This window comes from Haladaptatus ordinarius (genome assembly GCF_054177595.1).
Map to the genome: position 1 here is coordinate 53,307 of NZ_JBPEHH010000001.1, position 52,403 is coordinate 105,709.

Consider the following 52,403-nt stretch of genomic DNA (forward strand, 5'->3'; position numbering starts at 1 on the left):
GCCACGCCCCAGTGGGTCGTCCACCACGATGAACGGTTCTTCGACGACCCGTGGGAGTTCCGTCCGGAGCGCTGGACGGACGAGTTTAGCCGCGACCTTCCCGATTTCGCCTACTTCCCGTTCGGCGGCGGCCCGCGAAAGTGCATCGGCGATGGGTTCGCCATGCGCGAGGCGAAACTGGTGTTGGCAACGCTCGGGCGACGGTTCGAGTTCGACCTCGTCTCCGACGCACCGCTCGACCTCGTTCCGCTGGTCACCGTCCATCCCGAGAATCCCGTCGAGATGACGGTACGGACGCGCTAATCGATTTTCCGCACGACGTAGGAGATGCCGATACCGGTCGCAAGGAGGACGATGAGATTGAACGCCGCGTTGAACAGCGGTCGGTACTGGTCGGCGACGAACGTTCGAATCACGGCGAGCGCGCTCGTGTAGAACTGAAAGAGCGCCACGATGGCGAGCAACACGAGGAGGACGAGCGCACTCCGATGTGACCTCCTCCTCGCCGTAAACGGTGAGGCTTCCCACGGCACCGCACCGCTGGTTTGGGATATTTGCTGGTTGACGACCTGTGGGTATGATAGGCCGATGGCGGGGCCACACCGCCGTTACTCCTATCCCGGCATGGGACTCGGAGTTATCTTGCTGACCGAGACACCACAGCGGTTCGAGAGGGTGTCTCGAACGTTCTGGGCCTCGGAGTCCCGATATTGTGCAATTGAGTGGGCGGTGTGACCGCCTCGGTGTCCGTCATATTATGAACCGATACTACTTAAATATCCGTAGTAGTGTCGATGCGTGGTTTGTGAAGGAGTTGCCGGATTCACTCCCGCCGTAAACGGCGGGATTCTCTCCTCGCAGAAAGATAGGTAGCCTCGGACGTCGCGTCCGTCTCGCTCGCCGTGGTCGCCAGGCCCGTCGTGGTCGGTGGTGGCGGCACGCTCGTCGGCCTGTGCGTTCCGTTCGTCGGGTGCGATGGATGTGGATTCGGTGTCAGTCATCGTTTTCTCGGTGCGAGCGCCCCTGCGACGAGCAGTGCAGCGATTCCCGGGAGTGCGGTGAAACCGGGTTGGCCGGCGTCGTTGGCGGTGACCGTCCCGCCGTCTTTCGACCGCTGTGAACTGCCCTCGAAATCGGAGACGGACAGTTCGACGCTGCGGTGCGTCTCGTTGACCGAGAGGGTCTCGGAGGGGTCGAGATTGGCGGCGCTTCTTGTAGCGCCGACAACTACGCCGTCCTTCCAGAGCACGGCGTCTAAGTAGTAGTTGTAGCCGTCCGGTACCGTCAGATTCGCCGACGGACTCGCGGTTCGTCCCGCGGCGATTTCGCCGACGGAAACGGTGGCACGGTCGGTGACGATGTTCGATTCGGCCTGCCGCGCCCTGAACACGACGCGGACGTTCTCCGAAGGGTCGTCGCCCCGGTTCGTCAGGTACGTCGAGACGTCGAGCGTCGTCCGGTTGTTCGGCACGTCGGCGATGGCGTACTCGATGGACGGAAAGTCGCTCGTCTCGTCCTGCCAGTGGAAGGCGACGTCGGTCCTCGCGTAGGCCGGTTGGAGGGTGCCGACGCCACGAACTTCCTTCCCGCCCTCCGCGACTCGTTCGCCGTCGCGGAAGACGACGGTCTCGATTCGGTAGCCACCTCGGCGTTCGACCGAGACGTTCTGCGTGACGCTCGTCTCGCGGTCGCCGTCGATGGTCGGCACGCGCGTTTTGGTCGTCGTCTCGACCAGTCCGGAGTCGAGGTGGGTCGCTCGGACGAGCACCGTAACGTTCTTCGCTGGCCCACCCCGGTGGGCGAGTCGGGTTTCCACCGTCAACGTCGCGGTGCTGCCGGACACCTCACCCGACGAGATAGTCATCTCTTCGAGTCGGAAGTGACTCGTCCGCAGGTCGCCGGAGGGTGTGTCGGCAATCGCGCCGAGAACCACGGCGGCGGCGATCAGGGCCGCCGCCGCGACGACGACGATTCCGCCCGCTAACGTTCGCTCACGATTCATATCTGACTCTCGTAATGAATCGCGCAAATACTTTGTGATGTGATAGTTCTGCGGAGCGAACCGAGCGATTCACCCCTCTGGAGTGTGTAGCCGAGGGTATGAGCACGCAGAACGCCGCCGGGAAGATTCGTTTCGGGGTGGCGATGGCGCTGGGAATCATCGTCCCCGGGATGGCGAAGTACGCGTTGACCCAGATGGGATTCGACCTCGTCGGGTCCGCCGTCTTCTACTCGGGGTATTTCACCGCCGCCGTTCTCATCTGGTACATCTGGATCAGACCGCTGGAGTTGACGGGGCCGGGCGGAGCATAGCGGAAGTTTAAAGGAGAACTCACCCCGAATTCGGGATAGGAATGTTCGAGTTCGTCCCACTCCCACTCATCGACGACATCCTCATCAAATACAACGTGGGACAGGCGGTCTTCCTCCTGTTCGCACTCTCACTGCTGGGTGCGATTCCGCTGAAGTCCCGAAAGGTACTGTCGTTGAACGCCATCATGTTCGGCATCCTGTTCATGCTCGTCGTGTCGATGGGTGCGCCACCCCACTTCGCGTATCTCGGCGTCGCGCTGCTGGTCATCGCACCGCTGCTGTACACCACCGCGAGCAAGTGAGATAGAACGTCTTTTTTCCCTGGAGCGAGAGTTTTCGGCTATGGCAGACGACCTGACAGCCACGCTTCACACGAATCACGGCGACATCGAGGTTCGACTGTTCGACGAGCGCGCACCGCGCACCGTCCAGAACTTCGTCGGACTGGCGACGGGCGAACGCGAGTGGACCGACCCGCAGTCCGGCGAGAAGAAATCCGGCGAACCGCTCTACGACGACGTGCTCTTTCACCGCGTCATCGAGGGCTTCATGATTCAGGGCGGCGACCCGACCGGCACCGGCCGCGGCGGCCCCGGCTACCAGTTCGACGACGAGTTCCACCCCGAACTCACCCACGACAGCGAGGGCATCCTCTCGATGGCGAACTCCGGCCCGAACACCAACGGTTCGCAGTTTTTCATCACGCTCGACGCCACGCCGCACCTCGACAACAAACACGCCGTCTTCGGCGAAGTCATCGACGGGATGGACGTCGTGCGCGAAATCGGCTCCGTGGACACGAATCCGCAGGACAAACCCCTCGACGACGTCGTTCTCGAGTCGGTTGACGTTCACCAGTAAGCGACGAAAAGAGGAGTTGTGAGGATTTTCGTTTTTTGTGGCGACTGTCGAAATTCAAAGACAGAAGCAATGACGACCGACAACGCTTACCACTGTTTCGACTGCTGCGTGACCAGGCTCAAGCAGTTGTGATCACTATCTCGTCACCAGCAATCGTATCGATTCTACCTCATCAGACACCTCTTTCAAATGCTCGTTTTCGAATCCACGATTCCGAAACCACTTGCCCGTCCACCGCAAACGCCAGCACATGGACGAGTCTGCGGAACGGACGAAGATCGAGTGGCGAGAGTGGGGTGAGGAGGCCTTCGAGGAAGCCCAGGACGCCGACAAGCCCATCCTCCTCTCGCTCTCGGCGCGGTGGTGTTCGTGGTGTCACGAGATGGACGAGACGACCTACTCGGTGCCGACGCTGGCGGCGAACGTCAACGACTCGTTCGTCCCGGTTCGAGTCGACATCGACCGCCAGCCCCGCGTTCGGGAGCGATACAACGTGGGCGGGTTCCCGTCGACCGTCTTTCTCACCCCCGAGGGCGAACACCTGACCGGGGCGACCTTCCTCGACTCGGACACCATGCGGCAGGTCATCGGACAGGTGCGCGACCTCTGGAAACACCAAGGCCAGGACGCAGCACAGGTGCCGCGAAACGTCCGCGACCAGAATCCGCCCGCCGGGGAGGTGACCGAGGAGATAGAGCGCCTGCTGGTCGGGCAGATAGAAGACCGGTTCGACGCGACCCACGGCGGGTGGGGCGACGACGCGAAGTTCCCGCTTCCCCGGACCGTTGAGTTCGCGCTGAAGCGCGACCGAGAGCGAGCACTGGCTACCCTCTCGCCCATCACGGCGAACCTCTTCGACGACTACGAAGGGGGGTTCTTCCGCTACGCCGGCATCCGCGACTGGCGCGACGTCCACCACGAGAAGATGCTCGACTCGAACGCCGCGCTCGTGCGCGCCTACGCGAACGCCTACCTGTATACGGGCGAGGAACGCTACCGCGACCCCGCCGAGAAGACCATCGAGTACCTGACGACGACGCTCTGGCAGGGCGAGGCGTTCGGCGGAAGCCAGCAACCGGGCGAGGACTACTACGACGGTGACGCGAGCGACCGCGAGAGTGCGGACGCTCCCGCTGTCGATTCGACGGCGTTCGCGGACTGGAACGCGCTCGCCGCGGACGCGCTGCTCACGTACGCCGCCTACACCGACGACGAACGCGCTCGCCGATACGCGGAGCGAACGCTCGACTATCTCGAAACGCTGGTCGAAGACGGCGTAGTCGTCCACTACCGAGCGAACGACGGGAGAGAGAAAGGAGAACGCGGCTTGCTCGCCGACCACGCGCACGTCACACGGGCGTTCGCCACCGCCGCACAGGTGCTCGGCGGCGAGTACGTGGATACCGCTCGAACCGTCGCCGACTACGCCATCGAGACGCTCCAGCAGGACGACGGCGCGTTCGTCGATGGACCGAAAGCGGGTGCGGGACTGCTTGACCGGCCGCTGCGCCCCATCGACGGGAACGCCGCGCTCGCCGACGTGCTGGTCGACCTGTCCATCCTCACCGACGATTCGGTCTACGAGGAGCGGGCACGCGAGGCGGTCGGTGCCTTCGCAGGGGCGGCAGACAGAATCGGCGTCCAGGTCGCCGGGTACGCCACCGCCGCGTCACGTCTCACGAGGCCGCCACTGCGAATCGTCGTCGCCACGCCGTCGGGGTCCGACCTCCACCGGGCCGCACTCCGCGTCGCAGACCACGAGAAGGTCGTCATTCCGAATGCGGACGACTTCGAACCGGACACCGCCCGTCTCGTCACCGACGAGGTGGTGTCCGACCCTGCAAGCACACCCCAGGAGTTGAGTGAACTGGCGAGCAGTTTGTTCTGATATTTATTTTACTAAAAGAATTGCCGGGCTGTTCGAAACCACCTGCAACGCGCGTAGCGTTTTTATACAGTCGGTGTAATGTCAACAGACATGGCAAGTCTCCGCGACCTCGGTCTTTCCGAATACGAGGCACGGGCGTATCGGGCGCTGCTGAACACCGGGCCAACTACGGCGAAAGACCTCTCTCGTGCGAGCGACGTTCCGATGGGACGGATTTACGACGTGCTCAACAGTTTAGAGACACACAGCCTCGTCCGAAGTCAGAGTGCGAGTCGGCCGAAAAAGTACATCGCCGTCGAACCGGGAACCGCACTCGACCGACTGCTGGACGACAAACTCGACGAGTTGAGCGCGAAAGCAGAGCAGTACGAAGACATCGTGGACGAACTGAGTACCGAACTCGACACCGCGGAACCGCCAATCGAGGAGGGGTTCTGGACGGCGGCCGTCGGCCCGGACGAGTCACTCGAACTGCTGGTCGAACGGTTGAACGCCGCGGAAGAGCGAATCGTCATGGTCGCCGGACGGGTGTCACCGACCTTCGATATCGGCAACGTGGGTGAGACGGTGACCGAACACATCGAGCGTGCACTCTCCCGAGAAGTCGAGGTGTCGGTGCTCATGTCGCCCGAACTCGTCCGCACGCTCCCGCCGAGCGTCGGCGACCGTTACGCCACGACGCTCGCCGACCATCCCCAGTTCTCGGTGCGGACGACACCGGATCTGAAGGGAACCTTCAATCTCATCGACGAGATGGAAGTGTGTATCGAGGTTGCGAATCCACTCACGCCCGGCGAGGCGTTCGCACTCATCGACCTCAAAGACCCGGAGTTCGCCGCGAACGTCAACAGTCAGTTCTCCTCGCGGTGGGAGTCGGCCGAACCGCTCCGTCTCTAATGCCACAATCCCTCGTCCTTAATCGCGTCCGGAGAGACCGACGAGGTGGCCGACTTCCGGCAGGAGGACGTCGTCAGTTCCAAGACGAACCGCGTTTTCGCTTCCGGGGAGACAGCAGACGACGACGCCATCGACGACCCCCGCCGTCGCGCGCGTCCCGACCACCCTCGTGCCGATTTCGTCGTACGAGAGGCTGCGGAACAGTTCGCCGAAGCCCGGCAACTCCTTTTCCAACAGCGGTCGCACGGCCTCGATAGTGACGTCGTCGGGCGTGACCCCCGTGCCACCCGTCGTCACGACGACGTCCACGTCCTTGCGACCGACGAGGTTGTCCACCGTCTTCTGGACGGAGTCGTAGTCGTCCCCCACGAGTTCTCGCGTCACCAGGTCGTGTCCGTCGTCTTCGATCAGTTCGGCGATGGCGTCGCCCGCCGAGTCGTCGTCGAGCGAGCGCGAAGAGGAGACGGTGACGACGCCGAATCCGAGTTCGTCGACGTCGTGAGCGTGGTGGTCGGGGTGGTCGTGTTCGTCGGGGCGGTCGTGGTGGTGTTCGTCGTCTGCGTGCCGGTCCTCGTCCGTTTCGTCGTCTGCGTGGTCGGCCATGAATCGACGTTCGACTCGCCGCCCCAAAAGTCCACGCGAAGCCGACGTGAACACAGTTTTACTCCCTCCCCCCAACACTCCGTGTATGCAAGCAGTTCAGTTCGACACCCACGGTGGAACGGAGGTCATCGACTACGGCGATTTCCCCGACCCGGAACCCGGTCGTGACGAGGTTCTCGTCGACGTGAAGGCGGGGGCGCTGAACCACCTCGACGTGTGGACGCGAAAGGGACTCCCCGGCATCACCCTCGATATGCCACACATCCCGGGCAGTGACGGGGCAGGCGAGGTCCTCGAAGTGGGCGAGGGAGTGACGCGCTTCGAACCCGGCGACCGGGTCGCCCTCTCGGCGGGCGTCAGTTGCGGGAAATGCGAGTTCTGCCGCCACGGCGAGCACTCGATGTGCGTGAACTACCACATCATCGGCGAACACGTCCGCGGCGTCCACAGCGAACTCGCCGCGATTCCCGAGGACAACCTCCTCCCGGTTCCCGACGGCGTCTCGTGGGAGACCGCGGCGGCGGCCCCCCTCGTCTTCCAGACCGCGTGGCGGATGCTCATCTCGCGGGGCGACATGACCCCCGGCGAGCACGTCCTCGTGCTGGGTGCGTCCGGGGGCGTCGGCCACGCCGCCGTCCAGGTCGCGGACTACGCGGGGGCGACGGTGTACGCGACGGGCAGTAACGAAGAGAAACTGGACCACGCCCGCGAACTCGGTGCCGACCACGTCATCGACTACGAGGCGGAGGACTTCGACCAGCAAATCCGCGAGTTGACCGACAGGCGTGGCGTCGACGTCGTCGTCGACCACGTCGGCGCGGCGACGTGGCAAGACTCCCTGAAGAGTCTCGCCAAGGGTGGCCGAGTGCTCACCTGCGGGGCGACGACGGGCGGCAACCCCGAAACCGACATCAACCGCATCTTCTGGAACCAGTTGTCCGTCATCGGTTCCACGATGGCCTCCCACGGCGAGGCCGACGACGCGATGGAACTGGTCTGGGACGGCACCTTCGAACCGGCCATCCGCGAGGTACTGCCGATGAGCGAGACGGCGCGCGCTCACGAGATGCTGGAGAACCGCGAGGGCTTCGGGAAGGTGGTCGTGAAACCCGACAGTGAGTTGTGATGACCGGCGACAGAGAGTTCGGCAAGAGCGGGTGGATTCTGGTCGGAGTGATGGTGCTCGCGTTCGTCATCGCACCGCTGCTCATCTACTTCCGACCGCCTGCGCTCCCGTTCAAGGTCTCCTACCTCGTGCTTCCGCTCGTGCCGGCGCTCTTGCTCGGCGCGACGGCGGTGTGGTCGGCACAGAAGTGACGACTGTAGCAAAAGCGAAAGCGACGTAGTATGCAACGCGCCGACTCGCTCGCACCGCTTTCCGCCGCGACGCTCTGGGGCGGGATGTACGTCGTGAGCAAGTGGGGGTTCGCTTCGATTCCACCCGTGACGCTGGCCTTTCTGCGGGTCGTCCTCGGCGGGACTACGCTCTTTCTCGTCGTTCGACTGACGCGCCCGGTGCGCTCGTTCTCCCGTGCCGAGTGGCGACGGTTCGGCGTCCTCGGCGGGTGGGTCGCGCTCACGCTCGTCACGCAGTTCGTCGGTACCGACCTGACGAACGCCAGTCAGGCGTCGCTGTTGACGGTGCTCACGCCCGTCTTCACGTTCCTGTTGGGTATCGGCGTCCTCGGTGAATCGCTCTCGGGGCGAAACGTCGGCGGGATGGCGCTGGCCGTCGCCGGGACGCTGGTCGTCCTCGCCGGACAGTACGACCTCGGCGCAATCGGTCGCGGGAATCTGGTCGGCGTTCTCGCGCTGTTCGCCGCGAGTTTCGGCTGGGCGGGCTATACGGTCTGGGGCAAGCCCCTCGTCCGAACGTACTCGGCGCTCGAAACCGCGACCTACTCAACGCTCGCGTCGATTCCACTCGTCGGCGTTCTCGTCCCGTTCGAACTCGCCGCTACGTCCCCGGTCGCCGACGCGTCGGTCACTCCCGCAGTCGTCGGTGCAGTCTTGTACCTCGGCGTCCTCAGCACCGCAGCGGCGTGGTTCCTCTGGTATCGCGGGTTGGAGACGTTGGACGCTGGCGTCGTCGCCGTCTTCTTTTTCGCCCAACCGGTCGTCGGCGTCGTGCTCGGCGCGCTCTTCCTCTCCGAGTCGCTCGGCCCGACGTTCCTCGTGGGCGGGGTCGTGATGGGTGTCGGCGTCTGGCTCGTCAGTACGGCGGATAACTGAACGAGGTTCCTCGAGAGGCCGATTTCGGCGTGGCTCGGGGTCAGTCGGACAGCGGGGCTTCGTCTCCCCGGACGCTGTCTACGAGAACGTCGCCGTCCGGGCGTTTTGCGATCCAGAACAGTTTGTAGGCGTCCGTCTCGCGCACGAACTCGATGTCTGGCGCGTCGTTCAACGAGTAGCGTCGGAGCGTCCACTGGAACACCGATTCCCGCGCTTTCTTCCGCGACTGTTCGTTCGACAACTCCACCGGGAGCACCAGCACGTCCTCGGTGGCCCGCGTCTCGACGTCGGGGAACGTGTCCGCCCGAACCGCGAGACGGCGAGAGCGGTCGACGCTCGCGACGAACCGGTCGGTGCGGTCGCTGAGAAACGGGCGAGACATCGTCACCGCGACCTCGTACACACGGTAGGGGTACGCAACCGCACCGACCCGCCCCGTTCCGCTCTCCGCGCGCGAAATCGCGGGCGAGATGACCGCCAGTTCCGCGCGTTCGCGTCTCTCACCGACGAGTTTACTCGTCATTCCAGTAGCCGGATTCCTCGACGTGAGCGCGGATGTTGTCGGCCTCGGTCACGGCTTTGGGAGACACGTCCTCTCCGCCGTCGGTCACGTAACTCGGCGTTCCACTTCCGGGTTCGCTGGTCACCGCCGACAGCGGCTTGTCGAACACGTCGAAGTGTTCGTCCACGCCCGACGGAGGACGGGTCACGAGCGAGACGGAGACGAGCGTGACCACCGACAGGACGAACGCCGGGAACAGCCCGTAAACGCCGACGAGGTTGTAGAAGAACGGGGACGTCTGCTCGGACGGCATCATCCCCAGCGTGTCGAGGATGGTGCCGAGTTGCGTCCAGACGACCATCGTCGTCGCGCCGACGATCATGCTGGCGACGGAACCTTTCGCCGTCACCCGTTTCCACCACAGTGCTGCGATGAGCGTCGGCCCGATAGCCGCCCCCAGACCGCCCCACGCGTAATCGAGGACGAGCGTGTAGATGGGCGTCCCTTTCGCACCGTAGGCAAAGAGGATGCTCGCACCGCCGAGGACGAGGGTGACGACCCGCGAGTAGAGGACGAGTTGTGATTCCGTCGCCTGCTTGTTGAAAAAGCCGTGGTACACGTCCTCTACCACCGCGCTCGTGGCGACAAGCAGTTGCGAGTCGGCACTCGACATCATCGCCGCCAGCGCCGCCGCGAGGACGACGCCGGCGATGGGGCCGGGCAGGAGGCTGAGCGTCAGTCGCGGCATGGCGTTGTCCGCCTGTGCGAGCTCTCCCTGCCCGAAGGCGAGGATGGCGTACAGCCCGACGAGCGCCGCGCCGACGTACGCGACGAACATGAACAGTTGTGCGACCATCGCGGCGAGGCGAACGTTCTTCACCCGGTCGATGCCCATGAACCGCACCATGATATGTGGGTTGCCGGGGACGCCGAGTCCGATGGCGGCGTAGCTGATGATGCCGAAGACCGCCGCCCACCCGGTCGCACCGGCGGTGATGCTGGTCAGCGACCCGCCGCCAACGTTCGCCAGGTCGTTGAACGGCAACCCGTAGTTCGTGAACGCGATGATGGGGAGGACGATGAACGCGGCGAGGATGATGGCTCCCTGGAAGTAATCGGACCACGCGACGGCGAAGTAGCCGCCGAGGAGCGTGTAACCGACGACGATGACGCCGCCGACGACGATGCCGACGATGGGTTCGACGCCCGTGAGCACCTGCAAGAGCGTCCCGGCGGCGACTATCTGTGCGCCGACGTAGCCGCCCTCGAACAGCATCAACACGACGGCGGAGGTGCCTTTGACCATCCCCGTATCGTCCTGAAGTCGGGTCTCGAAGAACGTCGGCAAGGTCACCGATTTCACGATTTCGGTGTACTTCCGCAGGCGCTTTGCCAGTCCCGCCCACGCGATCAGGTCCGCGGGAATCATCCCGAGCCCGTTCAAGAAGGCCATGATTCCCGTCCCGTAGGCGTTCGCCGGTACGCCGAGGGTGAGCCACCCGCTCATCTCGGACGCTCGTTCCGAGAACCCGGTGACGACCGGGCCGACCTGCCGCCCGCCGATGACGTAGTCGCCCACCGAGTCCATCAATCTCGAGGCCCAGAGCCCGATACCGATGAGGACGACGAGGTACGCACCGAACGTGACCAACACCCAGATGCCCGCCTCGCCCGCGATCCCCTCAGGCATAGCTGTCCTCCTCGTACTCGTCGCGGAGACGCTTCTCGCGCCGTCCTTCGAGGACGTAGTACGCTATCAACATCACGAAGAACACGACGTAAGGGACGACCAGTCCGGCCCAGTCGAGTGTGCTCATGCCAGGCATACGAGTTAGAGAATAGCAAACAGAAATAAACGTTGCGGGAATTTACAACATTTCGACACATGTTCGTAGAGAAGCGAGCCCCGACGCGAAAGTGACGCCCCTCTTCGGTCCTCCGCGGAGCCAAATCGCCACCGTCCCACGGCGAGCATCGTTCGTTCGACAGTGTTAGCGGGCCATCCGTTGCGATGGGCGTCGTCGACACACCCCGTGTTCGAAGTGGCTCCGAAATCCTATCGCCGTTCGAGTGGCGGTTCCGCCGACCGTTCGAGCCGGACGATTTCGGGTTCGAACGTCTCACCCGTGAAGCGCCACGACCCCACGAAGGGGTACGAACCGTTCAGGGAAACGATGACGTAGGAGTAGCCGTCCCACGTCGCGTCGGCCACGTCGGTTTCGCTCGGCGTGTCCGGCCCGGACGGATGTGAGTGGTAGAATCCGACGACGTCCCGTCCGCTCGCTTCGATTTCCTCCATGAGCGCGAGTTGCTCTTCGGGGTCGAGTTCGTAGGTCGTCTCCGGGGATTCCGCGACGTTCTCCGTGCGATAGACGTCGTCGACCCGACCGGTGACGCGTGGGGAGTCGGTGCCGTCGTCTCGGCTTCCGGCGAGGATACCACAGACCTCGGCGGGACGACCTCGACGCGCGTGGCTGACGAGCGTGTCGTACACCTCACGAGAGAGGACGAGCATGGCAGTGGATTTATCGCGGGACGGTATAAGCGAGGAGGCCAATCGAAACCCACTTGCGGGGGAAGCGGCAATCGACTGACGCGCGAGGGTTGCCAAGCCAGGCCAACGGCGGCGGGCTTAAGACCCGCTCGTGTAGACGTCCATGGGTTCGAATCCCATCCCTCGCATGCGCCGACGAACGCTCCGCTGAGTTTGTTCGTGTATCCAACGATCGTCTCATTCTTACGAGGCCGTACCTTTAATCAGGAGTTAGGAATTAGATAACGTAATGGACGTAAACTCTCACATTCGATATCAAAATCAATTTTTCGTCTGTGATTCATCGTTCCAACCGTCGCCTCCCGCGGAATTTTTACGTGTCGAATTCACGCCGGACCTCGATATCCACTACTCCGACTCTCTCCCGTTTCAGCGGGCTTCAGACGACGAAAACGAGCTCGCACTCGTCGGTGACGCGGTGGTTCCGAACGGACCGCCGCTTCAAAACTGGTTAGAAGCCACCGTTTCGGAGCCGCTGGAAGGCGTTCTCCGCGAGGCGCAGGCGCTCACCGGACGCTACGCGCTCGTCTACTCGAACGACGATTCGGCGACCGTCGTTCCGGACCCGCTCACTCACAAATCACTGTACTATCATACGGAGCACGAACTGGTCACCTCCTCGCTCAAACTGTTGTTCGATTCCGTCGACATCGAGCAGACCGAAAATCCACGCGTCGTCGAGTTCATGAACACGGGGCGGTTCGAGAACAACGAGAGCGCCTTCATCGGCGATAAGACCCTCTATCAGAACCTAAAGTGCGTTCTTCCAAACCACGTTCTGGACGTCGACGAGATGCGCACCACGCGGAGGCCGCTCTTCCCCCCGGACGTCCAGCGACCTCCAGCGCAGTACATCACAGACCGTATCTCGGCCGTGATGGAATCGTTCAACGAGAGATACAATCTCTTCACACCGATTACCGCGGGACGGGATTCCCGCACCATACTGGCGTGTTCGAAAGACATCGTCGACGACGTCACGTGGTACACGTTCTCTAACTGGTCTGTGGGCGAGCATCCGGACGTGAGAATCCCGAAACAGATAGCGGAAGAGAGCACTGTCTAGATAAGAAAACCCAGCGACAGCGGTACGATTGACGAGGTTTTACGCACTGTTCGAAAGCGACTGATTCTTGAGAGTGAGAGTGGCTGCACCGTGAGAAGACGGAATTCAATTACTTTACCGGAAATCTAGTCATAATGAGACGAAGTGATTCGTTAGCCACTCATGGTAGAGACGTTGAAACGCCACTATACACCAGAACCGCTTAACTAGACAGTGCCCGGAAGAGCAGGGTTTCAACTACTCGATACATCATCTGCGTTCCCTGGACGACGACTTTCGAGCGGCACTCAACGAAGACCTCTGTTGGCTGCGGGAGTTGCCGAAGACGAAACAGGTGCAGTTCTTTTACGAAAATTGCGACGTGAACGAAGACCTCTTCGTGACCGGGAACGAGCCCGTCTACAAGTCACACTTTCAGAGTCCAGATGCGGGTGAGAGCGTGCTACAACACGCGTGTGACGTGCTCCAGTATCCCGACGACGACTTCGTCGAAAGCGAAATCGAAGCGTGGTTGCCCGGTGCGACCGAGTACGACATCCCGCTCATGGATCTTCTATACTGGGAGCAACGAATCGGTCGGTGGGGTTCGGTGACGCTTCGAGAGAAGGATTTCGCCATCCGCAGTATCTCCCCGTTCTCGAATTACGACCTGTTACTGACGGGATTGGGCGTCGACGAGCGTCGACGCTCCGCTCCAGAGTACGACCTCATAAAGAAGACCATCGAAGCGAAATGGCCTGCACTCCTGAAATACGATATCAACCCGAGCGCGAACCCGCTCAAAGCCAAGGTCGCGAGCGCCGCGCCGGGACCAATCGAACAGCTGCTCAAATCTATTCACTCGAAAGTGAACTGAGTCGAATAGCACCCCGTTCGCCTGCGCGTTCGTCTCTCGGTGTGGCGAGACGGACCGCTGACGACGGTCGTCGACGAGTTCGCCGCCCGACGGAACGAACGACGACGTACTGAAACTTCGAACCGAACATATCTAAATAGTTTCGCCGTTTCCTGATTCGTCTCCGAATCTTCCAGTTCCATGTCAGACAAATGACGATAGGGTTTTTGAACGTCGATTGCAGAGAGCTAGGAAGTATATGAACGAGGACGGTCCCCCTGACGAGCACGACGTTCATCGCGTGCAACACGACCTATCGAGCGCACAGTCGCTCAGCACGACGGTAACGGTCGCCGTCGCGGACGTGGCAGGGGTCGAACCGGCAGATATTCCCGAACAACTGTACGACGTCGTCGACCCGGAGGCGCTCGACAAACTGTTCAAGCCTCGTGACGACGGCAAACCCCGTCGGGGAGGACGCCTGTCTTTTTCGCTGTACGGCCACCACGTCACGGTTCGTGGCGACGGGACGATTACGATACAACCCGGCCTCGCACGCATCAAGCGACTCGGCGGAAATCTCCTCGTCGTCGGGTCGGTCCCTGATTCGGTAGTGGACGCCGCGAGCACGTTACTCCTCGGTGAGACGACCTGCGGTCGGACTCGTGTGTTCGCACTCCACGACCGGAGCGTTTCGACGGCCCGGAGCCGCCTGTCGATGGTGGGGTCGGTCGGCGAGGACGCACACATCATCGATTATCACACGGACGCTCGCTCGGTGAGCGCTGACGAGATGGTGCAGGTCGGTCCGACCGTAGAGCGCGTCGAAGGGGACTTAGACGACTTTCAGGCTGAAATCGTCAGCACCATCCAGCGACTCGACGCCGAACGGGGCGGGTTCGACCCGGCTGAACTTCGCTTCTGTTTCGATACCCTCCGGCCACTGGTCGAGACGCACGACGACGCGCGGACCGATGCGTTCCTCGGGCCGATTTGCGAGGCGGTCAAAGACGTCTCGGGAATGGCTCACTACATCCTCCCCATCGAACGAGACTCGCCCCACGTGCGTGCCATCGCCACGAAGTTCGACGCTGTCGTCGAACTCAAGGCGGGGGACGCAGGACCGGAACAACGCTGGCACCTTCGGGACACCGACCACACGACCAGGTGGTTCGACCTCTGATTTCACGATGAACCCGCAACCGGAGGTGAGGAACGTGAATCCGCAGTTTCGACCGGAGGACGACCTCCCCGGCCTCACGGTCGTCGACCCACTCGAACGGAGTCGGTTCACGGTCGAAACCTCCCAGTCGGTCGAACTACGCAGCTCCCCCGTCGAGGAGTTCTCCGCATCGGTCGGGGTCGTGACCAGCCTGACGACCGCCCGATTTCGCTTTCCGTTCATCTCGGGCGGGTACGTTCGAAACGCCACGGGCACGCTCGTGCTCGCAATCGACCACGAGACGTCGACGACGCTCCCGGCGTCCGAGTACTACATCGAACTGACGACGCCCGTGAAGACGTATCTCCACCTCGACTCCGCCGTCGGAATCGACACGTCGGACGATCGACTCACCCTCTCGTTCGACGGCGCGGTGCGGGTGGAAGTCGGGGCGCGTTCCCATCACACCCGTCCGGCGGGAACGGTGACGACGACGGAGGATCCGGTGGACGTGATGGCGGCCGTCTCGGCGTTCGGGTCGGCGCTGAAGACGACGAGTCCCGAACGCTCGTTCCCGACGCTCCGCGGCCATCCCCCCACCATCGAGTTCGGCGACGAGCTTCAGGTCCCCGACGAACTACGACCCCCCGAGACCGGCGTCAGAATCGAACTTCCGCCCGACTTCGAACACATCTTCCCCGCCACCCCACTCGCGTACTACCTCGGCGCGACGCTTGTGCCCGGAAATACGCCGCGTATCGTCACGAGCGGGACGACTCGTTCGCTGGATGGCCCGCGCGGTTTCGAGGGCGAAGTCGAGCGCGTGCTGAAACAGACGTTCCTCTTCGACTGCGTGACCCGAACCGAGGGGCTGTACCGAGTGGACTTACACGAGCGAACGCAACTCGAATCGAAGGTCGACCTGGATTTCCCGACGCTCTACGACGCCCCGCTCGCCGAGCGATTGCGAGCGTATCTCTCCGTTCCGTTTTCCACGGTGGCCGACGTGCTTCCGACGTGGCGACTCGCAGTTCACGTCACGAACGAACCGTCGAACGTGACACAACTGCCCTACGTGCTCCGGAACCTCCCGCTCGTTCGGACGGCGAGTAGCATCCGAGAGACCGACGAGACGGTGGCGACTGCGACCGAGATTCGGGAATTTGCGCGGGCGGTGGGGTCGGACGCGAACTCCCAGGAAGAACGCACGCTGAACGAGAACTTCGTCTCGCTGCCAGCGGTCGAGACGCTCGAACACGCTTGGCTCGGGACGGGCACACCGGTCGGCGGAAACAAACTGCTCCGGTCGGGGTTCGAAAACCGATTGGCTCGCGAACGATCGACTGCCGACATCGAAGTCACCTTCGTGTGCAACGACGAGAAGATGCAAGCGGAGTGGGATGACACGCTGTACGGCAATCGCGACGACCTCTCGTTCGACGTGACGACTCGGCAGCGCTGTACGACGGCGGAACTCCGGACGCTGTTGAGCGAGCGAACCGACTTCTTTCACTACATCGGGCACGTCGAGGACGGCGCGTTCGTCTGCCCCAATGGATTGCTCGACCCGAACGACCTCGCCAGCGTGGGCGCGAACACATTCCTTCTCAACGCGTGTCGGTCGTACACGCCTGGAAAACTGCTCGTCGACGGAGGCAGTATCGGGGGCATCGTCACGTACAGTGACGTCGGCAACGCCAGTGCCACGACGATAGGCCAGACCATCGCACGACTCCTCAGCGGCGGATTTCCGCTCCGTGCTGCGCTCTCGGTCGCTCGCAGTCACCGACTCGTCGGCAACCAGTACGTCGTCGTCGGCGACGGTAGCGTCGGAATCGCTCAGGCAGGCGGAGGAGTGTCGAAGATGTCGTTCGTCGAACCGCTCGACGACGGGGAGTATTCACTCCGGATACGGTCGTACCCGACGAACGACTACTCGGTCGGCTCGAACATCATGCCCTTCGTCGATGGGTTACAGATGTACTACCTCGCGGGCGGTGACGTGCCGTCGCTCACGGTTTCGGAGACCCAACTCCGACGCTTCTTCGAACTGGAGAATATGCCAGTCGTCTACGACGGTGACCTGTGCTGGTCCTCCGAGATAACCCTTCCCCGAGACCTCTCGTAACGCCCTTCCGTGGCGGCGACCTATCGCCGCCAATGACGCGAACCTCGCAGGTCGAACGGTCGTTCGACTCGCACGCCGGATTCGAACGAGACGGTCCCGACACCTTCGTCGCGACGACGACGCCGTTCGAAGGGACTGCCCGACTGAACGACGATACCGTCTCCGTGACGGTTCGGACGCCGATGCTGTCGGCCGTCGTGGAGGGTGAGACGGTCGCCGACGTCGTCGAAACGGGGTGGTTCGAGACGCTCGAACTGCGACTGGAAGATACACACACCGTCCTCTCGACGGACGACGCGACTCCGCCGGACATCGAGCGAGACGGTGACGAGGTGGTGCTCTCGCTGACGTTTTCTGGCTATCCGGAGAAAGCGGCCGACGACGCGATGGCTGTCGTCGATTTCGTCGAAGGAACGTGGGTACAGGGCGTCATTCCGGGATACGAGTACGGAGGGCCAGCGACAGGATTGCTGTCGTCGGCGCGTCAGCAGTACGATTAGTCGGTCTGCGATGCCCACCTCGCCGCGACTGACGGCGCGTCTCGAAGAGCGGTCGTCAGTCCATCGCGATGTACGTCTGCGTATCCTCGACGCCCTGAATGCCCTGGATGCCGTCGGCGGCGATGGTCTTCACTTCGGCGGGGTTCTCGACCTGCACCTTGACGATGAGGTCGACGTCTCCCGCGACGATGTGCGCGTCCTGCACGCGGTCGATGTCGAGGATCGTACCTTTCAATCGGTCTGCCTCCCCCGTGTTCGCCTTGACCATGATGTACGCGGCGACCATCTCAGGCACCTCCTGTCTGTGCTTTCGCTCGACTTCCGTCCCCGACGAGGATTCTCCGCACGTCCTCTAACACGTCGAAGTCGGCGAGCACGGCGACTCTGTCCCCGACTTCGAGGGAATCGTCCGGAAGCGGGATTCCCATCGGTTCGTCGTGCTTGCCGAACGCGAGGATGCGCGTGTTCGCTGGCAGTTCGAGTTCGCTGATAGAGTAGCCGTCCATGGGTGATTCCTCGGTAATCGTGAGTTCCACTACTTGTAAGTTCTGGGCGATGTCGGCGATAGCGCGGATGTTCCCTCCGAGCAGGGCGTTTTTCGCACCGATCGCACCGAGTCGCTCCGGGTAGACCACCTCGTCGACGTCGCTGGCGAACTTCCGGTAGATGTCCTCGCGGTAGTCCTCGTCGATGCGGAGGACGGTTCGACAGCCGTTGTGTTTGCCGACCATACAGGCCGCGAAGTTGACGTTCAGGTCACCGGTCAATCCGCCGACCGCGTCTGCCGTCTCGAGGCCCGCTTGCTCCAGGACCTTCTCTTTCGACCCGTCCCCTTCGACCACCTCGAAGTCGTCGTTTCGTGCGCGCTTCGCTTTCTGCACGTCGCGTTCCACGAGCACCACCTCGTGGCCTTCCTCCCGGAGGACGCGGGCGGTTCGCAAGCCGACACGCCCTGCACCAATGATAACGAATCGCATGTCACACCGTACGATTGAGGGGTTGAATAACCTTTCTCCGGGGGAAGGTTTTTCTAGCATGATAGAGTATCACACACCACTATGGTGCACGCGTTTATCATGGTGAACACTGCCGCAGGGAAATCTCAGAACCTCCTCGAATCGGTGCGTGACCTGGGGAGCGTGCAGGAAGCACACATCGTCGCGGGGGATTACGACATCGTCGTCGAAGTGGACGCTGGCGAGGTGTACGACGTCCTCCAGACGGCCTCGGGGGACGTACAGGGGTTAGAGGGCGTCGTGGACACCAAGACGTACATCGCCATCGACTAGCCGGGTCGTCTCTCGACCACCGCGGAATGTCGTTCTCCGTCCGAACGTCGTCCGCTGTTCGAGCGCGCCGACGTTCAGTGTTCCAGTTCGTACACGTCGTTGGTCTCGAGGAACGAATCCAGCCACGCCTGCTGGTCTCGCAGTCGCGGCGGGACGTCGGCGTACACCCGGTCGAACACGTCGTGGGGGTCGGGGTCTTCGACCGCTTCGGCTTCTTCGACTGCCGCTTCTAACAGCTCGTTGGCGTCGTCGTGCACCTGTGCGACGAACTCGTCGTCCACGAGTCCCTGCTCGCGGAGCCACGATTCGTAGCGGTCGAGCGGGTCGGCTTTCCGCCAGTCCGGCAGGTCGCGTTCCTGGTCTTCGTACTGGCTCGGGTCGTCGCTGGTGGTGTGGGCACCCTGCCGGTAGGTCAGGCTCTCGACGAGCACCGGTTCGCCTCGCCGGGCGGCGTCGAGCGCTTCGCCGACGGTTTCGCGCACCGCGAGGGGGTCGTTGCCGTCCACCTGCACGCCGTTGAACCCGTAGGCGTCGGCTTTGACGGCCATGGACTCGCTCGCGGTCTGTTTGTGCCGGGGGAGGCTAATCGCCCAGTTGTTGTTCTCGCAGAAGAAGACGACGGGCGCGTCGAAGACTCCCGCGAAGTTCAACCCTTCGTGGAAGTCGCCCTCGCTGGTCGCCCCGTCACCGAAGTAACAGAGTGCGGCGTCGTCGTCGCCGCGATAGTTCATCGCCATGCCCGCGCCCGCCGCGTGTGGAATCTGGGTGGCGATGGGCACCGCCTGCGGGAAGTTCGGTACGTCGTGGTCGGAGTGGAACTCGGGACGGCCGCGACGGAAGAGGAGCACGTCGCTGATGGGAACGCCGCGAGCGACCTGCATCGCGTTCGAGCGATAGGTCGGAAAGAGCCAGTCGTCTTCGGCCAGCGCTAGCGCCGCACCGACCTGCGAGGCTTCCTGTCCACGATACGGCGGCCAACTGCTCATCCATCCTCTGCGCTGGAGGGCAATCGCGCGCTCGTCGAATCGCCGGGCGAGAACCATCTGCTCGAACGTCTCGCGGGCGTCCTCGGCGGAGAACGGTGTCTCGGCCAGTTCGCGCTCTCCGATGATGCGGTTCATGCCTCCGGGCAGGGAGTCCGGTTTCAAAGTCGTTCCGAAACCGGCGGCGCGGACGAGCGGTGGAGAGCGCGACGAAGCGACCGCTGTCGCAGTGGCGCGCGTCGATACGAAACGGGAAAACGAGGACGGCCTACGGAAGCGGACAGAGACTGGCCGTCAGAACGACGGTCTCGTCCGTGTCGTTTCGCGCGCCGTGAACCACGCCACGTTCGTGGAGGACGACGCCGGGGGCCGAGACGACTTCCTCGGAATCGTCCTGAATCACAGTCACGTCGCCGTCGAGGACGTGGAAGACGTTGGTGCTCTCACCGTGTTCGTGCGGGGAGAGTTCCGCGCCCGGCCCGAGAGCGAACGCCTTCACGAGCACGTCGTCGGTCACGACCAGTTCGTCGGTCTGCACTTCGTCGTCGTCCGGGTCGAGGTCGGGATAGCGATCGAGCATACCGGAACCACGGTACGTCGGGACTTAATCGGACTGGTCACGTGCGCCGGTCGTTCTTTCCGTCCCGACACACTCGAACCGACCTCACTCCGGTTGGTCTCGGTAGTCGGAGTGGTCGGTGATGAACCCGGATTTGAAGCCGATCCACGCCAGCACGCTGATGAAGAGGATGGGCGGGAGGATGGCGAATCCCCAGAGCGGGTCCATCCCCCATCCGAGAATGAGCAAGAGGTCGAACAGTCCGAGCGCGAGGAACGGGATGACCGCCAGGGCGGCGCGCTTTCTGTCCACCTCGGACGACTCGGTCGGCAGTGAACTCCCCATGGACACCCCTCGGCGTTCCACGACCAAAAACTGCCCGTTCACGCTCAAGTTCGTGGCGCTCGTAGGGTCGATATGGCGACCGAACTCGCGGACGGCCTCTGGTGGCTCAACCTCGGGAGCGTGAACTGCTATCTCGCGGACGACGGCGGCGACCTGACGCTCGTGGACGCCGGAACGCCCTTCCACCGCGGCGACATCGCACACGGCGTAAAGGACGCGGGGTACAGCGTCGACGACGTCGACCGCGTGCTCGTCACCCACTACGACTTCGACCACGTGGGCGCACTCCCCCGGCTTCCACTCGACGCACCCGTCTTCGTCGGCGAGGCGGATGCACCGCTCCTCACGGGCGAGAGAGCCCCGGGGTGGGGAAACCACAAGGGCGCACTCCAGCGCGTCACGCGACCGTTTCTCTCTCGTCCCGACGGTCCGGTCCGCTCCATCCACGATGCCGACGAAATCGGGAGTTTCACGGCCTACGCCACGCCGGGCCACTCACCCGGCCACGTCGTCTACGTCAGCGAAGCCCTGGACGTCGCCTTCCTCGGCGACCTTGTCCACGAGAACCGCGGGAAACTGGAAGCCTCGCGGTGGATCGTGAGCTACGACACCGACACTGTACGCGATAGCATCGTCACGCTCGCAGAACAGACGCCCGAGTTCGCAGTCGCGGCGATGGGTCACGGCGTCCCCTTCGTCCGCGACGGGAGCGACCGGCTGCGAGAACTCGCGGCGACGCTGTGAGCGACGCGGCGGAACACGAACTCCGGAATCCGTCGAACCCCCCGGCAGGAACTCCGTGGTCGCTGGCGACAGGGCGGTCCGTGCCGTTCTCGAACGCTTCTGAATACGCACGGATGTTTCTCGTTCGCTCCCAGGGAGGTCACTCGCTTTCCTACCGTTCCCGCCGACACCTCAATTCATAAACCCCCGTCGCCCATTGCACGAGACATGGGAACCCACGTACTCATCGTCGGCGCGTACGGAAGCGCAGGTGTCGCCGTCGCGAACCGTCTCGCGGACGAGGACGTCCGGTTGACGCTGGTCGACGACGGGGACCCCGGCGGCGGGCTGTGCATCCTCCGTGGATGTATGCCCTCCAAGGAAGTGCTGTCGGCGGCGGCCCACCGGTTTCAGGCTCGCCACGACTCCCGCCTCTCGAAGCCACCGACGGTAGACGTGGAGTCGGTCGTCGCCCGGAAGGACGAACACGTCCTCGGGTTCGCAGAACACCGCCGGGCCGCCGTCCACGACCTCGCGGAGCGGGAGAACGTCGAGTTCTACCACGACACCGCTCGGTTCGTGGACGGACACACGGTCGCCGTCGGCGACCGGGAAATCGAGGCGGATTACGTCGTCGTCGCCACGGGGTCGGTCGTGAACGTTCCCGGTCTCCCCGGAATCGGACAGGTCGACTACATGACCAGCGCGGACGTGCTCGACGCGACCGAATTTCCCGACTCGGGCGTGGTGATGGGATTCGGCTACACCGGCATCGAACTCGTCCCCTACCTCAGCGAGGCGGCGGGGATGGACATCACCGTCGTCGAACACGACGAGCGCCCGCTGGACGAGGCCGACGAACCGTTCGGTGACGAACTGCTCGACGTCTATCGCGAGGAGTTCGGCGTCGAAATCCTCACCGAAACCTTCGAGAAGCGCGTCGAAGCCACCGAGGAGGGCGTCCGCCTCCACGTCGAGCAGAACGGCGAAGCGCGGGCTATCGACGCCGACCAGCTCTTTTTGTTCACGGGACGACGACCGAATCTCGAACGACTCGGACTGGAGAACACGTCGCTCGAACCGGGGCCGGGGTGGGTCGAAGACACCATGCAGGCCCGCGACGACCCCCGGACCTTCGTCGTCGGCGACGTGAACGGGAAAGAACCCATCCTCCACGTCGCCAAAGAGCAGGGCTTTGCGGCCGCCGACAACATCCTCGCTCACGCACGCGGGGACGACCTCGAACCCTACGAGAACGTCCACCATCACGTCATCTTCTCCGGCGCGGGCGTCTACCCGTTCGCCAGAGTCGGTCTCTCCGAACGTATGGCGAACGCAGAGCGTAGAAACTACGTCGCTGTGACGCGTCACGCCAGCGACGACGGCGTGTTCAAGACGAAACACGTCCCCGAAGGGCTCGCGAAACTGGTGGTCGATGCGGACGACGGGACGGTACTCGGTTACCAGGGGCTACACTATCACGCCGACGTGATGGCCAAGACCATGCAGGTCGTCGTCGAACGGGAGATGGACGTTCGCGACGTGCCAGACCGGGCGTACCACCCGACGACACCCGAGATTTTAGATGGCTTGTTCCGGGACGCGAGCGTGGAAGTCGAGAACGAGTGACGCGGTCGGACGCGTTTCGTCACCCCGAGTCATCGATACCGGTAGCCATCGAACCGGAACTCGGATAGCGATTCTCACCTGCCCTGGGACATCGAAATCACGGACAACAGGCGTTCGACTCTCCTGTCCGGACGATATCGGACAGATTCCGACTCTCGGTCGAAATCGAGAAGCCCGGCATCGGCCAATCGCGGGAGGTGGTCGTGGTACAGGAGGACGGAAGTCGTCCGTCGCGAGGTCTCCCTTTCGGCGGTCAGGGTGTTGGATAGCTCGTCGATAGAAGTACGACTCCCTTCGCTTTCGGACAACGACAGGAGTATCCGACGCCGAACCCGATCGCTCAGCAGCTGGAAAAGTACGTCGAACGGAATGTCGTCCTCCGGCGCTGCCTGTGATGTTTCTACCAATTCGTCTCTTCGGTGTCGTCTGTATGAATCGGACATCGGTCGCTGGCAGAACGTGGAGGTGACAGTGCCATAACTCATTTTGATGACACAGAGATATCAACTGTGAAAGAATCAACTTCGTTTATATTCTCGCACAACGGTTCCGACTCTCACGTCGAAAACGAATTACTCTTCGGCTCTCAGGAACCGCTGTAACGGCTGAAAGTACTGGTTGCGAATCAGGATTTCGTCTCGGTGTTCCAATCCCATCTCCGGAAGCGCAGTCGCGATTCGGGTCAGGTCGTCGTTGGACGCTCCGACGGCTTCTATCCGAACGTTGTCTTCTCCGGCCATGAGTTCGCGCACGTTCACGATACCGGGAATTTCGAGCACTCGTCGGGCAATCTCATTTCGTTCTGCGACCGGTGCGGTACACACCATCACCACGTTCAATGGAAATCCTGCCCGTTCGTAATCCACCGTCGCTAGATAACCCGTGATGATGCCGTCAGATTCGAGCTGGTCGATTCGGTTGCTTACGGTGCTGGCCGAGACGTCGAACCGATTTGCGATTTCGGTCGTCGTCGTAGCGCGAGCATCGTTCTGGAGTGCGTACAGGATTCCCTTGTCGATGTCGTCCAGGACGTAGGATGCCATACGATACCAATGGTGGGAGTCGTCAAGACATTTTCTTCCGTTCGGAATTCGTGGTGTCACCCGGCATATTCGCGGGCGTAGCACGCCCTCCCGTCAAAATCTATCCGACGACCGGTCGTCATCGACGGTGTAGCTTTCGATTCTCGACCGGATACATCTACTGGACAAGAGTGCAGATAAGGCTAAAAGCCGGGGGGACATAGGAGGAAATATGAAGGCTAAGCGGGAGTATCGACGCCGCGCGGACATCGAAGTCCGGGTGCTCGACGCCCTCGTCGACCGGAGTGAGGAAGGGATGACGGTGTTCGAACTCCGGTCGCACGTAGCAGCCGACATCGACGACCTGGAGGACGCACTGGGGAACCTCAAGGAAGACGACCTCATCAACGCGGAGACCGAGAACGGACGAACCCGAATCAAGCCCGACGAGCGCGTCATGCCCGACCCCGACGAACACGGCGAAGAACCAACCATCGTGGACCGAATCATCGACCGACTCCCCCTGTAGACATCCGACGTTTTTACCCGCCCGCCCCATCGAATACGTGTATGAATCCGCTCGAAGCGATACACGCCGACCACGGCGCGACATTTTGTTCGGTCGGAAACCGCCGGGTTCCGCGCGATTACGGAAAGCCCGAGCGCACGCATCACGCGGTCAGAAACGGCGTCGGTCTCATCGAGATGCCCTACGGTGTCGTCGTCGTCTCCGGGGACGACCGACTCGAGTTCGTGGACAACGTCGTCTCCAACGCGATTCCGACCGAGGATGGAGACGGAACCTACGCCCTCCTTCTCGACCCGCAAGGCCGCATCGAACTGGATATGTACGTCTACTGTACGGACGATAGCCTCCTGCTCTTTACCCCTCCTGGAGAGGCGACCCCACTCGCCGAAGAGTGGCGCGAGAAAGTGTTCATCCAGGACGTAGAGATTACGATGGCGACCGACCAGTTCGCCGTCTTCGGCGTCCACGGCCCCCGCGCTACCGAGAAGGTCGCCAGCGTGTTGAACGGTGCGAGCACGCCAGACGAACACCTCTCGTTCGCTCGCGGGAAGATGTCCGACGTGGGCGTGACCGTGGTCCGAACCGACGCACCGACGGGTGAGGAAGGGTACGAAGTCGTCTGCACTACCGGCGAGATAGAAGACGAGATGGGCCGCACGCGCTCGGCCGTGGAACTCGTCTTCGACACCCTGCTCACTCGCGGGATGAACGCCGTCCCCTTCGGGAGACGGACGTGGGAGTCGCTGACCCTGGAGGCCGGAACGCCGCTGTTCGAGTTCGAACTCGACGGCGAGATTCCGAACGTCCTCGGACTGCGGAACGCCCTCGACTTCGAGAAAGGTTGTTACGTCGGGCAGGAAGTCGTCTCACGCATCGAGAATCGCGGTCAGCCGAGTCGCAGACTCGCGGGACTCCTGCCCGAAGCCGTCCCGGAGCGGGGAGCCGCCGTCTTCGACGGCGACGAGGTAGTCGGTGAAATCACTCGCGCGCTCGAGAGTCCGTCCCGAGAGGAGCCGGTCGCCATGGCACTCGTGGACTACGACGTGTCGCCGGGGACGGAACTGACGGTTCGAGTCGACGGCGAGGACGTTCCGGCGGCGTCGGTCGCGCTCCCGTTCGTGGAGGGAAGCGACTCCTCAGAACGCCTGCCCCAGTACGATTGAATCGAGCGCGAGAGGGGAGAACGGTCCGTTTTTTCTAATCGGTGGTCGAGTTCCGTCGCCTCGAGAGCCATCACCTATCATCCCCGGAACAAAACAATTTTTAACTACCCTGTGATACCACTAGGTGGTATGAACGAATTCGAAGGATTCACCGACGTCAGCGAAGCGGAAGTCACCCGAGCCATCGGAAGCGCGTGGAGCGAAGAGTTCGACGAGTTTTCGGAGAGCGAAGTCATCGTCGTCGGCGGCGGCCCGTCCGGGTTGATGGCCGCCAAGGAACTCGCGGAACGCGGGGTTCAGACGATGGTCGTGGAGAAGAACAACTACCTCGGCGGGGGGTTCTGGCTCGGCGGATTCCTGATGAACAAGGTCACGGTTCGTGACCCGGCCCAGTCCGTCCTCGACGAACTCGGCGTTCCCTACGCCGAGTCCGACGAGGCGGAAGGGCTGTACGTCGCGAACGGCCCGCACGCCTGCTCCGCCCTCATCAAATCGTCCTGTGCCGCGGGCGCGAAAATGCAGAACATGACCGAGTTCACCGACGTGGTCGTCCGCGAGGGTCACAGCGTCGGCGGTGTCGTCATGAACTGGACGCCCGTCCACGCCCTGCCGCGTGAACTCACCTGCGTCGACCCCATCGCGGTCGAGTCCGATCTCGTCATCGACGCGACGGGCCACGACGCCGTCGTCGTCTCGAAACTCCAGGAACGTGGCGTCCTCGACGCACCGGGACTCAGCCACGCGAAAGAACACAACACGGGCATGGACAAGACCGCGGACGACCAGTACGGCGCACCCGGCCACGACTCGCCCGGCCACGATTCGATGTGGGTCGCAAAGAGCGAGGACGAGGTCGTCGAACACGCCGGGAAGGTCCACGACGGACTCGTCGCTACCGGTCTCGCCACCGCGACGACCTACGGGCTGACCCGGATGGGGCCGACCTTCGGCGCGATGCTCCTCTCGGGCAAGCGTGCCGCACAGGTCGCACTCGACGAGTTAGGCGTGGGAGGAACCGTCGAGATGGCGGGACGTCCGTCGCCCGCGGACGACTGACGGCGGTTTCGGACTCGGTTTTCGAGCGTTCGAAGCCAGTTCGACTCCCTACGACACTCGCCCGCTGGCGATTCGAACGATACCCATCACGTGTTCGCTGTCCCGAACCTCGGTCGCACGCTCTCCGAGTGCGCGCCGTGCTTCCGCAATTCGCTCGTCGAGCACGCTCCACGGCGGCCGTTCGAAGTCCAGTCCCCCGCCGGGCGTGGAGGCCACGACCAGCCCACGGAAGGCCTGGTTCAGGGGCCACGAGTAGGGATGGGTGCTCTGGCCTGCATCGAGGAGAGCGAGGTGACCGCCGGGGCGAATCCAATCGGTCCAGTGGCCGACGACCGTATAGGGGTCGTCCAGCATCCCCACGACGAAAGTGGCGAGGACGGCGTCGACCTCCTCGCACGGTTCGAACGTGGTCGCGTCCGCCTGCACGAGATGGACGTTCTCCCACCCCTCGCGTTCCACGCGAGCACAGGCCTGTTCTATCATCCCGCGCGTGAAGTCCACGCCGATTACACGCCCCTCCGGGCCGACGCGCTCTCGGAGGTGCGGGACGTTCGCCCCCGTCCCACAGCCCATCTCGACGACGGTGTCGCCGGACGAAAGCGCGAGTTGCGCCACTGCCCGCTCGCGCAGTTGTGAGAGTCCGGGCGTCGCCGACGCGAGGACGTCGTACAGTCGCGCCCACCGGCCGTAGAACTGCTGGGCGGCGGTGGTTCCGCTCCGTGACATGCTCGCTCGTTGGGGACGGGCCGACAAAAGAAACCGGGTCGGCGCGGCGGGTGTTCGAACCGCGCGACGCCCGACTCGGGGAGCGTTCGGGAAACCTTTCGGCGACAGGTATTTGTCACGAGAGGGTATTCTAAGAATTATGACACGACAGGAGCTGCTGTCGCTCGACGGAACTGGATTTGAGGGACGAGAAGACGAGTTCTACTCGCTCTGGATACTGGCGACGGCCGTGTACGGGGTCGGTGACGTCGTGACGACGATAGCGCTGCTCGATTTCAGTCCGACCGTAGACGAGGCCAACGTGCTCCTCAGGGCGGCGGTCGAAACGTTCGGTCACGCGGGGCTCGTCGGCCTCAAATTAGCGGTGTTCTTCGCGTGTCTCGGCATTCACGTGTACGGGATACGGGATTCGGAAGACTGGGTCGTGCTGTACGCTCCACCCGTCGTCCTCGCAATCATGGGTGCGTTTTTCACGTCCTACAACATGCGGCTTCTGCTCGGGTAGGCGGGCGAACCGACGCGATGGTCGCGTTCGATTCCGCCTGAACGTCGACCGACGCACCGTCGTTTCGGGGTGGGCTCCCGGTCCGCTGATTCCGTTCGTCCGGAGGAGACCGGGCGTCCTCGCTGGTGGTCGGGGTAGCTTCGGTGGTCGTCTCCGAAGTCGACGTGTCGGTGCTGGTCGTCGAACCGTCCGGCCGTGACACCGTGGTCGTGTCGGCCGTCGTGGCTGGTGTGTCCGTCGGCGGTGGCGACGCCTCGTCCACGTCAGGCGAGGGCTGGAGTGCTGGAAAGACGAACCCGAAACCAGCACCGAGCACGGCTGTGATGGCGACGAGTCCGACGACGACGCCCCGTTTGGTGAGAAAGAACGTGAGGAGACCGCTTCGTGTCATTCTCCTTCTCCTCGGTTGTCTCCGGTCGAATCAGTGTCCCCATCGTCGCCGTTTCCGTCGTCGACGTTTCCGTCGCTCTGGCCGTTCTCGTCGGGAGCAGTAGCCCCGGTGTTTGCCTCGCCGGAGATCTCGCACCTCTCGTCGCGGTTCTCGACGGTCACCGTGAAACTCGCGTCGGCGTACCCCGTGGTCAGCGTCGTCGTCCCGTCGGTCCCGTACACCGTCACGTCGAGACGAAGCCAGACCGTGCGGGTACGTTCCGTTCCGTCCGCGGCCTCGAAATCGGCCGCCGAAAACCCCGGGTCGTCGAGGAGGTTCCTCGCCTCGAAATCGTACTCGAGACGGCCGTGGAGTCCGGCCGCATCGAGTCGTTGGGCCGCGAGTTCGTAATACTGGAGGTCGGCGTCGAGTTTCGCGTACAGCGACAGGGAGAGACTCCCGGCGGGTTCTTCGAGTCCATCCCACGAGACGGTACCCGAGGTTTCGACGACGACCTCGCGGACGCTCCCGTCGTCAGTGGTGAGGACTTCCGTGTTGTTCGGCGTGAATTTCGTATCGACCGCGGCCGTGCTCCCGCTGAGCAGTGCCGGACCGCTCCCTGCGACAGCAAGACCGCCGACCGTTCCGAGAACTGTACGTCGTGTCAGAGTCGTGTTCGGTTTCTTCATCTTTGGTTTCCCGTGTTCGCGTTCCCCGCCGGTTCGGCGAACACTTGTATCGACAGATGAACTATACCATCTCATCCATAAACAGAATTAACTGTTTCACGAGGGGTCAGAGAACCGTTCATACTCGTCCAGAACACCCACAGGAAGTGCCAGAGGACGTCATTCGAAGACAGATATCTTGTAGAACGACGAAGACACGATAGTTCAATCAGCTATCTATTCGATATTCTGTCCAAATATTGCAAATATGTTTTTTACAATATTATAGTATAGTATAAAAATAATAGACAAGAGATATCAGAATCAAAATAATCCGTGTCGGTGCCGTCTTCGACTTCCGAAGTCAACCACGACCTCTCGAAGGAGGACGTCTTCACGGCACTAGGAAACGAACGGCGGCGATACGCCGTTCACTACCTACTCCGGGACGAAGGCGACGTCGAAATCGGTGACCTCGCCGTGCAAATCGCGGCGTGGGAGAATGGTAAGGGCGTCGAAGATATCACGCCACAGGAACGGAGACGGGTGTACAACGCGCTTCAGCAGGTCCACCTGCCGAAGATGGACGAGGTCGGAATCATCCAGTTCGACGCGGACAGGGGCGTCGTCTCCGTGTCCGACGACCTGACCGACCTCCGCGTGTATCTGGAAATCGTTCCCGGCCACGAGATTCCGTGGAGTCAGTACTACCTCCTCCTCGGCGTCTTCAGTGCGTCGGTCACCCTCGCAGCGTGGTTGTCGGTTCCGCCGTTCGGGCGACTGAACCCACTACTGCTCGCGGGGGTCGTGAGCGGATTGTTCGTCGCGTCTGCTGTCGTGCACGCGTATCACGGACGAAATATGCGTCTCGGTGACGCTGAGCGACCGCCGAGCGTCTGAGCACCGTTACAGCCCGACGGACGCCTTCACGGAGAGAACGGACAGTTTCGATTTCAGACGTGTTCGTCCAGGAAGTCCGCAATCGTCGTGTACGCCTTGATGCGATTTTCCAGTTTCGAGAAGCCGTGTCCCTCGTCGTCGAAAATGAGCTTTTCGACGGGAACGCCCTGTTCTGCGGCCTCGTCTGCTATCTGTTCGGCTTCGCCCACGGGGACACGCGGGTCGTTCTCGCCGTGGAGGACGAGCAGTGGAGCCTCGATGCGCTGGATGTTGTTGATGGGGCTGACCGATTCGAGGAACTCCCGGTCGTCCTCGAGCGAGCCGTACTCGGCTTCGCGCAACTCGCGTCGCCAGTCACCCGTATTCTCGAGGAACGTGACGAAGTTGGCGATGCCGACGACGTCCACCCCGGCGGCCCAGAGCTCGGGGGACTCCGTCAGCGCCGCGAGCACCATGAACCCGCCGTAGGAACCGCCCATGGCGACGATACGGTCGGGGTCGACGATTCGCTGGTCGTGGAGCCACTCGACGCCAGCCTCGACGTCTGCTACGGAGTCCATCCGATTTTCCACGTCGTCAAGATGGGTGTACTCCCGGCCGTAGCCCGACGACCCCCTGACGTTCGGTTCGAAGTAGGCGTAGCCGCGATTCAGGAAGTATTGCTTGACCGCGCTGAACGACGGTCTGCGCTGGGACTCCGGCCCGCCGTGGATGTCGACGATGACGGGCGTCTCGCCGGATTCGGCGTCCGCCGGAGCGGAGAAGAACGCGGGTATCGTGCGTCCGTCGAAGCTCTCGAAGTGGACGAGTTTCGGACGAACGAACGTCTCGGGTGGAATGCCGGCGGTCGAAGCGTCCGTCCAGCGTTCGGCGGTTCCCGTCTCGGTTTCGACCACGTAGACGTTCGCGTTGGTCGTGCTGCCGGTGACCGTGATTGCGAACCGCTCCGCGTCGGGGTCGAAACTGACCCCACCCGCGATGCCCCGGGGAAGGTTCGGCGTCGGGAACTCGCGGATAGTCGTCTCACCGGTCAACTCGCCGACCGTGAGTTCGGTGTAGCCGTCCTCGTTTCGAGAGTAAACGAGTCGGCCGGTGTCCTCGTCCAGGGAGACGCCGTCGACGTTCCACTCACCGCCCTCCTCGACGACGTCGATTTCGACCGAATCGAGGTCGAGGCGGGCGAGGTACGTCGTATCCGCCCCCTCGTCCGTGACGAGGTAGAGGGCGTCGCCATCCGGCCCCCAGTTGATGCTCTGGTATCGCACGCTCCCCTCGTGAGGAGTTACGTGCGTGAGGTCGCCCGAATCGATGTCGAGGACGTAGACGTCCTGGTCGAACGATGAGTGGGCTTCGACCACGACCAGTCGGTCGTCATCGGGACTCCACCCGGCGAGCGAGAGCCAGCCGTCACCCTCGTAGACCATCTCGGCGTCGTCGCCCGTCGCGTCGCGGTCCTGGACGTACACGTCGAAGACGGCTTCGTCGCGCCGGTTAGACGTGAACGCGAACTGCGATCCGTCCGAGTTCCACCCGCCCCAGCGATGTTTCGCGTCGGGCGTGGCAGTGAGCGGGGTGATGGTCTCGCCGTCACCGTCGAGTCGGAAGAACTGCTCGCGCTCGTTGCCACCCTCGTCCATTCCGAAGACGAGTTCGTCTCGTTCCGGCGACCACGTCACGAAGGAGACGCGCTCTTCGTGGAACGTGAGTTGCGTGGGCCACGTCCGGGGTTCGTCTATCTGCCATACCTGTGGGACACCCGTCGTGTCCATGAGGAAACTGAGCCGTCGACCGTCCGGGCCGAACGAACCACTGTGTGCGCTCCGAACGTTCAGATACCGCTCGAAATCGTACGGTTCCATTTGTGTTTCATACCCATTCGGGTGTGAAAGGGTTTTGGTAATCGGTAGCGTCCGTCATCTCACCGTTTCAATCACGTGATACTACACCAGATACATCATCTAATTTAACGAGTGAAGATACTAAGCCACACACTTTGAGGAACCGATAACTTGATTTGATCTACGATAATTTATATACTATGGAGCGACATTTTCTAAATTAGATACTAATTCAGAACTGGTACATCGGTTCTCGTTCGATGCTGGTCGGACCGACGGACTCATCATCGCGATTACCAAAGCCGTCTCGACTTTGACCGAAACGCCGCTGGAGGAGATGCCACCGTTGCAGGAGACGGTTGACTGCGACGCGCTCGAGGCTCTCTTCGACTCGTTCAACGTAGACTACAAGTAATTTATCTTATATTTTCAGTTCCCGTTTCACGGCTGTACGGTAGGAATCGATACGACCGGAATGGTGCAAGTCTTCGACGACAGTCGGTACGCTCCAGATGGCTCCGGGTGCTAGCAGCGTGACCCGAGAGACGGAACTGCTCTCGCTGGACGAGTTCGAACTGCGACTCGGCGAACTCGTCGAAACGGGCGCACGAAACGGAATCGGTTTCGACCGCTCGTAGACGTTTCGTCGTCCAGCGGACGACGTTCCCGACGTGATGGTCGAGATAACGTATCTCCACGACGCCCCCGAAGAACGTGGGAAGGGGTAACGGTACCGTTCGAACGGTCTAGTCGGCGTTTCCTCTCGATATTCGGAACCTAACACCCCCGAACAACAGGCCCGTTCTACCGCCAGCGGAACGGCGAGTCGCCAGTCACTCGTCGCCGAAACGTGTCGCTTCTCTCGTCGTCGTCCGAACGGACGACGGTTTTTCGCTTCGGTCGGCTTCGTTCGTCGACGCGGCTTCCCCAACGATATGCGTCGGTCGACGACGCGAATCGAACGCGGGGTAACAACGGATTGAGTGACCGACGGGACACGAGCGCCAGCGAGCGTATCGTGTCCTCAGGAAAACGGTTCAATTCCGAGTTTGCTAGCCGGGTAATCGTTCACGCGAGAGCGACATGGAAGGATACGAACTGAACGGAGTCGCCGATTTATGCGGGTACTGCATGTCTGGATAGTAACCGGGTGGGGAGAATGAATACGACACGAACGCAAGAGACACACGACCAGACGCCGTCCGGTCAGACTCCGGAGTCTGACCAGACACGGTCGTGCTCGGTCTCCGAACAGGAGGTGTACGACGCGGTAAAGAATCTGCGCCGGCGGTACGTGCTGTATCACGTCAACAGAGAACGCCGACCGGTGAAACTGGGGGAACTCGCGGAACAGATCGCGGCGTGGGAGAACAACGTCGACGTCGAAGACGTGACGCCCGAGCAGAGAAAATCGGTCTACAGCGCACTGTATCAGACGCATCTCCCGAAACTGGAGAACATCGGCATCGTCACCTACGACCGCGAGACGAAGGTGGTATCCTTTACCGACAACGCCGAAGATTTCGAACTGTACCTCGCCACGGACTCACAGACGACGATTCCGTGGCACAAACTGTACGTCCTGCTCTCCGGTGTCAGCGCACTGTTGGTCGTGCTCGGATGGCTGGGTATCGTTCCGTTCTCTGGCTTTCAACTCGCGGTCGTCGTTCTCACGGCGTTCGGTGTGACAGCACTCGGACACTTCTACGACCACCGCTGCTGGCAGCGTCGCTTTCAGGATTCGACGCCCGACCTCGCGCTCGGATTCAGCGAGAGTCGATGGTTCCAGTGAGCACGTAACTATTCGTCGTGCGAACCGTATGAAAGAAGACTTTTACTTTCGCGTTTCGTGGCGGCGAGTATGCGCGTCGCGTTCGTCGCAGAGGTGACGGCTCAACACGAAGAGACGGGGGCGAGACGCCGGCTTCGGCGCACCGCAGAACTCCTCGCTGCTCGCGGTCACGACGTCCTCGTCTTCTGTTCGAAGTGGTGGGACGGCGACCACGAGACGTTCGAGCGAGCGAACGTAACCTATCGCGCAGTGACGACCGAACCACCCGGCGAGGTCCCGTCCCGGCGGTTCGCACTCTCGCTTCCCGGCGCGCTCCGCCGCGCGAAACCCGACGTGATTCACGCCGCCGCCGTTCCGAAACACGTGCTGGCCGCCAAGACGGCGAGCAAACTCGCCCGTATCCCGCTCGTCGTGGACTGGTACGAACCCCCACCTGCGGCGACGAAGGTCCCATCGAGAGGCCTCCGCATGACCGCGCGCCCCGGACGAACTCGTCACCCCTTCCGAGACGGTGAAGACGCGCGTTCGGGAACATGGGTGCGAGCGCAGCGGACGTGCGCGTGATTCCGAACAGCATCGACATGGACGCATCCGCGACGCGCAGGTCGTCGAGGGTGCCGACATCGTCTACTCGCGCCGTCTCGACGAAGACGCCAACTTAGAGAGCCTGCTCCTCGCGCTGGCCGAACTTCGCGACAAGGGCTGGCACGCCGTCGTCATCGGTGACGGCCCCGACCGCGACCGCTAAGAACGACAGGCCGCCGACCTCCGTATCGAAGACCGTGTGGAGTTCACGGGGGCACAACCCGTCGAGAAACGAATCCCCGTCTTCCGGGGGGCACACGTCTACGTCCAGACCGCCCGACGCGAGGCGTTCCCAACCGACCTCCTGCGCGCGCTGGCGTGTGGCTGTGCGGGCGTGGTGGAGTACCACGTCGAGTCGAGCGCCCACGAACTGGTCGAACGCGAAGACCGAACGTTTCGGACCACGAGCGAACAGGAACTCACCGACGCGCTTCGGTCTGCCGCCGACCTTCCGAAAATGACGGTAAACGAGGCGTTCGCACGCTACGACCACCAGTCCATACTGGAGCAGTATCTCGACTGCTACCGAGACGTACAGGATTCGTTCGGCCTCTTCTGACCCGGCCATACCGTCTTATTCTCCGCCTCAGTGGCTGAGAGTAGCATTCAGTCTACCTTTATATTGTTACTATGCGTACAATTTGTATGGCTGCTATTGAAATGAACGGCGTAACTAAACAGTTCGGAGAGGTGACCGCACTCCGCGACGTGGACCTCGTCGTGGAGGAGGGCGAGATTTTCGGCTTCCTCGGCCCCAACGGGGCGGGCAAGTCCACGACCATCGACGTGTTGCTCGACTTCGTCCGTCCGACCGCCGGGAGCGCGACCGTCCTCGGGTTCGACGCTCAGGAAGAGAGTCAAGAAGTCCGCAAGCGTGTAGGTGTCCTCCCTGACGCGTACCGCGTCTACGACCGACTGACGGGTCGCCAGCACGTCGAGTTCGCCATCCGGTCGAAAGACGCCGACGACGACCCGTTGGCGATTTTAGAGCGCGTCGGTATCGCCGACGCCGCCGACCGGAAAGCCGGTGGCTACTCGAAGGGGATGCGCCAGCGTCTCGTCCTCGGGATGGCGCTCGTCGGCGAACCGGACTTGCTCATCCTCGACGAACCGTCGACCGGCCTCGACCCGAAAGGTGCCCGCGAGATGCGCGAGATAATCAGCCAAGAGCGCGACCGGGGCGCGACGGTGTTTTTCTCCAGTCACATCCTGGCGCAGGTCGAAGCGATCTGCGACCGCGTCGGCATCCTGATGGGCGGCGAACTGGTCGCGGTCGACACCATCGACGGTTTGCGCGACTCCATCACCGTCGAACAGACCCTCTCTATCACGACCGACCGATCCGTCGACGAATCGGCGCTCGCCGCCATCCGCGCGGTCGATGGCGTCTCACAGGCCACGGCGACCGAGACGGCTGTGGCCGTGGCGCTGGAGTCTCGCTCGAAAGCGGCCGTGTTGAACGCTCTCGAAGAGCGAGGCATCGGCGTCGACGACTTCAGCACCGAAGAGACCTCGCTGGAAGAACTGTTCATGGCGTACACCGACGGTCGCTCGACCGATGAACCGACGGAGGTGGTCGCATGACCTGGACCGTCGTCGCACACAAGGACTTCCAGGACGCACGACTCTCGAAGACCCTCTGGGCGCTGTCGGCGCTGTTCGTCGTCTTCGCAGCAGGCATGGCGTACCTCTACGCCGTCTTCCCCGGACTGGGTAGCGAGGCAGAAGAGCTCTCGGCGCTCGGTCTCATGTTCTTCCTCGCCGCGCCCGCCACCCTCTTCGTCTCCATCACGGCGGTCGTCCTCGCCGCCAAGTCCGTCGCGGGCGAGCGCGAGACCGGGAGCATGAAGCTCCTGCTCTCGTACCCCCACTCGCGCCGCGACGTGGTACTCGGGAAGGTCGCCGGACGGGCCGTGGTGCTCGCACTGCCCATCCTCGTCGGATTCGCCGTCGCTGCCATCGTGGTGCTAGCGAAGTACGCGACCTTTTCGCCGGTCCATTACGTGCTGTTCGTGCTGCTGACGGTGTTGTACGCGTTCGCGTACATCAGCCTCGTCGTCGGTCTCTCGGCCACGACGGGGTCGGGGGCACGCGCAACGGCGATGGCAATCGGCGTGTTCGTCGTGCTCGAACTCCTCTGGGACGTCGTGCCCATCGGCCTCCTCTACCTATTGGATGGCGCGCTCGTCCCGCCACAGGAGTACCCGAACTGGGCGCTGTTCCTCTCGGGACTCACCCCGAGCGCCGCCTACACGACCGCGATGGGTGCCGTTCTCCCAGAAGCACCCACTGCAGTCCTCGGATACGGGCCGAACGGTGACGTGCCGTTCTACCTCGCCGACTGGTTCGGACTCGTCCTCCTCGTCGCGTGGGCCGTCGTCCCGGTCAGTCTGGGCTATCTCCGATTCCGCGCCGCCGACCTCTGAGCACTATTTTTATCACCCGTATATTATATTATTAGTATATTCGTCTATTAGAAAAATTCTTTACACGATAGGGTATGTTGTAATTTGCGATTCATCCATGGAAGACAAACAGACGCGACGAGATTTCCTTCGTATCACCGGAGCGACCGCGGTCACGCTCCCGACCGTGGCCACCGTTTCCGGCGCGAGCGACGGTGGTGACTTCGCGTGGCCGATTACCGGCACCATCACGTCCGACTACTACGACAGCCGTGACGGCGGGACGCGCACCCACCGCGGAATCGACGCCGACCAGTACACCGGCCAGCCAGTCTACGCGGCCCGCGCCGGGACGGTCACGACCGCCAGTTACACCAGCGGGTACGGCTACCGCGTGAAGATAGAGCACGACGGCAGCTACCGGACTCGGTACGCCCACTGTCAGTCGGATCTGAAGGTGAACGTCGGCGACTGGGTCGAGCGCCACGAGCACATCGCCGACCTCGGCGGCAGTGGCGGCTACGAACCCCACGTCCACTTCGACATCAAGCACGGTGGAAGCTACGTCTACATCCCAGGCGATTCGGGAGACTGGATCAAGTACACCGACTCGATTCCGTACGACTACACCGGCATCAGCGGTTCGAACGGTGATGAGAGTACGGGTTACAGCTGGCCGACTTACTCCTACGGCGACCAGGAGGAGGCGGTCTACTCCATCCAGTATCTCCTCGAAGAACACGGACACGCACTCGACTACCACGACGGTATCTACGGCTCCGAAGTTCAGAGTGCAGTCGAATCGTTCCAGTCCAACCACGGACTCGCCGTGGACGGCGTCGTCGGCCCCAACACCTGGGGCGAACTGTACGTCACGGTCTGGGACGCGAACGACGACCCGTGGTGGGCGACCTACGGTGCCCAGCACCACCTCCGCGACGGACAAGGCTACGACATCGCGGTCGACGGCTACTACGGTTCGGAGACCGAGACCGCTGTGCGGGATTTCCAATCTAACGCGGGCATCACCGTGGATGGCGTCATCGACCACGATACGTGGCAGGCGCTGATGGACATTCCGAACTGAGAGATAGCTATCTGAACCGAGAATCCGATACGACGGCTCGCGTTCAGTCGTCTCCGGTATCCGGCGGTTCGAATCGCTCGGGCGACTCCGCCGCCTCGACCGCCCGTACCGCCGCGACGTTCTCGGCGACGTCGTGAACCCGGACGACGTCGGCCCCGCGTTCGGCGGCGATTGTGGTTCCGGCGACCGTCGCGGCGGTGCGGTCGTCGTCCTCGCCGATGAGGCCGAACATCGACTTGTGAGAGTGACCGACGAGCACGGGACAGTCGAGGGCGTGGAACTCACCCGTCCTACCGAGCAGTTCGAAACTCTCGGCGGCGCGTTTGCCGAAGCCGAGTCCCGGATCGACGAGTATCTGTTCCCTATCGAGTCCCGCCTTCTCCGCGAGCAACACGCGCTCTTCCAGTTGGGCGATGACGTCTTCGACGACGTCGTCGTACTCGACCGACCGCTCCGGAACCACGGGTGCGTCGATGCTGTGCATCACCACGAGCGGCGCGTCGTACTCGGCTGCGACGAAACGCATCTCCGGGTCTTCGAGGCCCGATACGTCGTTCACGATGTCCGCACCCGCGTCGAGGGCGGCGCGGGCGACCGCCGCCTTCCGCGTGTCGACCGAGAGCATCACGTCGAGGTCTCTGACCGCCTCGACGACGGGGACGACGCGCGCTATCTCCTCGTCGGTCGTGATTTCGTCCGCGCCGGGGCGCGTGCTCTCTCCGCCGATATCGACGATGTCCGCGCCCGCCTCGACCATCTCTCGCGCTCGCTCGATGGCATCTCCACGGGCTTCGTACTCCCCGCCGTCGTGGAAACTGTCTGGCGTGACGTTGAGGATGCCCATCACCGCCGTCCGGCCTTCCCACGGGTAGCCGCGCTCGTCGGCGGTCTGCTGGATTCCTAACGTGTGCCGGAGTTCGTCGGCGAACACCGACAGGCCGTACGGTCGCCCGTCGAGTTCGTCGGCGAGTCGTTCGAACTGCGCCAGCGTCCCCATCAGCAGGACGTCGACGCTCTCGTCGTCCCTCTCGTTCAACCCCGACTGGGCGCACTCGCCGCCGAGGCTGAGCAGCGTCTCTCTGACGTACTGGGCTTGCCGGGTCTGAACGCGGGTCTTCAGCACGCGGTGGACGGCTTTCCCCCGCATTCGCCAGACGCCGGGTTCCGAGACGTGTGTCCCGTCGAGTGCGTCGCTCGCGTCGTCCAGATTGCGAATTCGTTTCGGAATCTCGTCGCGCGTCCAGCGCGCCCGCGCCTCCGCGACCGCGAACAGTGACCCGGCGACGAGGACGAGGTCGTCGGGGGAAGCGCGGTTGAGGGCGTCGTCCAGCGCGCTCTCGACCGAACTGACTCGTTCGATGCCGTCGGCGTGTTCTTCGAACACCCGAGCGACGACTTCCTCGTCCTCCGCGCGGTCGATGTTCGGCCGGCACGCGACGACGCGGTCGGGCGTCGGAAGCGCGTCGGCCATCCCTCGAACGTCCTTGTCGTGCATCACGCCGAAGACGAGGTGGAACTCGTCGTAGTCGAACTCGGCGATGGTGTTGGCGAGCGCCTCGCACGCACCGGGGTTGTGTGCCCCATCGAGCACCACGAGCGGGTCGGTGCCCATCACCTCGAACCGCCCCGGCCAGAACCCCTTCTGGAGTCCCCGCGCGAGGTGGTCCTCGTCCACGTCGGCGACCTGCCGAGCGAGCACGGCCGCGATTCCCGCGTTCTGTGCCTGATACTCGCCGAACAGGGGGATGGCCGTCTCGACCTCCCACTCGGACCCCGACAGGGAGATTCCCGCCTCGGTATGGTTGGTCCGCCCCTCGTAGGTGGCCTGCACGTCGACCGGGTCGCCCGCCGCACCGCCATCATCCTCACCGACGACGACGACCTCCCCCGCTTGCGCTCGAATCGCGTCGAGCGCCTCCCCGGATGCGCCGGTGACCAGCGGAACGTCGGCGGGCGCGACGTGTGCCTTGTCGCGGGCTATCTCCTCGATGGTCTCGCCGATGATGCCGGTGTGTTCGAGCGTCACGCTCGTCACCGCCGACGCGATGGGGTCGACCACGCTCGTCGCGTCGTAGCGCCCGCCGATGCCGACTTCGAGCACGGCCACGTCGACGTCTTCGCGCCCGAAGTACCAGAGTGCCATCGCGGTCATCCCCTCGAAGAACGTCGGGGAGTCGCCGCGCGCGGCGCGGTCGGTGACGTAGTCGTGAACTGTGTCGACGAACTCGGTCAGGGCGGTTTTCGTTATCTTGCGCCCGTCGACCGTGATTCGTTCGCGCACGTCGTCGAAGTGCGGCGACGTGTAGAGGCCGACGGTCAGTCCCGCCTCGCGGAGCACCTGCTCCGTCATCCGGGCCGTGCTTCCCTTCCCGTTCGACCCCGCCACCTGCACGAATCGCACGCCGTCGTGGGGGTCGCCGAGGTGTGCGAGGAGGTCTGCGGTGGACTCCGTCCCCGGTTTCGGGCGGAACCGCCGCAAGTCGAAAAGAAAGTTCGCTGCCTCGTGGTAGTCCATACCTGTGACGACAGAAGCCGCGCGCTTTAGATTGTCGGAGTCGAACCAGTAGCGAAACTGAACCGTCTACCGTTCGGACTGGAACGACGAGTCGGCGCGGGACGAAACTATCAACGTGCCCGACTTCGCCAGCGACGACGTGAGAATCGTTCTGGACTGGGGTGCAGAGAGTCTGGAACGAACGGTGAGCGTCGAGAAGTAGTCTACCGGTCGAACTCGCGTTCTGCTCGCCTGCGCTCTCGTCGCGCTCGTCCCCCGTCACCGCCGTCCACGAGCCGTTTCATCCGTCGCTCGAACTCCATCTCGCCGATTTCGTCTTCCACGTACTGTCGTTTCAGCTCGTCCATACGGTCTTCTCTCGTCGGTTCGACCCGCTTCGAGAGGCCGAGCGAACTGGCTCTGGGGAACAGTCGCTCGAACCGTCGGAGGAGTCGAGCGAGTCGGTCGTCGCGGGGCATCGACACGCGCCGCGCGGCGGTGACCATCAGGGCGACGAACAGCAGTCCCGCGAGGAGTCCATCGAGCAGAAACGCCAGGATGTAGGGTGCGGCAGCGTCGATGAGCGCGACGAGCAGTGGCGTGTTGGCGTACTCGGGATTGCCGAGCGACGAGAGTGCCGCGAACAGCCCGAGGGCGGAGATACCGACGAGGACGACCAGCGAGAGCACCAGTCCCGCGAGGAGCGTCTTGACTTTTGAATCGCCGAGCAGTCCCATTGTTCGGTGTTCGTGGTGAGTACACTTCAATTCGTTCTCCGTCGTCTCTCGGCCGCGACGGTTTTGCACCTGCGGGTCGAGTACGGTTCGTGATGCCGTACGAACAGTGCAACGGAGCAGAAATCTACTTCGAGGACAGGGGAGAGGGGACGACGGTCGTCTTCCTGCCGGGGGTGACGACGGGGGTGCGATTTTTTACGCCACAACTGGCGAACCTCTCGGACGACTTCCGGACCGTCGCGTTCGACTACCGTGGTCACGGTCGGTCGGAGAAGACCGAGACGGGACACACGGTGCCCCAGTACGCCCGCGACCTGCGGGCGTTTCTCGACCAGCGAGACATAGACGACGTCGTGCTGGTCGGCTGGTCGATGGGCGCGCTCGTCGCGTGGGAGTACGTCGACCAGTTCGGCACCGACGGGATTCGAGGTCTCGTGGTCGTAGACATGTCGGCATCGGCGTTCCGATGGGACGACTTCGACCACGGCAATACGGATTTCGCTCGGTTGATGGAGACACTCGAACTGGTACAGACCGACCACCTCGGTCTCGTCGAGGGACTCATCGACGCGACGTTCAAGGAACCACCGTCGGAAGAGACGAGACGGCTGGCCTTCGACGAAGTTTCTCGCACGCCGCCGCCCATCAAGAGCGCCATCCTCTTCGATTACCCGACCCACGACTACCGCGACGTCCTCCCCGACGTCGACGTCCCGACGCTCGTCTGCGCCGGCGCGGACGAGAAGTGGCGAACCGTCGCCGCCGTCGAAGACGTCGCAGACCGCATCCCGAGCGCCGAGTTCGAACCGTTCGAGGAGAGCGGACACGTCCTCTCCCTGGAAGAGCCGGAACGGTTCAATCGGGCCATCGCCGATTTCGTCGGGGGATTGTAGAACACCAGCGAATCGGCTCGGACGGCGAACGAGAGAGAGCCGTCCGCGTGAGGATACTACGATGTCTGGGGTCTACATTCAACGTGTCTAATCGCTCATTTCTTCTGACGATGACAAAGATTAACCACTCCTCGGCCGAATCTTGGGATACGATCCCGGAGTACACCTTGCACGTTCCCTCGATTCGCGGCGCGACCAAAGAATCGCCCGACACACCCTACGACGAGGACGACTTCCCGATGGACGACATGGCGGACATCGACGACTACTTCCTCCTCTCGACGTCCGACATCCCGCCGGAGTCGTTCGACGACCTCTATCTCCCCGTCGCCCACTTGGACCAGTGACTGAGCCTGCCGTTGCTCAAAGAGGCGCTGGACGAAATCGAGACGCTGGAGGGGCTGGACGACGAGACGAAGACCGAGACCATCGACATGATTCACGACCTCGGGGAGTGTTTCCCGAACGAGGGACTCGACGGCTAAAGCAGGTTTTCGACCCATCTCGACGGCGATTTCGCGTTTACGAGAGCTTTTTCTGCGATTTCGCTTCGCTTCATGTCGGAAACCGTGCGAGACGGTCGCCCGCGGGCGCTGCGTCTCGCTTGCTCCCGACATTCGTTCACTTCGTTCAGTCGTGTCTGAAACACCGTCGTTCCGCCTCGCTCCACGACGTGCTTTATGTACTCTTTCGCTTGCGCTCAGTCGTGCCTAAAACATCGACTCCCCGTGAACACCATCGCCATGCCGTGCTCGTCGGCGGCCTCGATGACGTCGTCGTCGTTGACCGACCCGCCGGGTTGGACGACCGCCTCGATGCCGGCATCGGCGGCCTCCTCGATGGCGTCCGGGAACGGGAAGAAGGCGTCGCTGGCCATCACTGCGCCGTCGGCGTCCTTGCCCTCGGCGTCGCGTTCGGCCTTCATCTTCGCTATCTCGACCGCGTCGACGCGGCTGACCTGCCCCGCGCCGACGCCGACCGTCTCGGTGTCTTTGGCGAAGAGGATAGCGTTCGATTTGACGTGCTTGATGGTCTGCCACGCAAAGAGCATGGAATCCAGTTGCTCTTCGGTCGGTTCACGTTCCGTGACGACTTCGAGGTCGTCGCGGGTCGGCGCTTGCAGGTCGCGTTCCTGTACCAGTCGCCCGCCGACGAGGTCTTTTTCGGTGTGGGATTCGGTGATTTCGCCCAGTTCGCCGACGTCGAGCACGCGGAGATTCTTCTTCTCGCGGAGCGTCGCCAGTGCGTCGTCGGAGTAGCCGGGCGCGACGACGACCTCCTTGAACGAGTCCACGACGTGTTCGGCGGTGGCCTCGTCGCACTCCCGGTTGAGGGCGACGATGCCGCCGAACGCGCTCTTCGCGTCGGTCGAGAGCGCGCGGTCGTAGGCTTCGGCGAGCGAGTCGGCGGTGGCACAGCCAGCGGGATTGGTGTGTTTGATGACGGCGCACGCGGGGCGGTCGAACTCCTTGACGAGGTTCAGCGCGGCGTCGGCGTCGTTGTAGTTGTTGTACGACAACGCCTTCGCGCCCTCGTTCAACTGCTCTGCGTGGACGACGCTCGCCTCCTCGCAGGCGGCGTCGGCGTAGAGCGCGGCGTCCTGATGGGGGTTCTCGCCGTACCGGAGGTCGGCCGCTCGGTCGGCGGTTTCGACCCGCCGGGCGGGGAGTGCGTCGGCCGCGTCATCGGAGACGTGAACGGCGTTCGCGTCGTAATCGACGTCTGCCTCGCCTTCCGCGAACCACCGCACTGCGCGTGGATACGCCTTGAACTCGCCTCGATACAGCACGCGCTCTTTCAGCCTCTCTTTCGTGTCGCCGTCGTAGACCGGAATCGGTTCCTGCGTGACGATGGGTCCACTGTCTACCTTTCCGGGGTCTACCGCGCCCGTCTCGTCGGTCGCGTCCGTGACGACGTGAACCGTACAACCGGTGAGACTCACGCCCGCGTCAAGGGCGTCCCCCCAGGCGTCCATTCCGGGGAACGACGGGAGGAGCGACGGGTGGACGTTCAGCGTCACGGGGACCTCGTCCAGAAACTCGCTCGTGAGGATTCGCATGTACCCGTCGAGGCAGACAAGGTCGAAGTCGTACTCCGAGAGCGCATCGAGCACGCGACGTTCGTGCGCCTGCCGCGATTCGTCGTCTCCCAGTTCGACGACCTCGGTCGGAATGCCGCGTTCTTTCGCTTTCTCCAGGACCGGCGCGTCCGCGCTGTTCGTCAGGACGACCGCGAATTCCGCCCCGCCCGGCGCGAGGTCGTCGATGTGCATGAGGTTTCGACCACGGTTCCCGGCCATTCCCGCAATCCCTGTCATGGTCGGAAGACCGACCGGCGTGGGCAAAGAAGTTGCGGTCGAGTGCCGGAGAGTATACAATTTCGTGCATAGATTCTGCATTTCGAGCTTGTATTCTGCTCTTTGTATGCACATCTGTGCGTCACCGTACCGATACGCTTTTGCCGAACGCCCCGGCAGGCACACGTATGGATTCCCTGTACGCCGTTTCGCCGCTGGATGGGCGCTACGCCGGTCGGACCGCGCCCCTGCGCGAGTACGCGAGCGAGGCCGCGCTCATGCGCGCCCGCGTACGAGTCGAAGTAGAGTATCTGTTCGCACTGGCCGACCTCGACGCGACGCCGTTCGAAATCTCCTCCGACGACCGCGACACCCTCCGAGCCCTCTACGAGGAGTTCGACGAGGACGACGCCAGCGTGGTCAAGGCGCTCGAAACCGAGGGCTACGCCGGCTACCCGGCGACGAACCACGACGTGAAAGCCGTCGAGTACTTCGTCCGACACTCGCTTCCCGACCACCTCGACGGCCTCTCCTCGTGGATTCACTTCGCGCTGACGAGCGAGGACGTGAACAACCTCGCCCACCGACTGTTGGTGAAACCCGCCGTCGAGGACGTTCTACTTCCGGAACTGGTCACCCTCCGCGACGACCTGGCCGAGATGGCCCGCGAACACCGCGACGTTCCCATGCTCGCTCGGACCCACGGCCAACCTGCGACGCCGACGACGTTCGGCAAGGAGATGGCCGTCTACGCCGCTCGACTCGGTCGAGCCGTCGGGCGAGTCGAACGCGCCGCAGACTCCCTCTCCGGCAAACTCGCCGGGGCGAGCGGCACCTACGCGGCCCATACCGCGGCCTACCCCGACGTGGATTGGCGTGCGTTCTCCCGCGAGTTCGTCACTGATCTCGGACTCGAGCACACCGCGCTAGCGACGCAGGTCAACCCTTGCGACGACCTCGCGGAACTGTTCGACGCGCTCCGCGGCGCGAACAACGTCCTCCTCGACCTCGACCGCGACGCGTGGCTCTACGTCAGCGACCGCTATCTCGGGCAGGAGGCGGCGGCGAGCGAGACCGGGAGTTCGACCATGCCCCACAAGGTAAACCCCATCGACTTCGAGAACAGCGAGGGCAACCTCTCGAAGGCGAACAGCGACCTCACGTTCCTCGGCGACTACGTGACGACCTCACGTCTCCAGCGCGACCTCTCCGACTCGACCGTCAAACGAAACGTCGGCGCGGCGTTCGCCTACTGCCTGCTCGGCTACACGAAAGCCCAGGACGGTCTCGGCAAGATCGTCCCGAACGCGCAGGTCATGCGCGAGGAACTCGAAGCAACGCCCGAGATAGTCGGCGAGGCGGTCCAGACTATCCTCCGCAGGGAGGGCCACGAGGACGCCTACGAGCGCGTCAAGGACCTGACTCGCGGGAAACGCGTCACGCTCGACGATTTCCGCGACCTCTTCGACGACCTGGACGTGGACGACGACGTTCGAGCGGAACTGCACGACCTCACCCCCGCAGGCTACACCGGCGTCGCCGACAAACTGGTAGACGACCTCGACTGACCTCGTCAGACCGACGTCGAATCCGGAAATCGTCCGACCCCTCCTCTGGACCATCGTTAAGTCGCTCGGCGACGTTTCCGGTCGCATGTTCTCGAAGGCCAACCGGCGAGTGCTCGCTTCGGTCACGGCACTCGCCGCGCTCGCGTACTGGTTCGTCGTTCGACCGTGGCACCTTCGATGGGGAGCGACCGACGAGGAGGTCGAGACGACGCTTCCGGGTGACGAACTGCTCCCCGACGCCCAGTCGCAGGTCACCCACGCCATCACCATCGACGCACCGGTCGAAGACGTCTGGCCGTGGCTCGCTCAGTTGGGACAGGGCCGGGGCGGGTTCTACAGCTACGACTGGTTGGAGAACCTCGTCGGCGCGGATATCCACAACGCCGACCGCATCCTCCCGGGGCATCAGGACATCGGAGTCGGAGATACCATCCGACTCGCTCCCGAGGATTATCCGGCACAGACTCCCGAATCCGCACCCGAGGTCGCGGTACTCGACCGCGGTCGAGCACTGGTGCTTCGCCCGCCCGTCGAATCACCGCGCTGGACGTGGGCGTTCGTCCTCCGCCCGATGGACGAGGAGACGACCCGATTCGTCGTCCGGATGCGCTCGAAAGGGAAGTCTACTCTCGCAGGGAAACTGGCCGACTACCTGTTCTGGGAACCGGCCCACTTCGTCATGGAGCGCAAGATGTTGCTGGGCGTCAAAGCGCGTGCGGAGCGGTCGGACCGTCGGTGACGAAGCGGAACCTGCCATCGGCGGGTTCAGTGCAACCGCCCGAGTTCCGCGGCCGGGTTTCTCGGGGGTCAGCGGTAGTAGTCGCGCTTGCTGTAGACGTATGCGAGGACAAGTCCACCGATTACGATGCCGAAAATGGCACCGAGATTGCCGAGCAGGAGACGTAGACAGTCGAACAGGAAGTCGATGCCGTACACGAACAACGTGAGCGTCCACGCCCACGGCTTGAGCGTCCAGAGCCCCACACGACGACGAGTTGTGCGACGGAAAAGAGGACGGCTACCGGGCCGACCACCAGTCCGAGTGGCGAACTCGCCATCGCGCCGAGTCCGCCGAAGATGCCCGCTATCGCATCGATCACCCCGAGCACGCAGAGAATCTTGATTCCGAGGGGCGGCTCTCGACTCCTGTAGGACGTCGACGTCGACATAGTATCACCTCTCTCATTCTCCCTATTAAACCTCGTTTTGAGAAAATATATACGAGACCGACACGAGCGTTCGTCCGTCATGGAACCCGACGACTCCTCCGGCTGCCCTAAATGCGGTCACACGAGCGCCTCCACCGACTCCATCTCGATGACCGGTTCGGGACTGAGTAAGATGTTCGACATCCAGACGAAGAAGTTCACCGTCGTCTCCTGCGACAACTGCGGCTACTCCGAACTGTACAAAAACGTACGAAATCAGGGAAGCGACGTCGTGGACATCTTCTTCGGCTGATGGAAACGTCCACCCGCCGGGCGTTTCTCGTAGTCTGTGGAACGACCACGGTCAGTGGCTGTAGTGCCATCATCGGCGACCAACCGGCTTCCGGAACGAGACAACAGCACCGACTGGCCGCTGTTCACACACGGTTCCAGAAACACAGGCTACAATCCACACGCGTCGGGGCCAAAGTCGCCACCGACGGAACGCTGGCAGGTTCGAACGTACGACAGTCGAGACGAATTTCGCGGCTACGCGCTGACGACCTCCCCGGTCATCGTCGGCGACTGAGTGTACGTCGGCGGCGAGTCACTGACCGCCCACCGAACCGGCGATGGCTCGGTCGTCTGGGAAACCCGGAGCGACGAAACGTACCACCGCGCTGGATTCGCCGACGAGACGCTATTCGTTTCGACGTGGGACGCGGTGGCCGACACGAGCGCGATTTCGGCGTTCGATACCGCTGGAAACCGCAAATGACGGGAGAAAACTGGAAATAGAACAGCTCTTGCCCCACTCGTTGTCGATGGAACCGTCTACGCACCGAGCGACCCCAGGATAGTCGCGCTCGATGCGAAGGACGGACGCCGACAGTGGCGAACCGAAGAAATCTGGCCGTATCCGAAACAGCCTGCGGTGGCCGACGGACTCTACGTTCCGATGGATTGGGACGGCTGTGTCGCCCGAAATCGTCGGCAAGACCCACTCGCATCCCTTCTGGGTCACCCACCGAAAAAGCAGTGGACACACGAACCGGAGGGAATCGTAAAAAAACCCCGCCAGCAGTCGGCTCTCGGTACGTGTACGTCGCCGCGTCGGGGGAGTGGCATCCCGACGTGATTCCGAAACGACCGCGCCTGTACGCGCTGACCCCCGCCGGGAAACGGATCTGGTCACGGCCTTCCGGAACGCTCTCTTCGACGCCGGTAGTCGGCGATGGCGTCGTGTTCGAAAAGACCGGCGACTTCGTCGAGAAGGTTCAGAGAGCGGGCTACGTGTTAGGTCGGTTCGACGCGAAAGTCACCGCCCACGACGCGACGGACGGAACGACTCGCTGGCGGAGAACCTTCGACGGGTTCGGTAGCTGGTTCATCCAGCCGGCGCTCGCGGATGGTGTACTCTACGTTCCGCTTCACGACAGCATCGGTGACGAGAGTCGGCTCGTCGCACTCGACGCGAAGACGGGCGAGACGCTGTGGAATCGTGCGCTGGACGCACCGACGACGCACCTCGCGCTCGCCGGGAACACGCTGTACGTGACCACCTACGACGGGACGGTACGCGCTTTCGAGTAGTTCGGATTCGACCGCTGCTCGAACCAGTCGGCTAATTTCGATCGAACTGTTACCTTGACGTTTATCTTCGTCGGCACCCAATAGATGTCGTATGGGAAACGACAAGAGACTCATCCACGCGATTATCGGTGCCGTCGTAACTATCGTTACTGCCTTCATCCCCTTCTCGCCCGTCCTCGGCGGTGCCCTCGCGGCGTATCTCGAGGATTCGAACACGGACGACGGCGTTCGAATCGGCGCAATCTCTGGCGCGATTGCAACCGTTCCGATGATTCTCGCCGGCTTCCTGTTCGTGAGTATCTTCGCTTTCGGTGGCGTTCCGGGTGGGTTCCTGGTCTTCCTCGTCCTCCTCGGTGTTTTCGCACTGCTCTACACGATGGGGCTGAGTGCGCTCGGTGGCTACGTCGGCGCGTATCTGGCGGCGGAGTACTAGGCGAGCAGTTCGCGCACCGTTTCGGTGACGGCGGTCGCTGCTGCCTCGACAGTGTCCACGCGCACGTACTCGCGTGGCGCGTGTGCGACCGCTCCCTCGTCGTCGGCCAGCACGCCCGGCCCGAACACGACGGTGGGGGCGACCTGCGCGAAATACGACGCCTCCGTCGCCGCACCGAACGGTCGTACCTCGCCACCGCTCGCGTCTCGCAGCGTCCGCACCAGCTGTGAATCGGCGGGCGTCTCGAACGCTTCGAGAAACGGCGTGTCGCGCTCGCCGAGCGCGACCTCCACGTCGACCGCGGTCGGTGCGGCCCGACGAAGGTGGGCTTCGAGACCGCTGCGGAACTCCTCTGTTCCCTCCGGGGGGATACTCCGCCTGTCGACGACGAACGAACACTCGGCGGGAATCTGGTTCGTCGCCGTCCCGCCTTCGACCGTGGTCGGCGTGAGCGTCGGCACGCCGAGTTCGGGATGCGCCTCGCCGGAGTCGAAGGTGTCCAGCGCGGCGAGCACGGGCGAGAGCGCGCCGACGGCATTGACGCCGTCGTCGGGGTCGGCGGCGTGTGCGTTCGCTCCGTGAAGCGTCACGGTCGCCTGAAACCGCCCACGTGCCGCGTTGCAGACATCGAGACCGGTCGGTTCGCCGACGATGACCGCGTCGGCATCGATATCCAGCGCCGCCGCGCCAGTCGAGTTCGTCTCTTCGTCCGGCGTCACCGCGATCGTGACGGCCCCTCGGTCTGGTTCGACCGCGAGGAAGGCGTCGAGAAGTGCCGCGAGTGGCCCTTTCGCGTCGCAGGAACCCCGACCTCGAACCACGCCGTCGTCGCGCGAAAACGGGACGTGTGGCGGCACGGTGTCGATGTGGGTGTTCAACACGACGTGTGGACCGGAGTTTGCTCCGACGCGCTCAGCGAGGACGTTTCCGGTCTCGTCGACGCGAACGTCCACCCCCGCCGCGTCGAGGGTGTCCACGAGCAACGTTCGCATCTCGTCGACCGATTCGTGTGACGCCGTCCGGACGGCACGTTCGAGGAACGCGGTCGAGTCGAACGCGCTCATGCTCTCGACTCGATTCGTCCCGTCCCGGAGACGTTCACGTCGCCCTCGAACTCCCGTTCGACCGGGCCGGAGAGCGTCGCGTATCGCTCTCCGAGCGCGACGGAGAGGTCGCCGCCCGGTGGCGATACGGACACCAGTTCGTCGTCGACGAGGCCGAGTCGTTCGGCGACGGCGGCGACCGCCACCGCGCCGGTTCCACAGGACTGGGTTTCGCCTTCGACGCCGCGTTCGAAGGTGCGCTGGTCGAACCCACCCGGTCGACGCGACGCGAAGGTGACGTTCGTCCCCTCCGGGAACGCGTCGGCGTGACGAATCGCCGGCGCGACCCGTTCGACGTCCACGGCGTCGACGTCGTCCACGAAGGCGACGGCGTGCGGAACGCCTGTGTTCACGGCCGTCAGTTCGAACTCGCCGAACCGCTCTCGGACCAGCGGTTCGTCCCCTGCGACGGGAACGCGTTCCGGTTCGAATCGCGGCGACCCCATCTCGATGGTGGCACCGCCGTCTCGTATCTTCGCGTAGCGCGTTCCGGCGAGCGTATCTATCATCACTTCGTCCGTGCCCGTGCGCTCGGCAGCCCAGACCGCCGCACAGCGCGCTCCGTTGCCGCACATCTCGGCGGTGCTCCCGTCCGGTTGGACGAGTGTCATGATGACTCGCGGCGGTCGGTAGTCCGGTTCGAGCGCGAGAAAGAGCACGCCGTCCGCGCCGATTCCCTCGTCCCTGTCGCACGCCTGGCGGGCGAACGCCGCCCGGTCGGGGACGGGGACGTTCGCGTCCACGACGACGAAGTCGTTACCGGTGCCGTGGTACTTCTGGAACGAGACGTCCGCGTTCATCGCCACGTCACCTCCTGTTCGGTTGCGGTCACGTCAGAAAGCGTCTCGCGGCGGTGTGCGACCGCCGTGCGTTCGCCATCGACGACGACGACCGCGGGCCGAGGCCGCGAGTTGTACTGACTCGCCATCTCGTACCCGTACGCGCCTGCGTTGCCGACCGCCAGCAGGTCGTCGCGCTGCGGGTCGGCAATCCGGTGGTCGCCGAAGGAATCCGAACTCTCGCAGATGGGCCCTGCGATGGTCGTCTCGACCGCGGGCCCGTCACCGGCGAGGTTTCGGACGTGGTGGTGGGCGTCGTAGAGTGCCGGCCGTGCGAGGGTCGTCATCCCGGCGTCGACGCCGACGACGGTGGTCTCTGGGGTTTTCTTGACCGTGTTCACGCGGGTCAGGAGGACGCCGGCGTCGGCCACGAGATAGCGCCCGGGTTCCACGACGAGCGTCGCACCGACGTCGCCGAGAGCGTCGCGGATCGCGCTCGCCACCGCATCGAGGTCGAGCGGCGGTTCGTCGGGGTGGTACGGAACGCCGAACCCGCCACCGACGTCCACGAACTCCAGCGAGAAATCGAGGCTGCGCGCCAGTTCGCCCATCCGTGAGACGAGTTCGCGGTGATTGCCGAGGTCGTCGCCAGAGATGCCGCTACCGGCGTGGGCGTGGATGCCGACCACGTCGAAATCGTCTGCTGTCGCGGCGAGGACACTCGCCGCGCGGTCGTAGGGGACACCGAACTTGGCGTCCGCTCCGGTTCGGACCTTCTCGTGGTGACCGGCACCGACGTCGGGGTTGACGCGCAGACAGAGTCGCCCGTCGTAGCCTCTCGCCGCGAGTCGGTCGACGGTTTCCGCCGCGCCGACCGTGATGGTCAGTCCGGGGTACTCGTCGATGAGTTCGACTACCGTATCGAGGTCGGCAGCGGGGGGATTGACGGCGGTGTAGTGGACGCGCTCGCCGTCGAATCCGGCCGCGAGCGCACGTTCGGTCTCGCCCGCCGAAGCACACTCGACACTCGACCCCGCGGCTTCGAGCGTTCGGAGGACCGCCCGCGAGGTGTTCGCCTTCGCGGCGTAGTGAATGTCGGCGTCCGGAAACGCGCTCGCGAATCGCCGGTAGTTCTGGCGGACGCGAGCGAGGTCCGTGACGTACAGTGGGGTTCCGTGCTCGGCGGCGAGCGATTCGAGTCGCTCGCCAGACCAGTCGGCGAGTCGTCGTACCGGCGGATTGACGCCGTCGAACTGGTCGTCTTCCCCCGGCGGGTCGTCGGCGAGTCGGTCGCTGCTCATCGCAGCGCCTCCTCACGCTCGACCTGTTCGAGCGTGTCGTCTTCCACGTCGAGTGCGACGACGGCCGGCTTGTAGGCCCCGCCGGCGAACAGTTCATGGTCGCCGAGGCCGGACTCCACGAATCGGGTGAACGCCCGACGGTTCGGCGGCAGGTGGCCGTAGACGACCTCCTCGTTCACGAGGTCGTAAACGGGGATTCTGGGCGTGAGCAGAGTGTTCTCCCCGACGATGCTCCCCTCGCCGACGACGAATCCCGAGGTGACCCGACAGCCAGCGCCGAGCGAGACGTCATCTTCGACGACGACCGGGGTGTCCTCAACGGGTTCGAGGACGCCGCCGATGA

The 52,403-nt window shown here is 63.2% G+C and carries 64 protein-coding genes, 1 tRNA gene and 1 pseudogene (2 of these 66 cut by a window edge); 39 read left to right on the plus strand and 27 right to left on the minus strand.

What is annotated here, in order from left to right:
• Positions 1–303: the 3' end of a cytochrome P450 gene (locus ACR3FF_RS00315; protein ID WP_458184997.1), read on the plus strand. It extends 1,017 nt beyond the left edge of the window; the window shows 303 of its 1,320 coding nt (coding positions 1,018–1,320); its start codon lies off the left edge, out of view; the stop codon is at positions 301–303.
• Here ACR3FF_RS00315 and ACR3FF_RS00320 read toward each other — a convergent pair.
• The 3 genes from ACR3FF_RS00320 to ACR3FF_RS00330 all read right to left on the minus strand — a co-directional run bounded on the left by ACR3FF_RS00320 (position 300) and on the right by ACR3FF_RS00330 (position 2,002).
• Positions 300–533 carry a DUF8060 family membrane protein gene (locus ACR3FF_RS00320; RefSeq protein WP_458184999.1) on the minus strand — a complete coding sequence of 78 codons (234 nt, stop codon included), beginning with the start codon at positions 531–533 and terminating at the stop codon, positions 300–302. The genes ACR3FF_RS00315 and ACR3FF_RS00320 overlap by 4 nt on opposite strands.
• A 222-nt stretch (positions 534–755) precedes the next feature.
• Entirely contained in the window at positions 756–1,001 is a 246-nt protein-coding gene (locus ACR3FF_RS00325) for a hypothetical protein (protein WP_458185001.1), read from the minus strand.
• The gene (locus tag ACR3FF_RS00330) at positions 998–2,002 is read right to left on the minus strand and encodes a DUF7490 domain-containing protein (protein WP_458185003.1); all 1,005 of its coding nucleotides are present in this window, start codon (positions 2,000–2,002) and stop codon (positions 998–1,000) included. The genes ACR3FF_RS00325 and ACR3FF_RS00330 overlap by 4 nt, the downstream gene beginning before the upstream one ends.
• 98 nt (positions 2,003–2,100) lie before the next feature.
• Between ACR3FF_RS00330 and ACR3FF_RS00335 the strand changes: the two genes are divergently transcribed.
• The 5 genes from ACR3FF_RS00335 to ACR3FF_RS00355 all read left to right on the plus strand — a co-directional run bounded on the left by ACR3FF_RS00335 (position 2,101) and on the right by ACR3FF_RS00355 (position 5,959).
• Positions 2,101–2,313 (plus strand): DUF7996 family protein, encoded by a 213-nt coding sequence (locus ACR3FF_RS00335; RefSeq protein ID WP_458185004.1) that lies wholly within the window; start codon positions 2,101–2,103, stop codon positions 2,311–2,313.
• Positions 2,314–2,354: 41 nt separating this feature from the next.
• Positions 2,355–2,615, plus strand: coding sequence for a DUF8006 family protein (locus tag ACR3FF_RS00340; RefSeq protein ID WP_458185006.1), 261 nt, complete (start codon positions 2,355–2,357; stop codon positions 2,613–2,615).
• A 40-nt stretch (positions 2,616–2,655) separates the two neighbouring features.
• A complete protein-coding gene (locus tag ACR3FF_RS00345; protein ID WP_458185008.1) occupies positions 2,656–3,174 on the plus strand; it encodes a peptidylprolyl isomerase in 519 nt (172 codons plus the stop codon).
• Between the two features lie 250 nt (positions 3,175–3,424).
• A complete protein-coding gene (locus tag ACR3FF_RS00350; protein WP_458185010.1) occupies positions 3,425–5,062 on the plus strand; it encodes a DUF255 domain-containing protein in 1,638 nt (545 codons plus the stop codon).
• A 90-nt stretch (positions 5,063–5,152) separates the two neighbouring features.
• A complete protein-coding gene (locus tag ACR3FF_RS00355; protein WP_458185012.1) occupies positions 5,153–5,959 on the plus strand; it encodes a TrmB family transcriptional regulator in 807 nt (268 codons plus the stop codon).
• 18 nt (positions 5,960–5,977) lie between these two features.
• Here the strand turns inward: ACR3FF_RS00355 and ACR3FF_RS00360 are convergent, their stop codons facing one another.
• Positions 5,978–6,562 carry a MogA/MoaB family molybdenum cofactor biosynthesis protein gene (locus tag ACR3FF_RS00360; RefSeq protein ID WP_458185014.1) on the minus strand — a complete coding sequence of 195 codons (585 nt, stop codon included), beginning with the start codon at positions 6,560–6,562 and terminating at the stop codon, positions 5,978–5,980.
• An 85-nt stretch (positions 6,563–6,647) separates the two neighbouring features.
• Between ACR3FF_RS00360 and ACR3FF_RS00365 the strand changes: the two genes are divergently transcribed.
• The 3 genes from ACR3FF_RS00365 to ACR3FF_RS00375 are packed head-to-tail and all read left to right on the plus strand — an operon-like array spanning position 6,648 to position 8,794.
• On the plus strand, positions 6,648–7,688 hold the full coding sequence (locus ACR3FF_RS00365; RefSeq protein WP_458185016.1) for a zinc-binding dehydrogenase: 1,041 nt from the start codon (positions 6,648–6,650) through the stop codon (positions 7,686–7,688).
• Positions 7,688–7,879 carry a DUF7977 family protein gene (locus tag ACR3FF_RS00370; protein WP_458185018.1) on the plus strand — a complete coding sequence of 64 codons (192 nt, stop codon included), beginning with the start codon at positions 7,688–7,690 and terminating at the stop codon, positions 7,877–7,879. Before ACR3FF_RS00365 ends, ACR3FF_RS00370 begins: the two co-directional genes overlap by 1 nt.
• 30 nt (positions 7,880–7,909) lie before the next feature.
• A complete protein-coding gene (locus ACR3FF_RS00375) occupies positions 7,910–8,794 on the plus strand; it encodes a DMT family transporter (RefSeq protein ID WP_458185020.1) in 885 nt (294 codons plus the stop codon).
• Between the two features lie 40 nt (positions 8,795–8,834).
• Here the strand turns inward: ACR3FF_RS00375 and ACR3FF_RS00380 are convergent, their stop codons facing one another.
• The 4 genes from ACR3FF_RS00380 to ACR3FF_RS00395 form a co-directional block, all read right to left on the minus strand.
• Positions 8,835–9,317 (minus strand): hypothetical protein, encoded by a 483-nt coding sequence (locus tag ACR3FF_RS00380; protein ID WP_458185021.1) that lies wholly within the window; start codon positions 9,315–9,317, stop codon positions 8,835–8,837.
• Positions 9,307–10,986, minus strand: a complete 1,680-nt coding sequence (locus ACR3FF_RS00385) for a sodium/proline symporter (RefSeq protein WP_458185023.1) — start codon at positions 10,984–10,986, stop codon at positions 9,307–9,309. The genes ACR3FF_RS00380 and ACR3FF_RS00385 overlap by 11 nt, the downstream gene beginning before the upstream one ends.
• The gene (locus tag ACR3FF_RS00390; RefSeq protein WP_458185025.1) at positions 10,979–11,122 is read right to left on the minus strand and encodes a hypothetical protein; all 144 of its coding nucleotides are present in this window, start codon (positions 11,120–11,122) and stop codon (positions 10,979–10,981) included. The genes ACR3FF_RS00385 and ACR3FF_RS00390 overlap by 8 nt, the downstream gene beginning before the upstream one ends.
• A 230-nt stretch (positions 11,123–11,352) precedes the next feature.
• On the minus strand, positions 11,353–11,811 hold the full coding sequence (locus tag ACR3FF_RS00395) for a desampylase (protein ID WP_458185027.1): 459 nt from the start codon (positions 11,809–11,811) through the stop codon (positions 11,353–11,355).
• Positions 11,812–11,893: 82 nt separating this feature from the next.
• Here ACR3FF_RS00395 and ACR3FF_RS00400 point away from each other — a divergent pair.
• From ACR3FF_RS00400 to ACR3FF_RS00425, 6 genes are all read left to right on the plus strand, one after another.
• A tRNA-Leu gene (locus ACR3FF_RS00400) sits at positions 11,894–11,978 on the plus strand.
• 101 nt (positions 11,979–12,079) lie between these two features.
• The gene (locus tag ACR3FF_RS00405) at positions 12,080–12,916 is read left to right on the plus strand and encodes a class II glutamine amidotransferase domain-containing protein (protein WP_458185029.1); all 837 of its coding nucleotides are present in this window, start codon (positions 12,080–12,082) and stop codon (positions 12,914–12,916) included.
• Positions 12,917–13,295: 379 nt separating this feature from the next.
• On the plus strand, positions 13,296–13,772 hold the full coding sequence (locus ACR3FF_RS00410; protein ID WP_458185031.1) for a hypothetical protein: 477 nt from the start codon (positions 13,296–13,298) through the stop codon (positions 13,770–13,772).
• A gap of 238 nt (positions 13,773–14,010) precedes the next feature.
• Positions 14,011–14,934 carry a DUF7504 family protein gene (locus ACR3FF_RS00415; protein ID WP_458185033.1) on the plus strand — a complete coding sequence of 308 codons (924 nt, stop codon included), beginning with the start codon at positions 14,011–14,013 and terminating at the stop codon, positions 14,932–14,934.
• A gap of 34 nt (positions 14,935–14,968) precedes the next feature.
• Entirely contained in the window at positions 14,969–17,041 is a 2,073-nt protein-coding gene (locus tag ACR3FF_RS00420) for a hypothetical protein (RefSeq protein ID WP_458185034.1), read from the plus strand.
• Positions 17,042–17,073: 32 nt separating this feature from the next.
• On the plus strand, positions 17,074–17,541 hold the full coding sequence (locus tag ACR3FF_RS00425) for a DUF5813 family protein (RefSeq protein WP_458185036.1): 468 nt from the start codon (positions 17,074–17,076) through the stop codon (positions 17,539–17,541).
• A gap of 55 nt (positions 17,542–17,596) precedes the next feature.
• On the opposite strand, the gene ACR3FF_RS00430 is transcribed toward ACR3FF_RS00425, so the two are convergent.
• Complete coding sequence (locus tag ACR3FF_RS00430; protein ID WP_458185038.1) at positions 17,597–17,827, minus strand: Lrp/AsnC family transcriptional regulator; 231 nt, start codon at positions 17,825–17,827, stop codon at positions 17,597–17,599.
• A 1-nt stretch (position 17,828) separates the two neighbouring features.
• Complete coding sequence (locus ACR3FF_RS00435) at positions 17,829–18,518, minus strand: potassium channel family protein (protein ID WP_458185040.1); 690 nt, start codon at positions 18,516–18,518, stop codon at positions 17,829–17,831.
• An 81-nt stretch (positions 18,519–18,599) separates the two neighbouring features.
• Here ACR3FF_RS00435 and ACR3FF_RS00440 point away from each other — a divergent pair, with 81 nt between their 5' ends.
• A complete protein-coding gene (locus ACR3FF_RS00440; RefSeq protein WP_458185041.1) occupies positions 18,600–18,830 on the plus strand; it encodes an Lrp/AsnC ligand binding domain-containing protein in 231 nt (76 codons plus the stop codon).
• Between the two features lie 74 nt (positions 18,831–18,904).
• On the opposite strand, the gene ACR3FF_RS00445 is transcribed toward ACR3FF_RS00440, so the two are convergent.
• The 3 genes from ACR3FF_RS00445 to ACR3FF_RS00455 form a co-directional block, all read right to left on the minus strand.
• On the minus strand, positions 18,905–19,951 hold the full coding sequence (locus ACR3FF_RS00445) for a thiamine pyrophosphate-dependent enzyme (RefSeq protein WP_458185043.1): 1,047 nt from the start codon (positions 19,949–19,951) through the stop codon (positions 18,905–18,907).
• Positions 19,952–20,081: 130 nt separating this feature from the next.
• Positions 20,082–20,393: a cupin domain-containing protein gene (locus ACR3FF_RS00450; protein ID WP_458185045.1), complete on the minus strand. Its 312-nt coding sequence runs from the start codon at positions 20,391–20,393 to the stop codon at positions 20,082–20,084.
• Positions 20,394–20,477: 84 nt separating this feature from the next.
• Positions 20,478–20,717 (minus strand): DUF8142 family protein, encoded by a 240-nt coding sequence (locus ACR3FF_RS00455; protein WP_458185046.1) that lies wholly within the window; start codon positions 20,715–20,717, stop codon positions 20,478–20,480.
• A 72-nt stretch (positions 20,718–20,789) separates the two neighbouring features.
• Here ACR3FF_RS00455 and ACR3FF_RS00460 point away from each other — a divergent pair, with 72 nt between their 5' ends.
• Both ACR3FF_RS00460 and ACR3FF_RS00465 read left to right on the plus strand, forming a co-directional pair.
• Complete coding sequence (locus tag ACR3FF_RS00460) at positions 20,790–21,461, plus strand: MBL fold metallo-hydrolase (RefSeq protein WP_458185048.1); 672 nt, start codon at positions 20,790–20,792, stop codon at positions 21,459–21,461.
• Positions 21,462–21,668: 207 nt separating this feature from the next.
• Positions 21,669–23,069, plus strand: coding sequence for a dihydrolipoyl dehydrogenase family protein (locus ACR3FF_RS00465; RefSeq protein ID WP_458185050.1), 1,401 nt, complete (start codon positions 21,669–21,671; stop codon positions 23,067–23,069).
• A gap of 74 nt (positions 23,070–23,143) precedes the next feature.
• Here the strand turns inward: ACR3FF_RS00465 and ACR3FF_RS00470 are convergent, their stop codons facing one another.
• Both ACR3FF_RS00470 and ACR3FF_RS00475 read right to left on the minus strand, forming a co-directional pair.
• Positions 23,144–23,554, minus strand: a complete 411-nt coding sequence (locus ACR3FF_RS00470) for a DUF7344 domain-containing protein (protein ID WP_458185052.1) — start codon at positions 23,552–23,554, stop codon at positions 23,144–23,146.
• An 87-nt stretch (positions 23,555–23,641) separates the two neighbouring features.
• The gene (locus ACR3FF_RS00475; protein WP_458185054.1) at positions 23,642–24,112 is read right to left on the minus strand and encodes an Lrp/AsnC family transcriptional regulator; all 471 of its coding nucleotides are present in this window, start codon (positions 24,110–24,112) and stop codon (positions 23,642–23,644) included.
• A 211-nt stretch (positions 24,113–24,323) separates the two neighbouring features.
• Between ACR3FF_RS00475 and ACR3FF_RS00480 the strand changes: the two genes are divergently transcribed.
• The 3 genes from ACR3FF_RS00480 (at position 24,324) to ACR3FF_RS00490 (ending at position 26,839) form a co-directional block, all read left to right on the plus strand.
• The gene (locus ACR3FF_RS00480) at positions 24,324–24,620 is read left to right on the plus strand and encodes a DUF6432 family protein (RefSeq protein ID WP_458185056.1); all 297 of its coding nucleotides are present in this window, start codon (positions 24,324–24,326) and stop codon (positions 24,618–24,620) included.
• Positions 24,621–24,661: 41 nt separating this feature from the next.
• Positions 24,662–25,783, plus strand: coding sequence for a CAF17-like 4Fe-4S cluster assembly/insertion protein YgfZ (gene ygfZ, locus ACR3FF_RS00485; protein WP_458185058.1), 1,122 nt, complete (start codon positions 24,662–24,664; stop codon positions 25,781–25,783).
• A 129-nt stretch (positions 25,784–25,912) separates the two neighbouring features.
• On the plus strand, positions 25,913–26,839 hold the full coding sequence (locus ACR3FF_RS00490) for a sulfide-dependent adenosine diphosphate thiazole synthase (RefSeq protein WP_458185060.1): 927 nt from the start codon (positions 25,913–25,915) through the stop codon (positions 26,837–26,839).
• 48 nt (positions 26,840–26,887) lie between these two features.
• Here ACR3FF_RS00490 and ACR3FF_RS00495 read toward each other — a convergent pair whose 3' ends face one another.
• The gene (locus tag ACR3FF_RS00495) at positions 26,888–27,565 is read right to left on the minus strand and encodes a class I SAM-dependent methyltransferase (RefSeq protein ID WP_458185062.1); all 678 of its coding nucleotides are present in this window, start codon (positions 27,563–27,565) and stop codon (positions 26,888–26,890) included.
• 139 nt (positions 27,566–27,704) lie between these two features.
• On the opposite strand from ACR3FF_RS00495, the gene ACR3FF_RS00500 reads away from it, so the two are divergent.
• A complete protein-coding gene (locus ACR3FF_RS00500; RefSeq protein WP_458185064.1) occupies positions 27,705–28,070 on the plus strand; it encodes a DUF5658 family protein in 366 nt (121 codons plus the stop codon).
• On the opposite strand, the gene ACR3FF_RS00505 is transcribed toward ACR3FF_RS00500, so the two are convergent.
• Together ACR3FF_RS00505 and ACR3FF_RS00510 are read right to left on the minus strand one after the other, a co-directional pair.
• A complete protein-coding gene (locus tag ACR3FF_RS00505) occupies positions 28,036–28,461 on the minus strand; it encodes a hypothetical protein (RefSeq protein ID WP_458185066.1) in 426 nt (141 codons plus the stop codon). The genes ACR3FF_RS00500 and ACR3FF_RS00505 overlap by 35 nt on opposite strands.
• Entirely contained in the window at positions 28,458–29,129 is a 672-nt protein-coding gene (locus ACR3FF_RS00510) for a hypothetical protein (protein WP_458185068.1), read from the minus strand. The genes ACR3FF_RS00505 and ACR3FF_RS00510 overlap by 4 nt, the downstream gene beginning before the upstream one ends.
• Positions 29,130–29,450: 321 nt before the next feature.
• On the opposite strand from ACR3FF_RS00510, the gene ACR3FF_RS00515 reads away from it, so the two are divergent.
• Positions 29,451–30,008, plus strand: a complete 558-nt coding sequence (locus ACR3FF_RS00515) for a DUF7344 domain-containing protein (protein ID WP_458185070.1) — start codon at positions 29,451–29,453, stop codon at positions 30,006–30,008.
• Between the two features lie 53 nt (positions 30,009–30,061).
• Here ACR3FF_RS00515 and ACR3FF_RS00520 read toward each other — a convergent pair whose 3' ends face one another.
• Positions 30,062–31,867, minus strand: a complete 1,806-nt coding sequence (locus ACR3FF_RS00520) for a S9 family peptidase (RefSeq protein WP_458185072.1) — start codon at positions 31,865–31,867, stop codon at positions 30,062–30,064.
• Positions 31,868–32,138: 271 nt separating this feature from the next.
• On the opposite strand from ACR3FF_RS00520, the gene ACR3FF_RS00525 reads away from it, so the two are divergent.
• The 6 genes and pseudogenes from ACR3FF_RS00525 to ACR3FF_RS00550 all read left to right on the plus strand — a co-directional run bounded on the left by ACR3FF_RS00525 (position 32,139) and on the right by ACR3FF_RS00550 (position 37,715).
• Positions 32,139–32,261 carry a HalOD1 output domain-containing protein gene (locus tag ACR3FF_RS00525; protein WP_458185348.1) on the plus strand — a complete coding sequence of 41 codons (123 nt, stop codon included), beginning with the start codon at positions 32,139–32,141 and terminating at the stop codon, positions 32,259–32,261.
• A 744-nt stretch (positions 32,262–33,005) separates the two neighbouring features.
• Complete coding sequence (locus ACR3FF_RS00530) at positions 33,006–33,638, plus strand: DUF7344 domain-containing protein (RefSeq protein ID WP_458185074.1); 633 nt, start codon at positions 33,006–33,008, stop codon at positions 33,636–33,638.
• Between the two features lie 69 nt (positions 33,639–33,707).
• Positions 33,708–34,782, plus strand: a pseudogene (locus ACR3FF_RS00535) (glycosyltransferase family 4 protein).
• Between the two features lie 86 nt (positions 34,783–34,868).
• Entirely contained in the window at positions 34,869–35,807 is a 939-nt protein-coding gene (locus tag ACR3FF_RS00540; RefSeq protein ID WP_458185076.1) for an ABC transporter ATP-binding protein, read from the plus strand.
• Positions 35,804–36,649 carry an ABC transporter permease gene (locus ACR3FF_RS00545; RefSeq protein ID WP_458185078.1) on the plus strand — a complete coding sequence of 282 codons (846 nt, stop codon included), beginning with the start codon at positions 35,804–35,806 and terminating at the stop codon, positions 36,647–36,649. Before ACR3FF_RS00540 ends, ACR3FF_RS00545 begins: the two co-directional genes overlap by 4 nt.
• Before the next feature lie 97 nt (positions 36,650–36,746).
• The gene (locus tag ACR3FF_RS00550; protein WP_458185079.1) at positions 36,747–37,715 is read left to right on the plus strand and encodes a peptidoglycan hydrolase; all 969 of its coding nucleotides are present in this window, start codon (positions 36,747–36,749) and stop codon (positions 37,713–37,715) included.
• A gap of 43 nt (positions 37,716–37,758) precedes the next feature.
• On the opposite strand, the gene folP is transcribed toward ACR3FF_RS00550, so the two are convergent.
• Together folP and ACR3FF_RS00560 are read right to left on the minus strand one after the other, a co-directional pair.
• Complete coding sequence (folP, locus tag ACR3FF_RS00555) at positions 37,759–40,230, minus strand: dihydropteroate synthase (protein ID WP_458185081.1); 2,472 nt, start codon at positions 40,228–40,230, stop codon at positions 37,759–37,761.
• A 203-nt stretch (positions 40,231–40,433) separates the two neighbouring features.
• The gene (locus ACR3FF_RS00560) at positions 40,434–40,946 is read right to left on the minus strand and encodes an SHOCT domain-containing protein (protein ID WP_458185083.1); all 513 of its coding nucleotides are present in this window, start codon (positions 40,944–40,946) and stop codon (positions 40,434–40,436) included.
• A gap of 92 nt (positions 40,947–41,038) precedes the next feature.
• Between ACR3FF_RS00560 and ACR3FF_RS00565 the strand changes: the two genes are divergently transcribed.
• The 3 genes from ACR3FF_RS00565 to ACR3FF_RS00575 all read left to right on the plus strand — a co-directional run bounded on the left by ACR3FF_RS00565 (position 41,039) and on the right by ACR3FF_RS00575 (position 42,324).
• Positions 41,039–41,839, plus strand: coding sequence for an alpha/beta fold hydrolase (locus ACR3FF_RS00565; protein WP_458185085.1), 801 nt, complete (start codon positions 41,039–41,041; stop codon positions 41,837–41,839).
• 110 nt (positions 41,840–41,949) lie between these two features.
• Entirely contained in the window at positions 41,950–42,186 is a 237-nt protein-coding gene (locus tag ACR3FF_RS00570; RefSeq protein ID WP_458185087.1) for a hypothetical protein, read from the plus strand.
• Between the two features lie 12 nt (positions 42,187–42,198).
• Positions 42,199–42,324 carry a hypothetical protein gene (locus tag ACR3FF_RS00575; protein ID WP_458185089.1) on the plus strand — a complete coding sequence of 42 codons (126 nt, stop codon included), beginning with the start codon at positions 42,199–42,201 and terminating at the stop codon, positions 42,322–42,324.
• A gap of 215 nt (positions 42,325–42,539) precedes the next feature.
• Here ACR3FF_RS00575 and purH read toward each other — a convergent pair whose 3' ends face one another.
• On the minus strand, positions 42,540–44,156 hold the full coding sequence (gene purH, locus ACR3FF_RS00580) for a bifunctional phosphoribosylaminoimidazolecarboxamide formyltransferase/IMP cyclohydrolase (protein ID WP_458185090.1): 1,617 nt from the start codon (positions 44,154–44,156) through the stop codon (positions 42,540–42,542).
• 167 nt (positions 44,157–44,323) lie between these two features.
• Here purH and purB point away from each other — a divergent pair, with 167 nt between their 5' ends.
• Positions 44,324–45,703 (plus strand): adenylosuccinate lyase, encoded by a 1,380-nt coding sequence (gene purB, locus ACR3FF_RS00585; RefSeq protein ID WP_458185091.1) that lies wholly within the window; start codon positions 44,324–44,326, stop codon positions 45,701–45,703.
• Between the two features lie 85 nt (positions 45,704–45,788).
• A complete protein-coding gene (locus tag ACR3FF_RS00590; RefSeq protein ID WP_458185093.1) occupies positions 45,789–46,442 on the plus strand; it encodes an SRPBCC family protein in 654 nt (217 codons plus the stop codon).
• Between the two features lie 68 nt (positions 46,443–46,510).
• On the opposite strand, the gene ACR3FF_RS00595 is transcribed toward ACR3FF_RS00590, so the two are convergent.
• Positions 46,511–46,687, minus strand: coding sequence for a hypothetical protein (locus ACR3FF_RS00595; protein ID WP_458185095.1), 177 nt, complete (start codon positions 46,685–46,687; stop codon positions 46,511–46,513).
• A gap of 264 nt (positions 46,688–46,951) precedes the next feature.
• Here ACR3FF_RS00595 and ACR3FF_RS00600 point away from each other — a divergent pair, with 264 nt between their 5' ends.
• From ACR3FF_RS00600 to ACR3FF_RS00620, 5 genes are all read left to right on the plus strand, one after another.
• On the plus strand, positions 46,952–47,164 hold the full coding sequence (locus ACR3FF_RS00600; protein WP_458185097.1) for a zinc ribbon domain-containing protein: 213 nt from the start codon (positions 46,952–46,954) through the stop codon (positions 47,162–47,164).
• Between the two features lie 63 nt (positions 47,165–47,227).
• Positions 47,228–47,440: a hypothetical protein gene (locus ACR3FF_RS00605; RefSeq protein WP_458185099.1), complete on the plus strand. Its 213-nt coding sequence runs from the start codon at positions 47,228–47,230 to the stop codon at positions 47,438–47,440.
• Positions 47,441–47,629, plus strand: coding sequence for a hypothetical protein (locus ACR3FF_RS00610; RefSeq protein WP_458185100.1), 189 nt, complete (start codon positions 47,441–47,443; stop codon positions 47,627–47,629).
• Positions 47,630–47,949: 320 nt separating this feature from the next.
• On the plus strand, positions 47,950–48,444 hold the full coding sequence (locus ACR3FF_RS00615) for an outer membrane protein assembly factor BamB family protein (RefSeq protein ID WP_458185102.1): 495 nt from the start codon (positions 47,950–47,952) through the stop codon (positions 48,442–48,444).
• A gap of 91 nt (positions 48,445–48,535) precedes the next feature.
• Positions 48,536–48,877, plus strand: a complete 342-nt coding sequence (locus ACR3FF_RS00620) for a DUF5518 domain-containing protein (protein ID WP_458185104.1) — start codon at positions 48,536–48,538, stop codon at positions 48,875–48,877.
• Here ACR3FF_RS00620 and ACR3FF_RS00625 read toward each other — a convergent pair.
• The 4 genes in view from ACR3FF_RS00625 to ACR3FF_RS00640 are tightly spaced (each overlapping or abutting the next) and all read right to left on the minus strand, a layout consistent with a single transcriptional unit that may run on beyond the window.
• Complete coding sequence (locus ACR3FF_RS00625; protein ID WP_458185106.1) at positions 48,874–49,941, minus strand: M20 family metallopeptidase; 1,068 nt, start codon at positions 49,939–49,941, stop codon at positions 48,874–48,876. The two genes, ACR3FF_RS00620 and ACR3FF_RS00625, sit on opposite strands and share 4 nt — an antisense overlap.
• Positions 49,938–50,780, minus strand: coding sequence for a diaminopimelate epimerase (gene dapF / locus ACR3FF_RS00630; protein WP_458185108.1), 843 nt, complete (start codon positions 50,778–50,780; stop codon positions 49,938–49,940). Before dapF ends, ACR3FF_RS00625 begins: the two co-directional genes overlap by 4 nt.
• The gene (gene lysA / locus ACR3FF_RS00635; protein WP_458185109.1) at positions 50,777–52,060 is read right to left on the minus strand and encodes a diaminopimelate decarboxylase; all 1,284 of its coding nucleotides are present in this window, start codon (positions 52,058–52,060) and stop codon (positions 50,777–50,779) included. The genes dapF and lysA overlap by 4 nt, the downstream gene beginning before the upstream one ends.
• Positions 52,057–52,403: the final stretch of a 2,3,4,5-tetrahydropyridine-2,6-dicarboxylate N-succinyltransferase gene (locus tag ACR3FF_RS00640; protein ID WP_458185111.1), read on the minus strand. It continues 478 nt past the right edge of the window; the window shows 347 of its 825 coding nt (coding positions 479–825); the start codon falls outside the window, past its right edge; the stop codon is at positions 52,057–52,059. The genes lysA and ACR3FF_RS00640 overlap by 4 nt, the downstream gene beginning before the upstream one ends.

What these genes read in the sequence shown, in the direction of transcription:
- ACR3FF_RS00325 (WP_458185001.1), bottom strand. Translation starts at nt 1,001, where the DNA reads ATGACTGACACCGAATCCACATCCATCGCACCCGACGAACGGAACGCA.
- ACR3FF_RS00330 (WP_458185003.1), bottom strand. Translation starts at nt 2,002, where the DNA reads ATGAATCGTGAGCGAACGTTAGCGGGCGGAATCGTCGTCGTCGCGGCG.
- ACR3FF_RS00335 (WP_458185004.1), top strand. Translation starts at nt 2,101, where the DNA reads ATGAGCACGCAGAACGCCGCCGGGAAGATTCGTTTCGGGGTGGCGATG.
- ACR3FF_RS00340 (WP_458185006.1), top strand. Translation starts at nt 2,355, where the DNA reads ATGTTCGAGTTCGTCCCACTCCCACTCATCGACGACATCCTCATCAAA.
- ACR3FF_RS00345 (WP_458185008.1), top strand. Translation starts at nt 2,656, where the DNA reads ATGGCAGACGACCTGACAGCCACGCTTCACACGAATCACGGCGACATC.
- ACR3FF_RS00350 (WP_458185010.1), top strand. Translation starts at nt 3,425, where the DNA reads ATGGACGAGTCTGCGGAACGGACGAAGATCGAGTGGCGAGAGTGGGGT.
- ACR3FF_RS00355 (WP_458185012.1), top strand. Translation starts at nt 5,153, where the DNA reads ATGGCAAGTCTCCGCGACCTCGGTCTTTCCGAATACGAGGCACGGGCG.
- ACR3FF_RS00360 (WP_458185014.1), bottom strand. Translation starts at nt 6,562, where the DNA reads ATGGCCGACCACGCAGACGACGAAACGGACGAGGACCGGCACGCAGAC.
- ACR3FF_RS00365 (WP_458185016.1), top strand. Translation starts at nt 6,648, where the DNA reads ATGCAAGCAGTTCAGTTCGACACCCACGGTGGAACGGAGGTCATCGAC.
- ACR3FF_RS00370 (WP_458185018.1), top strand. Translation starts at nt 7,688, where the DNA reads ATGACCGGCGACAGAGAGTTCGGCAAGAGCGGGTGGATTCTGGTCGGA.
- ACR3FF_RS00375 (WP_458185020.1), top strand. Translation starts at nt 7,910, where the DNA reads ATGCAACGCGCCGACTCGCTCGCACCGCTTTCCGCCGCGACGCTCTGG.
- ACR3FF_RS00380 (WP_458185021.1), bottom strand. Translation starts at nt 9,317, where the DNA reads ATGACGAGTAAACTCGTCGGTGAGAGACGCGAACGCGCGGAACTGGCG.
- ACR3FF_RS00385 (WP_458185023.1), bottom strand. Translation starts at nt 10,986, where the DNA reads ATGCCTGAGGGGATCGCGGGCGAGGCGGGCATCTGGGTGTTGGTCACG.
- ACR3FF_RS00390 (WP_458185025.1), bottom strand. Translation starts at nt 11,122, where the DNA reads ATGCCTGGCATGAGCACACTCGACTGGGCCGGACTGGTCGTCCCTTAC.
- ACR3FF_RS00395 (WP_458185027.1), bottom strand. Translation starts at nt 11,811, where the DNA reads ATGCTCGTCCTCTCTCGTGAGGTGTACGACACGCTCGTCAGCCACGCG.
- ACR3FF_RS00405 (WP_458185029.1), top strand. Translation starts at nt 12,080, where the DNA reads ATGGACGTAAACTCTCACATTCGATATCAAAATCAATTTTTCGTCTGT.
- ACR3FF_RS00415 (WP_458185033.1), top strand. Translation starts at nt 14,011, where the DNA reads ATGAACGAGGACGGTCCCCCTGACGAGCACGACGTTCATCGCGTGCAA.
- ACR3FF_RS00425 (WP_458185036.1), top strand. Translation starts at nt 17,074, where the DNA reads ATGACGCGAACCTCGCAGGTCGAACGGTCGTTCGACTCGCACGCCGGA.
- ACR3FF_RS00430 (WP_458185038.1), bottom strand. Translation starts at nt 17,827, where the DNA reads ATGGTCGCCGCGTACATCATGGTCAAGGCGAACACGGGGGAGGCAGAC.
- ACR3FF_RS00435 (WP_458185040.1), bottom strand. Translation starts at nt 18,518, where the DNA reads ATGCGATTCGTTATCATTGGTGCAGGGCGTGTCGGCTTGCGAACCGCC.
- ACR3FF_RS00440 (WP_458185041.1), top strand. Translation starts at nt 18,600, where the DNA reads ATGGTGCACGCGTTTATCATGGTGAACACTGCCGCAGGGAAATCTCAG.
- ACR3FF_RS00445 (WP_458185043.1), bottom strand. Translation starts at nt 19,951, where the DNA reads ATGAACCGCATCATCGGAGAGCGCGAACTGGCCGAGACACCGTTCTCC.
- ACR3FF_RS00450 (WP_458185045.1), bottom strand. Translation starts at nt 20,393, where the DNA reads ATGCTCGATCGCTATCCCGACCTCGACCCGGACGACGACGAAGTGCAG.
- ACR3FF_RS00455 (WP_458185046.1), bottom strand. Translation starts at nt 20,717, where the DNA reads ATGGGGAGTTCACTGCCGACCGAGTCGTCCGAGGTGGACAGAAAGCGC.
- ACR3FF_RS00460 (WP_458185048.1), top strand. Translation starts at nt 20,790, where the DNA reads ATGGCGACCGAACTCGCGGACGGCCTCTGGTGGCTCAACCTCGGGAGC.
- ACR3FF_RS00465 (WP_458185050.1), top strand. Translation starts at nt 21,669, where the DNA reads ATGGGAACCCACGTACTCATCGTCGGCGCGTACGGAAGCGCAGGTGTC.
- ACR3FF_RS00470 (WP_458185052.1), bottom strand. Translation starts at nt 23,554, where the DNA reads ATGAGTTATGGCACTGTCACCTCCACGTTCTGCCAGCGACCGATGTCC.
- ACR3FF_RS00475 (WP_458185054.1), bottom strand. Translation starts at nt 24,112, where the DNA reads ATGGCATCCTACGTCCTGGACGACATCGACAAGGGAATCCTGTACGCA.
- ACR3FF_RS00480 (WP_458185056.1), top strand. Translation starts at nt 24,324, where the DNA reads ATGAAGGCTAAGCGGGAGTATCGACGCCGCGCGGACATCGAAGTCCGG.
- ygfZ (WP_458185058.1), top strand. Translation starts at nt 24,662, where the DNA reads ATGAATCCGCTCGAAGCGATACACGCCGACCACGGCGCGACATTTTGT.
- ACR3FF_RS00490 (WP_458185060.1), top strand. Translation starts at nt 25,913, where the DNA reads ATGAACGAATTCGAAGGATTCACCGACGTCAGCGAAGCGGAAGTCACC.
- ACR3FF_RS00495 (WP_458185062.1), bottom strand. Translation starts at nt 27,565, where the DNA reads ATGTCACGGAGCGGAACCACCGCCGCCCAGCAGTTCTACGGCCGGTGG.
- ACR3FF_RS00500 (WP_458185064.1), top strand. Translation starts at nt 27,705, where the DNA reads ATGACACGACAGGAGCTGCTGTCGCTCGACGGAACTGGATTTGAGGGA.
- ACR3FF_RS00505 (WP_458185066.1), bottom strand. Translation starts at nt 28,461, where the DNA reads ATGACACGAAGCGGTCTCCTCACGTTCTTTCTCACCAAACGGGGCGTC.
- ACR3FF_RS00510 (WP_458185068.1), bottom strand. Translation starts at nt 29,129, where the DNA reads ATGAAGAAACCGAACACGACTCTGACACGACGTACAGTTCTCGGAACG.
- ACR3FF_RS00520 (WP_458185072.1), bottom strand. Translation starts at nt 31,867, where the DNA reads ATGGAACCGTACGATTTCGAGCGGTATCTGAACGTTCGGAGCGCACAC.
- ACR3FF_RS00530 (WP_458185074.1), top strand. Translation starts at nt 33,006, where the DNA reads ATGAATACGACACGAACGCAAGAGACACACGACCAGACGCCGTCCGGT.
- ACR3FF_RS00540 (WP_458185076.1), top strand. Translation starts at nt 34,869, where the DNA reads ATGGCTGCTATTGAAATGAACGGCGTAACTAAACAGTTCGGAGAGGTG.
- ACR3FF_RS00545 (WP_458185078.1), top strand. Translation starts at nt 35,804, where the DNA reads ATGACCTGGACCGTCGTCGCACACAAGGACTTCCAGGACGCACGACTC.
- ACR3FF_RS00550 (WP_458185079.1), top strand. Translation starts at nt 36,747, where the DNA reads ATGGAAGACAAACAGACGCGACGAGATTTCCTTCGTATCACCGGAGCG.
- folP (WP_458185081.1), bottom strand. Translation starts at nt 40,230, where the DNA reads ATGGACTACCACGAGGCAGCGAACTTTCTTTTCGACTTGCGGCGGTTC.
- ACR3FF_RS00560 (WP_458185083.1), bottom strand. Translation starts at nt 40,946, where the DNA reads ATGGGACTGCTCGGCGATTCAAAAGTCAAGACGCTCCTCGCGGGACTG.
- ACR3FF_RS00565 (WP_458185085.1), top strand. Translation starts at nt 41,039, where the DNA reads ATGCCGTACGAACAGTGCAACGGAGCAGAAATCTACTTCGAGGACAGG.
- ACR3FF_RS00570 (WP_458185087.1), top strand. Translation starts at nt 41,950, where the DNA reads ATGACAAAGATTAACCACTCCTCGGCCGAATCTTGGGATACGATCCCG.
- purH (WP_458185090.1), bottom strand. Translation starts at nt 44,156, where the DNA reads ATGACAGGGATTGCGGGAATGGCCGGGAACCGTGGTCGAAACCTCATG.
- purB (WP_458185091.1), top strand. Translation starts at nt 44,324, where the DNA reads ATGGATTCCCTGTACGCCGTTTCGCCGCTGGATGGGCGCTACGCCGGT.
- ACR3FF_RS00590 (WP_458185093.1), top strand. Translation starts at nt 45,789, where the DNA reads ATGTTCTCGAAGGCCAACCGGCGAGTGCTCGCTTCGGTCACGGCACTC.
- ACR3FF_RS00600 (WP_458185097.1), top strand. Translation starts at nt 46,952, where the DNA reads ATGGAACCCGACGACTCCTCCGGCTGCCCTAAATGCGGTCACACGAGC.
- ACR3FF_RS00620 (WP_458185104.1), top strand. Translation starts at nt 48,536, where the DNA reads ATGGGAAACGACAAGAGACTCATCCACGCGATTATCGGTGCCGTCGTA.
- ACR3FF_RS00625 (WP_458185106.1), bottom strand. Translation starts at nt 49,941, where the DNA reads ATGAGCGCGTTCGACTCGACCGCGTTCCTCGAACGTGCCGTCCGGACG.
- dapF (WP_458185108.1), bottom strand. Translation starts at nt 50,780, where the DNA reads ATGAACGCGGACGTCTCGTTCCAGAAGTACCACGGCACCGGTAACGAC.
- lysA (WP_458185109.1), bottom strand. Translation starts at nt 52,060, where the DNA reads ATGAGCAGCGACCGACTCGCCGACGACCCGCCGGGGGAAGACGACCAG.